At 62.4% G+C, this 57,671-nt stretch carries 47 protein-coding genes (1 of these 47 running past the window's edge); 30 read left to right on the top strand and 17 right to left on the bottom strand.

The features are described 5' to 3' along the window. The 3 genes from QZ564_RS05990 to phnE (QZ564_RS06000) form a co-directional block, all read left to right on the top strand. A partial coding sequence (locus QZ564_RS05990; RefSeq protein ID WP_297106257.1) for a PhnD/SsuA/transferrin family substrate-binding protein occupies positions 1-427 on the top strand: 427 nt, incomplete at its 5' end. Next, the gene (gene phnE / locus QZ564_RS05995; RefSeq protein ID WP_297106259.1) at positions 427-1,395 is read left to right on the top strand and encodes a phosphonate ABC transporter, permease protein PhnE; all 969 of its coding nucleotides are present in this window, start codon (positions 427-429) and stop codon (positions 1,393-1,395) included. The genes QZ564_RS05990 and phnE (QZ564_RS05995), both read left to right, overlap by 1 nt. 1 nt (position 1,396) lies before the next feature. Further along, positions 1,397-2,227 carry a phosphonate ABC transporter, permease protein PhnE gene (gene phnE, locus QZ564_RS06000; RefSeq protein ID WP_297106261.1) on the top strand — a complete coding sequence of 277 codons (831 nt, stop codon included), beginning with the start codon at positions 1,397-1,399 and terminating at the stop codon, positions 2,225-2,227. A gap of 105 nt (positions 2,228-2,332) precedes the next feature. Here the strand turns inward: phnE (QZ564_RS06000) and QZ564_RS06005 are convergent, their stop codons facing one another. From QZ564_RS06005 to QZ564_RS06025, 5 genes are all read right to left on the bottom strand, one after another. After that, complete coding sequence (locus QZ564_RS06005; RefSeq protein WP_297106263.1) at positions 2,333-3,388, bottom strand: ABC transporter permease; 1,056 nt, start codon at positions 3,386-3,388, stop codon at positions 2,333-2,335. A gap of 10 nt (positions 3,389-3,398) precedes the next feature. Next, a complete protein-coding gene (locus QZ564_RS06010) occupies positions 3,399-4,913 on the bottom strand; it encodes a sugar ABC transporter ATP-binding protein (protein WP_297106265.1) in 1,515 nt (504 codons plus the stop codon). Positions 4,914-5,018: 105 nt separating this feature from the next. After that, positions 5,019-5,966: a sugar-binding protein gene (locus QZ564_RS06015; RefSeq protein ID WP_297106267.1), complete on the bottom strand. Its 948-nt coding sequence runs from the start codon at positions 5,964-5,966 to the stop codon at positions 5,019-5,021. Positions 5,967-6,134: 168 nt separating this feature from the next. Beyond that, positions 6,135-7,109, bottom strand: a complete 975-nt coding sequence (locus QZ564_RS06020; protein ID WP_297106270.1) for an NAD(P)-dependent oxidoreductase — start codon at positions 7,107-7,109, stop codon at positions 6,135-6,137. A 60-nt stretch (positions 7,110-7,169) separates the two neighbouring features. After that, positions 7,170-8,156: a sugar-binding protein gene (locus QZ564_RS06025; RefSeq protein ID WP_297106272.1), complete on the bottom strand. Its 987-nt coding sequence runs from the start codon at positions 8,154-8,156 to the stop codon at positions 7,170-7,172. 296 nt (positions 8,157-8,452) lie between these two features. On the opposite strand from QZ564_RS06025, the gene QZ564_RS06030 reads away from it, so the two are divergent. Then, a complete protein-coding gene (locus QZ564_RS06030; protein ID WP_297106274.1) occupies positions 8,453-9,193 on the top strand; it encodes an ATP-binding cassette domain-containing protein in 741 nt (246 codons plus the stop codon). A gap of 19 nt (positions 9,194-9,212) precedes the next feature. Beyond that, positions 9,213-10,217, top strand: a complete 1,005-nt coding sequence (locus tag QZ564_RS06035) for an ABC transporter permease (protein ID WP_297106276.1) — start codon at positions 9,213-9,215, stop codon at positions 10,215-10,217. A gap of 30 nt (positions 10,218-10,247) precedes the next feature. Here QZ564_RS06035 and QZ564_RS06040 read toward each other — a convergent pair whose 3' ends face one another. From QZ564_RS06040 to QZ564_RS06055, 4 genes are all read right to left on the bottom strand, one after another. After that, a complete protein-coding gene (locus QZ564_RS06040; RefSeq protein WP_297106277.1) occupies positions 10,248-11,273 on the bottom strand; it encodes a LacI family DNA-binding transcriptional regulator in 1,026 nt (341 codons plus the stop codon). Positions 11,274-11,533: 260 nt separating this feature from the next. Further along, entirely contained in the window at positions 11,534-12,436 is a 903-nt protein-coding gene (locus QZ564_RS06045; RefSeq protein WP_297106441.1) for a sugar-binding protein, read from the bottom strand. 161 nt (positions 12,437-12,597) lie between these two features. Beyond that, the gene (locus QZ564_RS06050) at positions 12,598-13,626 is read right to left on the bottom strand and encodes an ABC transporter permease (RefSeq protein ID WP_297106283.1); all 1,029 of its coding nucleotides are present in this window, start codon (positions 13,624-13,626) and stop codon (positions 12,598-12,600) included. Then, complete coding sequence (locus QZ564_RS06055; RefSeq protein WP_297106286.1) at positions 13,626-14,366, bottom strand: ATP-binding cassette domain-containing protein; 741 nt, start codon at positions 14,364-14,366, stop codon at positions 13,626-13,628. The genes QZ564_RS06050 and QZ564_RS06055 overlap by 1 nt, the downstream gene beginning before the upstream one ends. 425 nt (positions 14,367-14,791) lie before the next feature. Between QZ564_RS06055 and QZ564_RS06060 the strand changes: the two genes are divergently transcribed. The 10 genes from QZ564_RS06060 to QZ564_RS06105 all read left to right on the top strand — a co-directional run bounded on the left by QZ564_RS06060 (position 14,792) and on the right by QZ564_RS06105 (position 25,809). Continuing rightward, positions 14,792-16,030: an extracellular solute-binding protein gene (locus QZ564_RS06060; RefSeq protein WP_297106289.1), complete on the top strand. Its 1,239-nt coding sequence runs from the start codon at positions 14,792-14,794 to the stop codon at positions 16,028-16,030. A gap of 169 nt (positions 16,031-16,199) precedes the next feature. Continuing rightward, positions 16,200-17,231, top strand: a complete 1,032-nt coding sequence (locus tag QZ564_RS06065; RefSeq protein WP_297106291.1) for a sugar ABC transporter permease — start codon at positions 16,200-16,202, stop codon at positions 17,229-17,231. Positions 17,232-17,233: 2 nt separating this feature from the next. Next, a complete protein-coding gene (locus tag QZ564_RS06070; RefSeq protein ID WP_297106294.1) occupies positions 17,234-18,118 on the top strand; it encodes a carbohydrate ABC transporter permease in 885 nt (294 codons plus the stop codon). A 4-nt stretch (positions 18,119-18,122) separates the two neighbouring features. After that, positions 18,123-19,175 carry a sn-glycerol-3-phosphate ABC transporter ATP-binding protein UgpC gene (ugpC, locus tag QZ564_RS06075; protein ID WP_297106298.1) on the top strand — a complete coding sequence of 351 codons (1,053 nt, stop codon included), beginning with the start codon at positions 18,123-18,125 and terminating at the stop codon, positions 19,173-19,175. Between the two features lie 3 nt (positions 19,176-19,178). Then, entirely contained in the window at positions 19,179-20,702 is a 1,524-nt protein-coding gene (locus tag QZ564_RS06080) for an amidase (RefSeq protein ID WP_297106301.1), read from the top strand. A 90-nt stretch (positions 20,703-20,792) separates the two neighbouring features. Continuing rightward, positions 20,793-22,121, top strand: a complete 1,329-nt coding sequence (hisD, locus tag QZ564_RS06085) for a histidinol dehydrogenase (protein WP_297106304.1) — start codon at positions 20,793-20,795, stop codon at positions 22,119-22,121. A 1-nt stretch (position 22,122) separates the two neighbouring features. Beyond that, positions 22,123-22,887 (top strand): SDR family oxidoreductase, encoded by a 765-nt coding sequence (locus QZ564_RS06090; RefSeq protein WP_297106308.1) that lies wholly within the window; start codon positions 22,123-22,125, stop codon positions 22,885-22,887. 11 nt (positions 22,888-22,898) lie between these two features. Continuing rightward, positions 22,899-23,942, top strand: coding sequence for a LacI family DNA-binding transcriptional regulator (locus QZ564_RS06095; RefSeq protein WP_297106311.1), 1,044 nt, complete (start codon positions 22,899-22,901; stop codon positions 23,940-23,942). 97 nt (positions 23,943-24,039) lie between these two features. Next, the gene (locus QZ564_RS06100; protein ID WP_297106314.1) at positions 24,040-25,083 is read left to right on the top strand and encodes a cupin domain-containing protein; all 1,044 of its coding nucleotides are present in this window, start codon (positions 24,040-24,042) and stop codon (positions 25,081-25,083) included. A gap of 6 nt (positions 25,084-25,089) precedes the next feature. Then, complete coding sequence (locus tag QZ564_RS06105) at positions 25,090-25,809, top strand: RraA family protein (protein WP_297106317.1); 720 nt, start codon at positions 25,090-25,092, stop codon at positions 25,807-25,809. Positions 25,810-25,861: 52 nt separating this feature from the next. Here QZ564_RS06105 and hisD (QZ564_RS06110) read toward each other — a convergent pair whose 3' ends face one another. Beyond that, on the bottom strand, positions 25,862-27,163 hold the full coding sequence (gene hisD / locus QZ564_RS06110) for a histidinol dehydrogenase (protein ID WP_297106320.1): 1,302 nt from the start codon (positions 27,161-27,163) through the stop codon (positions 25,862-25,864). A gap of 165 nt (positions 27,164-27,328) precedes the next feature. Between hisD (QZ564_RS06110) and QZ564_RS06115 the strand changes: the two genes are divergently transcribed. Then, positions 27,329-29,263, top strand: coding sequence for an alpha/beta fold hydrolase (locus QZ564_RS06115; protein WP_297106323.1), 1,935 nt, complete (start codon positions 27,329-27,331; stop codon positions 29,261-29,263). A gap of 218 nt (positions 29,264-29,481) precedes the next feature. Continuing rightward, positions 29,482-30,528 carry a LacI family DNA-binding transcriptional regulator gene (locus tag QZ564_RS06120; RefSeq protein ID WP_297106326.1) on the top strand — a complete coding sequence of 349 codons (1,047 nt, stop codon included), beginning with the start codon at positions 29,482-29,484 and terminating at the stop codon, positions 30,526-30,528. 29 nt (positions 30,529-30,557) lie between these two features. Here the strand turns inward: QZ564_RS06120 and QZ564_RS06125 are convergent, their stop codons facing one another. Both QZ564_RS06125 and QZ564_RS06130 read right to left on the bottom strand, forming a co-directional pair. Next, complete coding sequence (locus tag QZ564_RS06125) at positions 30,558-31,637, bottom strand: ROK family protein (protein ID WP_297106330.1); 1,080 nt, start codon at positions 31,635-31,637, stop codon at positions 30,558-30,560. A gap of 164 nt (positions 31,638-31,801) precedes the next feature. Continuing rightward, a complete protein-coding gene (locus tag QZ564_RS06130; RefSeq protein WP_297106334.1) occupies positions 31,802-32,140 on the bottom strand; it encodes a hypothetical protein in 339 nt (112 codons plus the stop codon). Here QZ564_RS06130 and QZ564_RS06135 point away from each other — a divergent pair. The 9 genes from QZ564_RS06135 (at position 32,133) to QZ564_RS06175 (ending at position 46,250) form a co-directional block, all read left to right on the top strand. Beyond that, the gene (locus tag QZ564_RS06135; RefSeq protein WP_297106337.1) at positions 32,133-33,947 is read left to right on the top strand and encodes an ABC transporter substrate-binding protein; all 1,815 of its coding nucleotides are present in this window, start codon (positions 32,133-32,135) and stop codon (positions 33,945-33,947) included. The genes QZ564_RS06130 and QZ564_RS06135 overlap by 8 nt on opposite strands. Positions 33,948-34,039: 92 nt before the next feature. Further along, the gene (locus tag QZ564_RS06140) at positions 34,040-35,026 is read left to right on the top strand and encodes an ABC transporter permease (RefSeq protein ID WP_297106339.1); all 987 of its coding nucleotides are present in this window, start codon (positions 34,040-34,042) and stop codon (positions 35,024-35,026) included. 11 nt (positions 35,027-35,037) lie between these two features. Beyond that, positions 35,038-36,168, top strand: a complete 1,131-nt coding sequence (locus QZ564_RS06145) for an ABC transporter permease (RefSeq protein ID WP_297106341.1) — start codon at positions 35,038-35,040, stop codon at positions 36,166-36,168. Positions 36,169-36,172: 4 nt separating this feature from the next. Further along, positions 36,173-37,207 carry an ABC transporter ATP-binding protein gene (locus QZ564_RS06150; RefSeq protein WP_297106344.1) on the top strand — a complete coding sequence of 345 codons (1,035 nt, stop codon included), beginning with the start codon at positions 36,173-36,175 and terminating at the stop codon, positions 37,205-37,207. Beyond that, on the top strand, positions 37,200-38,249 hold the full coding sequence (locus QZ564_RS06155) for an ABC transporter ATP-binding protein (RefSeq protein WP_297106347.1): 1,050 nt from the start codon (positions 37,200-37,202) through the stop codon (positions 38,247-38,249). The genes QZ564_RS06150 and QZ564_RS06155 overlap by 8 nt, the downstream gene beginning before the upstream one ends. Continuing rightward, entirely contained in the window at positions 38,246-39,466 is a 1,221-nt protein-coding gene (locus QZ564_RS06160; protein ID WP_297106350.1) for an HAD family hydrolase, read from the top strand. The genes QZ564_RS06155 and QZ564_RS06160 overlap by 4 nt, the downstream gene beginning before the upstream one ends. 24 nt (positions 39,467-39,490) lie before the next feature. Beyond that, on the top strand, positions 39,491-41,944 hold the full coding sequence (locus QZ564_RS06165; protein WP_297106354.1) for a hypothetical protein: 2,454 nt from the start codon (positions 39,491-39,493) through the stop codon (positions 41,942-41,944). A gap of 72 nt (positions 41,945-42,016) precedes the next feature. Next, positions 42,017-45,115, top strand: a complete 3,099-nt coding sequence (locus tag QZ564_RS06170) for a glycoside hydrolase family 38 C-terminal domain-containing protein (RefSeq protein WP_297106357.1) — start codon at positions 42,017-42,019, stop codon at positions 45,113-45,115. A 25-nt stretch (positions 45,116-45,140) separates the two neighbouring features. Next, the gene (locus QZ564_RS06175) at positions 45,141-46,250 is read left to right on the top strand and encodes a CehA/McbA family metallohydrolase (protein WP_297106360.1); all 1,110 of its coding nucleotides are present in this window, start codon (positions 45,141-45,143) and stop codon (positions 46,248-46,250) included. Here QZ564_RS06175 and QZ564_RS06180 read toward each other — a convergent pair. After that, positions 46,247-47,551, bottom strand: coding sequence for an FAD-binding oxidoreductase (locus QZ564_RS06180; protein ID WP_297106363.1), 1,305 nt, complete (start codon positions 47,549-47,551; stop codon positions 46,247-46,249). The two genes, QZ564_RS06175 and QZ564_RS06180, sit on opposite strands and share 4 nt — an antisense overlap. Further along, a complete protein-coding gene (locus QZ564_RS06185; RefSeq protein ID WP_297106366.1) occupies positions 47,551-48,912 on the bottom strand; it encodes a glutamine synthetase family protein in 1,362 nt (453 codons plus the stop codon). The genes QZ564_RS06180 and QZ564_RS06185 overlap by 1 nt, the downstream gene beginning before the upstream one ends. Before the next feature lie 125 nt (positions 48,913-49,037). Here QZ564_RS06185 and QZ564_RS06190 point away from each other — a divergent pair, with 125 nt between their 5' ends. Further along, complete coding sequence (locus QZ564_RS06190; protein WP_297106369.1) at positions 49,038-50,465, top strand: aminobutyraldehyde dehydrogenase; 1,428 nt, start codon at positions 49,038-49,040, stop codon at positions 50,463-50,465. Positions 50,466-50,485: 20 nt separating this feature from the next. Here the strand turns inward: QZ564_RS06190 and QZ564_RS06195 are convergent, their stop codons facing one another. From QZ564_RS06195 to QZ564_RS06205, 3 genes are all read right to left on the bottom strand, one after another. After that, entirely contained in the window at positions 50,486-51,328 is an 843-nt protein-coding gene (locus QZ564_RS06195) for an amidohydrolase (RefSeq protein WP_297106371.1), read from the bottom strand. 62 nt (positions 51,329-51,390) lie between these two features. Beyond that, positions 51,391-52,737, bottom strand: a complete 1,347-nt coding sequence (locus tag QZ564_RS06200) for a sigma-54 dependent transcriptional regulator (RefSeq protein ID WP_297106374.1) — start codon at positions 52,735-52,737, stop codon at positions 51,391-51,393. Continuing rightward, entirely contained in the window at positions 52,734-54,749 is a 2,016-nt protein-coding gene (locus QZ564_RS06205; protein ID WP_297106377.1) for an ATP-binding protein, read from the bottom strand. The genes QZ564_RS06200 and QZ564_RS06205 overlap by 4 nt, the downstream gene beginning before the upstream one ends. Positions 54,750-54,940: 191 nt before the next feature. Between QZ564_RS06205 and QZ564_RS06210 the strand changes: the two genes are divergently transcribed. From QZ564_RS06210 to QZ564_RS06220, 3 genes are all read left to right on the top strand, one after another. Continuing rightward, entirely contained in the window at positions 54,941-55,924 is a 984-nt protein-coding gene (locus tag QZ564_RS06210; RefSeq protein ID WP_297106380.1) for a tripartite tricarboxylate transporter substrate-binding protein, read from the top strand. Positions 55,925-56,071: 147 nt separating this feature from the next. Continuing rightward, positions 56,072-56,533, top strand: coding sequence for a tripartite tricarboxylate transporter TctB family protein (locus QZ564_RS06215; RefSeq protein WP_297106386.1), 462 nt, complete (start codon positions 56,072-56,074; stop codon positions 56,531-56,533). A 9-nt stretch (positions 56,534-56,542) separates the two neighbouring features. Further along, on the top strand, positions 56,543-57,671 hold the 5' portion of the coding sequence (locus QZ564_RS06220) for a tripartite tricarboxylate transporter permease (protein ID WP_297106389.1). The gene runs 377 nt beyond the window's last position; 1,129 of the gene's 1,506 nt are visible here — the first part of the coding sequence; its start codon is at positions 56,543-56,545; its stop codon lies beyond the right edge, outside the window.

Below are 57,671 nucleotides of genomic sequence, written 5' to 3' on the forward strand. Positions count from 1 at the left end.
AGAGCTCAACACTTCGGCTGATGAATATTTCGGCGAAGTGGCCTTCTCGGGTGGTCACGAGCAGAGCGTGATGGCCTTGGTCAACGGCACGTTCGACGCGGTGGCCACCCATTGGCGCAACGAGACTGCCGGCAATATCCAGACCATGGAGGGCAAGGGCCTGATCGAGAAGGGCTCGACCCGCATCATCTGGAAGTCCCCGGTCATCCCGAACACCCCGGTGATGATGCTGACAACCCTGCCGCAGGAACTCCAGGATGAGTTCAAGGCCGTGCTGATGGCCTTCCCCGAAAAGGACCCGGAAGGCTTCGCGGAATATACCCGCGGCACCTCCAGCGGATATGTCGCCGCCACCCACGATGACTATCTCGACGTGATCGCCATAACCGAGTTCAACGCCGAACAACGCCGCAAGAACGGCAACTGATGTCCCTGCCTGCCGGTGCGCATTTCGCGCGCCGGCTCTTTTTCCGCGAGGCGCGCGTGTCCACCATCACCCAGACCAATGGCCGGCTGTCTTCGACCACGCGCGCAGAGCGCATCCATTCCTTCGAGGACCGTTACCGGCAGCAGCAGTTCACCCGCCGGAACTGGACCCTGCTCTATGGGGCACTTTTTCTCGCTGCCCTGATCGGTTCGGTTGCCGTCAGCGACTTCAGCATTCCGGGCCTCCTCAAAGGCCTGCCTATGGCCTGGAACTATATCGCCGGAACGCTCCCCTCGCTTTCGGTGGAGAATTTCTGGGCCGACTTGGCCGACTGGTACTGGGGCCTGCGTTTCTGGACCCGCCTGCTTGTAGAGACCATTCTGATGGGCTTTGTCGGAACGGTTTTGGGCGGTGCTGTCGCCTTGCTGCTGAGCTTTCCCGCTTCGCGCAATCTGGTTGAGAACACCGGCATTTATTTCATTGCGCGCCGCACTCTCGAATTCTTCCGAACCGTACCCGAACTGGTCTTTGCGCTGATATTCGTCTTCGCCTTTGGGCTGGGCCCCTTCGCCGGCGTCCTTGCCATCGCTGTGCACACGGCCGGTTCGCTCGGCAAGCTCTTTGCCGAGGTCAATGAGAATGTCGATCCGCGTCCAATCGAGGGGGTGCGCGCGTCCGGCGGTAACTGGCCCATGATCATGCGCCTGGGTGTGGTGCCGCAAGCTTTGCCGAACTATGCGAGCTACCTGCTGCTGCGCTTCGAGATCAATGTTCGCGGCGCTTCTGCGCTTGGTCTGGTTGGCGCCGGCGGTATCGGCGAAGACCTCTACGTTGCCATCCGGCAGTTCGAATACACCGATATCTCAGCGATCATGCTGCTGCTCATCCTCACTACTTCGGTGATCGATATTTCCTGTGAATCCATTCGCCATCGGCTCATCGGCCACAACCTGACGCAGAGCGCCTGACATGACCCTTGCCTCACACGCCGACGTCTCTCGCCTGAAGCGCACTCACCCGGGCATCTTCACCAAACCACCTTTGGAGCGTCTGCGCGACTGGTGCTTGTGGCTCGGGTTTCTCGGCGTAATGGGTTTTGGCCTGTGGTGGATCGATGCTTCGCCGCTGCGAGTCATCAATGGGCTGAACAAGCTGGGCCTGTTGGTTACCCTGATGATCCCGCCTTGGCCGGGCGATGGCTTCTGGGACTACTGTCTGGCTATGGCCGAGACCCTGGCAATGGCCTTTCTGGGTACGCTTATCGCCTTCGTTGTCGCCTTGCCACTCGGCTTTCTTGGCGCCAAGAACATCGTGCCCAATTGGCTGTTCCATTTCGGCCTGCGGCGGTTCTTCGACGCCTTTCGCGGCATTGACGGGCTGGTGTGGGCTCTAATCTTCGTGTCAGCGGTGGGTCTGGGGCCTTTTGCGGGTGTGCTGGCCATTGCGGTCGGCGATGTGATGGTCTTCGGGAAGCTCTTTGCCGAAGCAATCGAAAACGTCGACCGGAAACCGGTGGACGGCGTGCGCGCTTCAGGCGGTGCCGGGCTGCACGTGGTGCGGCTGGGTGTGTTCCCACAGGTGTTTCCGGTGATGATGAGCCATGTGCTCTATTTCTTCGAGTCCAACGTCCGGTCAGCAACGATCCTGGGCATCGTCGGCGCTGGCGGTATCGGCCTGCAATTGTCGGATCGCATCCGCATCAACAACTGGCAGGAAGCTGCCTTCATCATTCTGATGATCTTGGTGACCGTGGCTGCGATTGACGCCATCTCCCGTCGCATCCGGGCGAAGTTGATCTAGTGGATCGAGTCGATGCGGGCCGCTGAATTGGCCCTTTGCGCCGACTGCACTCCACCTGTTCCGAGACAACCTGACATCAATGGCAGGATACGGTTGGTTCCCCGGTCAGCTTGATCGGGGAACGCCATCAGGGCCGCCGCGCGGACCATCGACGGGTAGCCGTGTGTCCGAGGCAGTAGCTTCCTGGCCAAGCCCCTCCAGCGCCCGGGCGGCTCTGCGCCGTTCCCGGTAGCGGTTGAATTGCTGGTCCGCCAGGACGCCAACCAGGATGACTGCCCCCATCACGGCAAAGTTGAGCGACGAGGGAATACCGAGAAGGTTGACGAGGTTTTGCAGCTCTTGAAGCAGCACCGCGCCCAAGACCACGCCAATGATCGATCCCTCGCCGCCCCGGAGGGAAAACCCGCCAAGCACCGCTGCGGCGATGGCATAGAGCTCATAGAAATTGCCGTGCGAAGATGGCTGAACAGACTTGGTGAACATGGCGAAATAGACTGCGGCGACCGCAGCCAGCACTGCGCTGATCACATAGGCTCCAGTGATGACTGCGTCGGTCTTGACGCCGGAATAGCGCGCTGCATCCTCATTCTTGCCCACCGCATAAAGGTGGCGTCCGAACACCGACCGATGCAGTACCAGCCAGGCTACAATGGCCACCAGGATCATGGCCCAGAAGGCGTGGGGTACCCCAAAGGACCGGCCGATCGTCAGCCATTCCAGTTCGGGATAGCTGGCGCCGAAGGGGAAGCCTGCCGTCGCTTCACCGGTGTAGCCGCGGGCCACGCCACGATAAATAAGCAGGCCGCACAACGTCACCACAAATGGTTGCATCTTGAGCCGGGTGATCAGCAGGCCGTGAGCCAGTCCCATGGCCGCGCCAAGACAGATGGTAATGGCAATGGCCAGGGGCCAGGGGACGCCATACTTGCCTACCATGTCGACAAAGATCACGCCCAATAGGGCGATCATCGAACCCACCGAGAGGTCGATGCCGCCAGTCATGATGACAAAGCCCTGGCCGATCGCAAACAAGCCGAAAAGACCGATCAAATTGGCCGTGTTGCCCAGATTGATGGGGGACAGGAAGAGTGGGTTGCGCAGGTAGACGATTGCTCCCACGACGATGATCAGGACCGCCAGTCCCATGTCTTTCTTGTGCATAGTCCGTAACCTATTTTGCGCCGACGGCCAGCCGCAGGACGTTATGTTCCGAGAAATCCGACCGAGGCAGCATGCCGGCCACCCGGCCCTCCCTCAGCACCACGATGCGGTCGGACACACCGATGACTTCCTCCATGTCACTCGAGATCATCGCCACCCCGACGCCACTATCGGCCAGGGCGCGCATCAGGGCGTAGATTTCCGACTTGGCCCCAACGTCGATACCGCGTGTCGGCTCGTCAAAGATGATCAGGCGCGGTTGCATGGAGAGCCATTTGCCCAGGACAACCTTTTGCTGATTGCCACCGGACAGTTCGGCAGCGTTGCGCCTGACACTATCGGTCTTGATACCCAGCTTCAGGCGCTGGTCTTCGGCACGCTGGTCGATGGCCCGATCCGAGACCATGCCCAGATGCATGACCGCGCCCAGATCCGGCAGGGCAATGTTGTCCGAGATGGCACTTTCGAGCAGCAAGCCGGCCTGCTTGCGATCTTCGGGCACAAGATAGATGCCCGCGGCGATGGCCTGTCGTGGTGACGATACGGCGAACTCGCGACCGTCCAGCAGGACCTGGCCATCGATGACCTTTCCGATGCCGAAGATGGCTTCGGCCAGTTCGGTGCGTCCCGCACCAACCAGGCCGGCAATACCCACGATTTCGCCGGCGCAGATGTCGAGCGTGACGCTGGAGCGCGGATTGGACGCAATGCGGACATCGCGCAGCGCCAGGATCGGCTCGCCTCGTGGCTGTGCTGGCTCGACATAGAGCGACTTGAGATCGCGGCCGATCATCAGGCGGATCATTGCATCATGCGTGATCCCCTCGCGGCCCAAGGTGCCGGCGTTCCTGCCGTCGCGGAGACCAACAACGCGATCGGCACACTCTTCGACCTCGCCCAGACGGTGCGAGATGTAGATGACGGAGACACCGTGAGCCTTGAGATCGGCAATGACTTTCATCAGCGTCCGGGTTTCGGACAAGGTCAGTGACGAGGTCGGTTCATCCATGATGACGATGCGGGCGTCGATGGAGAGCGCCTTGGCAATTTCGAGAAGCTGCCGCTCCGCCAGGGAAAGCGAGGCGACCTGCGCCTCGGGACCAAAGCGGGCGCCGACACGCTTGAGCAGCGGAGCCGCTGCCCGGGACATGGCGGCAGAGTCGAGCAGGCCAAGCGAGGAGCGGATTTCGCGTCCAAGAAAGATGTTGGCAGCTACGCTGAGGTTGTCGAAAACATTGAGTTCTTGATGCACGAAGGCGATGCCGGCAGCCTGCGATTGCGCGACGTTCAGGCGGCTATAGGCCACGTTGTCGATGCTGATGTGCCCCGAGCTCGGCTCAATGACGCCACCGAGGATCTTCATGAGCGTCGATTTGCCGGCGCCATTTTCGCCGATTAGGGCGACGACTTCGCCGGGCCATATCTCCAGATGCACGGCTGAGAGTGCCACCACTCCAGGATAGACCTTGGAGATATTTTCCAGCCGCAGAAGTGGGGCAGGAGATGTTTGGTCCGTATCAGTCATCAAGTCCGCCTGCTCGGCTGGAGAGAGAATTCACTAGCGTTGGACGTGCCCGCACCGGGGCCTGGTACCGGCCAGGTCCCGATGCGGATGCGTTGGCTGGGAGGATTACCCGCCAATACGCGCCTTGAGTTCCGCCTCGAAGGCATCGACATTGGACTGATCGATGACCTTGGTGGGAACAATGATCAACTCATCCTCCGGGATGCCCGAAGTGTCACCTTCCAGATAGTCGGCCATCAGGTGCATGCCCTGGTAGCCCCACTGGTAGGGATCCTGCACAACGGTCCCCGCGAAACTCCCCTCACGCACCGCGCCCAGGGTGATCGGATCTTCGTCGAAGGCGATGACCGTGACCTGGCCCAACTTGCCCGCGGCCTGCAGGGCCTCATAGATCTTGGGCGGATTGTATGAGTAGAAACCGACCATGCAATTGATTTCCGGATTGGCGGCCAGCACGTCATCGACATTGGAGCGGGCGCGGGCAAAGTCGACATCGTCGCCGCGTACGTCCACAAGCTCGATGCCAGAGCCCTCGATGGCCTGACGGAAGCCGGCGATGCGTTCCACCGCGTTATCGGCGCCCAGGAAACCGACGAAACCCATGCATTTGCCGCCATCCGGCAGCGCCTTGACGGCGATCTCGCCTGCCTGGACACCTGCATCGGTGTTGGACGAGCCCAGATAGGCCAGGCGGTTGCTGTCAGGGGCATCGCTGTCGGTGGTGAACAGGGGGACCTGGGCGGCAATGCGATTGAATGCGTCCGTCGAGTTTTTCGGATCGGCGGAAGAAATCATGATCGCATCGGTGCCGGCGGCGACAAGGTCGTCCATCAGCGCGTTCTGCAGCGCGGCTGTGCCCTGAGCGGGATAGCGGAACTGCAGTTCGTAGTCGGGCAGTTCCTCTTGTGCCTTGGCGACGCCGGCTTCGGCCAGCTTCCAGAAGTCAGACGCGGCATTGACCACAAAGGCCAACTGGGGCTTGTCCTGAGCCATTGCCGGACCGGCCAGCATGGCCGCGAGAACGGCGAGTGAAGCAGCATTTGCAAGTTTCATAGCATCCTCCCATGACGGTCGTCCCTCGGACGTTGTCACCGACGATTTGATGTGCCGAATGACAAACCGCTGCCATTCGGCGGTAGATACCCGCCGTCAGATTTGCCCGTTCGCCCGGTGTACGGACAGCAAGCTCTGATGGTCGGATATTGGGTTTCGCATCATCGCCTATCCAGGATACCAGACGATGCGCGGATCATCGGGGGCGCGGTCATAGGTCCATGCCCGGTCGATGAGTTGTTTGAGGTCAACAAGCGGTTGCCAGCCCAAGAATAGCCGAGCCTTGGCATTGTCGAGCCAGTTGCTGTGAAAGGGCGTATCTATTTCGGCGGCCGACAACCCGCGTGTCGCGCGCAGGTGCTCGGCAACCTCGCCGTAGTCAACGGGCGCGTTCATCGAAATGTTGAACAGCTGTCCCTCTGCGGCGGCATTGTCGAGCGCCGACAGAATGGCGCTCACCAGATCGTCGACATGGATGAAGTTCCGTCTGAGCGGCATGCCGCGTACATCACGCAGCAATGGGATGGTTTCATTGCGGGCGTAGCTGGAGATTTGATCGGGTGCGAGCAGCTCCGTCCAGGACGGTCCGCCGAATTGCTCACGAAAGCTCAGTGCGTAGCGGAAGTCGTCCTTTTCCATGATCCAGGGTGCACGCAGACAGCACGTGTTGATGCCATACTGGATGCGATACTGCTCCAGCATGACTTCCTCGATCGCCTTGGTCAGCGCATAGCAGCCCGGATAGGCGCGGCGCGGGGACATTTCGGTGATCGGTTCGTCGTAGGGCTGCTGGATGTGGCCGACGGTGCAGTCCCCGCTAATCAGCAGGAACTGGTGGGCGCGAGGTGCCTTGCGAAAGGCCTCGAGCAGGTTGAACATACCCTTGACGCCGATATCGATGGCCAGTTTCGGCGACTCCTTGACCGACGCCATGTGAAGCACGTGCGTGACCCCGTCCATGGCGGATTCCATGGCGTCCGCATCGGAAATAGACGCCTGGACAATCTCAACGGACGGATCATCAATGATCCGGTTGTTGCAGATTGCTCTGATCTGCCAGTCAGCGAACCTGGGGTCTGCCCGAAACGCAGGCAGAAAGCTGGCACCCACCTTGCCGGTGATGCCGGTAACAAGCAGTCTCACGCCTGAACCTCTTTGTGAGTGGTCTGGGCGTGGCGAGTTGCGCCACGCCCCGTTGGTTGGCTACTGGGCGCAGAAGCCGGGCTCTTCGCGCGTGCAGACGTCCAGACCCGTGTAGATCGGGTCGTCGACCTGCTCGCCGTTGATGAGCTGGATCATCACGTCAGGCGAGCGCTGCCCCATTTCGAAAGGCCGCTGACCGATCTGGGCGTGGCTGCGGCCCTCGTTGAAGGCCTGCACCTGCGGCGGCAGTGTATCGCCTGCGACGATGATGAGGTCGTTGCTGGACAGCCGGTCCATGACCTGATCCGTGACCTGGGCGTAGGCCTGTGGGGCGAACTGCGCCCAGCCGCCAACCAGGATGAAGGCGTCCAGATCCGGATTTGCCGTGAAAACGTCGGCCATTTGCTGGTTGGCAAGGTCCGCCTGGTCATTGGTGAAGACAGGGCAGCCCTCGATCTCGGACCAGCCGGATTGGCCGGTGAGACGATCAGTACCTTCGGAGCCAGCAATTGTGTCGCGGAAACCAGCTGCGCGCGCATTGATGTTGTCCGCCGCTACGTTGCCCAGCTGCAGGCACACCGTGCCGCCATCGGGCTTGAGGCGCATCGCCTGTTCGGACATCATGACGCCCATCAGGTAGTTGTCCGTGCCCAGAAATGTCGCGCGGAGGTCCCGATCGGCTTCTGACAGATCGGCGTCGACGGTCATGACGGGGATGGATGGGGCGATCTCCCGCAGACGATTGGCCATCGCCGGCGCGTTGGACGGAGAGATGGCGATTGCTGCAACGCCGCGTGTGATCAGATCGTCAACGAGCTGCACCTGTCCGGCCTCGTCGGCGCTCGAGGCGGGTCCGGTGTAAAGGCATTCATACTCGGAGTCTGGGTTGTTGGCTGCCCAATCCTGGCAGCCGAGATTGATCTGTTCAAAGAACGGGTTGTCGAGACCTTTCACGACAATGGCCAAAGTCTGCTTGTCCTGGGCCTGAACCTGCGTGGCAGCGAGCGCGAGTGCAGCCGCCGCTATGGTGATCTGGTTGAGCTTCATTCGTTGATTTCCTCCCTCTGGATGTTCGGCATGGCGCCGCCGAACGGGCCGCCGCCCCGCCATGCTGTTGTGTGCAGGTGTCGCGCGGTCGCAGCGATAATATAAATCAAACCACTGGAGTGACTGATCATATTATGTGATAATATCAGCACCGGAATGGGATGCGCGTCAACCCACTTTGTGTTGCGGGTCGCAAGGCTGGGCATGAGGAAGGGGTTGCGGCGCTGTCGGAGGAACGGCGGACGCGACGTGACCCTTGCGGGAAGACGACGCATGCGAGGTAGAAAGGGAGGCGCATGAGCGCATTGAGACTGGACGGCGTGAGTAAGCACTTCGGTGCTATTCAGGCCCTGAATGACGTATCTCTGGCGATTGAGCCGGGTGAAGTTGTGGGATTGATGGGGGACAACGGGGCGGGCAAGTCGACCCTGGTCAAAGTCATTGCCGGCAATTTCGCTCCAACCAGCGGTGCGCTCTATGTGGGGGATCGAAAGGCGGAGTTTCACAAGCCACGCGACGCTCAGCGCGCCGGCATTGAGGTCGTCTATCAGGATCTCGCCCTGTGCAACAATCTATCGGCAGCGTCCAATGTGTTTCTGGGGCGGGAGCTGCTGCGCAAGATCGGGCCGCTGCGGCTCATTGATTATTCCGGCATGCACGCCAAGTCGGCGCAGCTCTTCGCTCGCCTCAAGTCCGAGACAAGGCCGCGCGATCTGGTGCATCGGATGTCCGGTGGACAGAGGCAGGCCGTAGCCATTGCGCGGACCCTGCTCACCGATGCGCGGATCGTGCTGATGGACGAGCCCACGGCGGCCATTTCCGTTCGTCAGGTCACAGAGGTGCTCAACCTCATTCGCAACCTGCGGGACCATGGAATCGCGGTGGTCCTGATCAGTCACCGCATGCCGGACGTTTTCGAAGTCGCGGACAAGATAGCGGTGCTGCGCCGTGGCCGGTTGGTTGCGAGCAAGCGCGCCGCCGAGTCGTCACCAGAAGAAGTGACCGGATTGATTACCGGGGCCATCGAGGCCGCCTGAACCGCCGAGGACAACACGAATGTCGACCAATTCAACACTTGATGAAATCATCGGCGCATCCGAACACAAGAGCCTGCTCGCCCGGCTGTCGAGCCGGCAAACCTTCTGGGTCTTTCTTGCGGCTGTGCTGGCCTGCCTGGCGCTGACCCTGCTCACCGATACCTTTGCCACCGAGAGGAACCTGTTCAACGTCTCCCGCAATTTCGCCTTTGTGGGAATCATAGCCATCGGCATGACAGCCGTGATCGCCTCCGGCGGCATCGATCTCTCGGTTGGGTCGACGGTCGTCCTTTCTGCCATGACGATCGCGGTGATCATGTCAGGCGGAATGCCGATATGGATTGGCATACCCGTTGCCCTGCTGGCTGCGGTGGCGGTGGGGCTGGTGAACGGCATATTGATCGCCTATGCGGGCATGCCCGCCTTCGTCGTGACGCTTGGCATGCTGTCACTGGCGCGAAGCCTGGCCATGGTGCTCTCCAACAACAAGATGATCTATGAATTTGGCCCGGATCACAGCTTGCTGCTGGGGCTCGGTGGAGGGTCCACCCTGGGCATGCCGAACCCGTTGATCGTTCTGGCTGTATTGGCCGTACTGACAGGCTTTGCCTTCCGGTGGACGCGCTGGGGCCAGCATCTGTTCGCCATGGGCGGCAATGAGCAGGCCGCCAAGCTGACCGGCATTGCGGTCAAGCCACTCAAGGTTTCGGTCTATGTGTTTTCAGCTTTTACGGCCGGTATCACCGGTATTCTGGAAGTGGGCTGGCTGGGTGGGGTGACCACCAATCTCGGTCAGGCCATGGAGCTGTCGGTAATCGCTGCGGCCGTGATTGGCGGCGCCAATCTGGCCGGCGGTGTTGGCACCGCGTTTGGGGCGGTGGTCGGGGCGCTGCTGATCGAGGTCATCCGCAACAGCCTGATCCTGCTCGGTATCAGCACCTTCTGGCAGGGCGCCTTTGTTGGCTCGTTCATCGTCATTGCCGTGGCGTTCGATCGCCTGCGCAGCGCACGCTCGTCCGAGTGAGGCCAGGCACGTTCGGGGCAGGGCGGTCGTTTACTCGGCCGCCCCCTCCAGCGCTGGCTGACGCGTGCCCAGCGTCGACTCGCGCTCGATCAATTCGCACTCGACCTTGATGCGCTTGGGACCTGTCGTCAGGCCATTGACTGCGTCCAGCAACAGTTCGGCCGCTGTCTGCCCCATTTCGTATTGGGGTAGCACCAGGGTGGTCAGCGGCGGGTGCAGGAAGCGCGCGATTTCGCGGTCGTCATATCCGATCACCGCAACATCATCAGGTATCTTCAGCCCAAGTTGCTTGAGCGCGTCGAAACAGCCCATGGCCATGAGATCGTTCGCGCAGAAGATGGCATCGGGCGGATTGTCCAGAGCCATGAGTTCGAGCGTCATCTGAAAACCTGACGAGGGCTCCCAGTTCCCGGGTTTGACCAGGTCCGGATCAAACAGGATGTCGTGCGATGTGAGGGCTTGCTTGTATCCCTTGAGGCGGTCCCGGGGATTATCCAGGCCGCGCTGCCCGTTGATCATGCCGATCCGTCTGCGACCCAGACCAATCAGGTGCTCGGTGGCGACCCTGCCGCCCAACAGGTCCGCCGGCAGCACTGAAGGCAGAACGCCGTTCTGGTCATAGCAGTTCACCAGAACGGCCTGATGTTCGGCAAAAGCGGCCGGCAGGTTGACCTGACGGGTCAGGATGGTGCCATAGATGATGCCCAAAATCGGCTGGTCGACCAGGTTCGTCAGAAGGCCCTCTTCGAATTCGGCATCGCCATGACTGACGGCCATGAGCACGTTCACACCATAGTCGAGTGCCTTGTCCCGGGCACCTTCGAAGGCAAGGGTCATCCACGGATCGGTGGATGCTTCGTCCGCGACAAACAGGATTGTCGCCTGGTCATTGCGGGCGGATTTTGGGCTGCGACGGACGAATTTATAGTTGAGCCTGTCAGCTGCTTCCATGACGCGCTTGCGGGTTTCGTCGCTCAGGCGGGCAAGCTTGCTGCCGTTCAGGACGAGGGAAACAGTGGCTTGTGAGACGCCTGCAGCCGATGCGACGTCCATCATTGTGGGTCGGCTACCGCGGGGGCGCTTCGAAGTGGACATGGCTCCGCTGAAAACTCCAATGCATGGCAGGCATTGCGAGCTTGGTGGATGGCAAATCCGAGAAAGTCAAGTTGGACGCCGTTGCTGTCGCGGTGGCTAATGGACAAAAAAGCCCCGCAGATGCGGGGCCAGTTGCCGGCCAAAAAATGCGACGTGATTGGCCTTTGGGAGATCCAGGAACAAGGGTTGTCCGGGGTGGCGGACCACCCCGGACATAAGGTTTAGTTCAGGAACTGATCGACGTTCTCCTGGGTGACGACGTCGTTGCCCGTGTAGATGATCTCGTCGACAGTCTCGCCATTCTTGATGGCAAGCAGCGTGTCCATGGCCTTCTGACCCATCTCATAGGGGCGCTGGCCGACGAGGCCATGTGCATAGCCTTCCTTGAGCAGTTCGAGCTGCTGGGGAAGGGTGTCCGCCACCACCAGAGCGAGTTCACCGCTGTCCACTTCCGCCTTGTACTGGTCGACAAAGTTCTTCCAGCCGTCGGGCGCGAACATGGGCCAGCCACCGACCGGCACGATGGCCGAGATATCCGGATTGGCGGTCTTGAGATCGCCCATCTGCTGCACGGCAAGGGCGATATCGTCGTTCGAGAAGGTCGGCGAACCGGGCACTTCGGTCCAGTTCGAACCGGCAAGGGCCTCACGCACGCCATCGACGCGCAGGGCCAGGTTCGGTGCGGCGGCTCCTCCGGAGATCATGCCATAGGTGCCACCATCGGGCGCCACCTGCAGCAGCAGCTTGCCCAAGTCTTCACCGAACAGCTTGTTGTCGGTGCCGACATAGGCGGTGCGGGTGCTGTCGGGGGCATCGGAATCGAAGGTGATAACAGCAATGCCAGCCTCAGTGGCACGGTCGATGACGGTGGTGGCGGCGGCAATGTCCGACACTGAAATGGCCAGACCGTCGACGCCCTGAGTGATCAGATCCTCGATGATCTGGGCCTGGGTGGTGGCTTCGTGCTCGACCGGGCCGATATAGAGGCAGGTCACATTGCCCAGTTCAGCGGCCCGGGCCTCGCAACCGTCGCGGGCCAGGTCAAAGAACGGATTGTTCATTGCCTTGGGCACGACAGCGAAGGTGTAGCTGTCCTGGGCAATGGCGGTACCGCCGAGGAACATGGTGGCGATCGTACCGAGCACGATTGCAGTTTTGGTCATAATAGTCTCCTCCGTTGGGCTTGCCCCCGGGCAAGCCGCTTCTGTTGCCAGCGGATGTCTCCGCTGGCCATTTGACACCCGGCCCAGCCCCCTCGGCCGGACAGGGCGATCTCGATGTAAACTCAGCCGTTGCGCGACGAGCGCAGCCGGTCCACCAACACGGCGGCAACGATGATCGCGCCCACCAGGGTCTGCTGCCAGTAGGGGTCGACGCGCGCCAGGACCAGTCCGTTTCGGATCACCTCGATGAGGATGCAACCGATAATGGCCCCGGCCGCCCCGCCGACGCCACCCGCCAGGTTGGCGCCGCCGATCACGGCAGCCGCGATAATGGTCAGCTCGTACGCGGTGGCGAGATTGGCCGGAGCCGAGCCGAGCCAGCCGGAAATGATGATGCCATTGACCCCGGCGGCCAGCGAACACAGCACGTAGACCTGGATCTTGACCCGATCGACCGCGACGCCAGTCAGCCGCCCAGCATTCTCATTGCTGCCGATGGCAAAGACATGTTTGCCCCAGGCCGTGTGGTTGAGCGCCACCCACATGATTGCCGCACAGATGATCAGGTAGAAGAAAGCCACGGGCACTTCGCCGAACTTGCCTGCGGTGACAGCAAGGAAGAGTTCCTTGTCCGGTCCGGCGGGGAATGTGCCGCGGCCCTGAGTGGCCACATAGACCAGGCCACGCACCATGGAGAGTGTGCCCAGCGTGGTCACGAATGGACTGAGCTTGAGCTTGGCGATTGCCACTCCATTGAACAGACCTACGGCCGCCGCGGCGGAAAGACCTGCAACAAGGGATATCAGGAGCGCGCTGCCGGCAAAGGGATAGAATTCGGCCGTGTTCAGGCCGTTCATTGTCAGGGAAGTGATGGTGGCGGCCAGAGCAATTGTCGACCCCACGGACAGGTCGATCCCCCCTGTAATGATCACCAGCGTTATGCCCAGCGTGGCAATGGCGATGAAGGAGAAATTGCGGGTGATATTGGAGACATTGCCGCTGGTCAGAAAGTTGGGTGACAGGAAGCTCATGACGATGATGAGCAGGATCAGCGCCGCCAGCACATAAGCCGACTGGCTGGCCAGGAATCCGCGCTGCCAGAAGCGGGTGCGTCCCACATTGGTGAATGTCGTGGCATGGGTGTCAGTCATCACGCAGCCTCCTTGGCGCCGGTGATCAGCGCTGTGACTTCTTCAGGCGAGGATGCAGTAATGGCCTTGTCAGCGACCTTGGTGCCCCGGCGCATGACGATGACGCGTTCGCACACCGCGAAGACGTCGGGCATGCGGTGGGAGATCAGGATGACAGCAATGCCGGCCTCTTTGAGGCGGTGAATAAGGTTCAACACCTCGGCGACTTGCCGCACCGAGATGGCAGCGGTGGGCTCGTCCATCAGGATCAGCTTGGCATCGGACAGCCGGGTGCGGGCGATCGCGACAGCCTGGCGCTGTCCGCCAGACATCTGCCGCACATAGTCGTCCGCGCGTGTCTCAGACTTGAGCTCGGCAAAGAGTTCGGCCGCCCGGGCGTTCATGGCGGCATGCCGCAGGAAGCGGAGTGGTCCAATCTGGCGCTTGAGTTCCCGGCCCAGGAAGATGTTCTCGGCGGCAGTCAGATTGTCGGCCAGAGCGAGATCCTGGTAAACGGTCTCGATGCCTAGCCGCCGGGCTTCGCCCGGGCTGTGGATATGGGCACGACTTCCCGAGAAGTGCAGCGTACCGGCGGTCGGCTGATAGATGCCCGATATGATCTTGACCAGCGTCGACTTGCCGGCGCCATTATCTCCCATCAGGCCGACGACCTCGCCGGGCTGAATGGTAAAACTGACATCGGAGAGCGCTCGGATGGCGCCGAACTCCTTGGTCACGCCTGATAGTTCCAGTAGTGCCAACACGTCCTCCCCTTGTTGGCGACATTCATGTGGGAGGTTTTGTTTGAGGCTGGACAAGGCAAGACCACTCAGAGCCGCTTTTGACGCGGTTGAGATGTCACCCCTACAGCCTATCCTCCTCTTCCTGCTGAAATCGTTACCACGCTCGCATTAGTGTTACAATACGATAAATGCCACTGCGCGGTCCTGCGCCCCACGTGCTTCAGCATGCTCGAAGGAAAACGCAAACCAGGTGCATGCGTTCCGGCGCAGAAGGCAGTCGTTGCCTGGCCGGTCTCGATGTGCAAAGGTGCCTATTGCATACGAATGCAAGTATGCTATGCATACGTATGCAATAGGTAGGAACGCTGCAGAGTTGCGGCAGCCGGATGCCCGGTTTTCGCAGCGAGGGTGGGTACCAGGTACCCAAAGTCAGGAGAAACAACATGAAGCCCCTTATCACACTCGCCATATCGGCGACTGCCCTGGCCCTGGGAACGGGCGCCGCCTTCGCCGACTGTGGGATCGAGGCCGGTTCGGTCCGCATTCTCAGCAATGACTTTGAGGCATTGCGCACGATCAATGCCACTGCTCAGGAATGCGCTTCCGACGCCGTGGTGGTGACTGCCAACGCGACGGCCGAGCACAAGGAAATCCAGGTACCGGCCCTGACCATCAATCCAGCCGAATACACCGTGGCGGTTGTGGCCAACAATTCCATCGTGCCGCTGCTCAATGCGGACCTGATCCGGCCACTCGATGATCTGGTCGCCAAATACGGCCAGGACCTGCAGCCCAGCCAACTGGTCAAGATCGACGGCAAGATCATGGCCATCGCCTTTATGGGCAATGGTCAGCACATGTTCTATCGCAAGGACATTCTGGAAGAGGCCGGTATCGAGCCTCCCAAGAGCTATGACGAGGTGCTGGCCGCCGCCGCTGCCATCAAGGAAGCGGGGTTGATGGAGTATCCGCTGGCGGCCTCGGTCAAACCCGGCTGGGACCTCGCGGCGGAATTCGTCAACAACTACCTGGGCACAGGCGGCGAGTTCTTTGCCCCAGGCAGCGCCGAGTTGACCATCGACAATGAAAACGGGCGCGAAGCCCTGCGGGTCATGCGTGAAATGACCGCCTATATGGATCCTGATTACCTCACTTATGACGCCACCGAGATCCAGAAGGAATATGAAGCCGGCAATGTCGCCATCATGAATGAGTGGGGGTCGCTGGCTGGCGCCATTCTTGACGACGAAGGCGCAGTGGACGGCGTGGTCGAGAACACTGTTCTGACTGCCGCGCCCACCATCGGCGGCGGTTCCACGCCGGCAGCGGCGCTGTGGTGGGACGGGTTCACCATCGCCAAGAATATCTCGGATGAAGACGCTGAAGCCTCCTTCCGGGCCATGGTTCACGGCGTTTCCCCGGACATGATGATGGCCAATAAGGATGTCGCCACGTGGCTGATCGCGGGCTACGAACCCGGTCCGGCCGCAGTCGGTGTCATTGCCAATGCCAATGGTGGTGCGCGCCCCTATCCGATGCAGCCCTATATGGGACTGCTGCACACCGCGCTCTCTACTGAACTGGCTGAATTCATGGCTGGCAGTGAGGATGCCGACCAGGCACTTGCAGACGTCAAGGCCGCCTACGACACTGCTGCCCGCGGCGCTGGGTTCCTTCAATAAGTTCTTCCTCCAGCAAGCTGCGCCTCCTCCCGTACGCGGGAGGAGGCTCCCCGCTCGCGCTGCGCAACTGAAAGTTCGCTGCTAGCGAAGGGCCGAACGCAGGTTTTGCACCATGGGCTCGCCCGTTCCGTTCTGATGCCGACAGGCTAGGCACTCTGAGGAGGCAGGCATGCCGCACAAGACATTCTTTGCTTTCATCCTGCCATCGCTGATTGCCATGGTGCTGTTCATTGCCCTGCCGATCGTGTCGGTCGTGCTGCAGTCGCTCTATGTCAGTCATGAGCAGGTCATGGTGGAGGTCGAGAACTGCCAACCCTTCGGCGGCTGTACAAGCGAATTGCGCGTCGATTCAGAGGCCACTGCCGCGCTGCGAGATGCACAACCGCTGGGGCGGTTCAACGGTCTGGGCACCTATGTCGACCGGGCCCACCTGGCAAGCGCCGAGCTGGGTGCTATCCTCTCGTCCGATCGCGGCTTGCCGGCGAAATGGGCACAGATCCTCAACTTGCCCTTCTACAAGGCGCTGATTTTCACCCTGGTCTATTGCTTTGTCGTGACGCCGCTGGCCATGGCGCTGGGCTTTAGCATCGCGCTGGCGGTCAATGCCCTGCCCAAGGTGACCAAGGGGCCGATCATCTTCTTCTCGCTTCTGCCCATGATCATCACGCCGCTGATCGGCTCGTTGATCCTTTATTGGATGCTCAGCCCTAATGGCATTCTGGGCGCAACCATCCAGCATATTTTCAGCGACCCGACCCTGTCGCTGCGCGCCTCCCCGGCGCTCACCTGGGGCGCGTTGCTGACCTATGGCGTCTGGACCAATGCACCGTTCTCCTTTGTGGTGTTTTATGCCGGTCTGCAGACCGTGCCGGGAGACACGCTGGAATCGGCGATGATCGATGGCGCCTCACGCTGGGAGCGCATCCGCTTCGTCATCATCCCACACCTTGCCCCGCTCGCAACCTTCGTGGCGCTGGTGCAGCTGATGGACAATTTCCGCGTCTTTGAACCCATTGTGGGGTTCTCGGCCGAAGCCAATGCCACCTCCCTGAGCTGGCTGATCTATAACGATCTGAGCGGGGACGCGCAGCAGTTCGGCTCGGCCGGAGCCACCTCGGTGCTGACAATTATCGGGGTCGTCATCCTGCTTTCGCCGGTGCTGGTGCGCACCTGGCGTGAATTCAAGCACAAGGCGGTGTGATCATGTCCGAAGCAATGGCCCACAAGCGCCCCGTACTGCTCAACACGCTAATTTATGGCTTCATCGTCTTCTGGGTGATCCTGGCCGCGGTGCCGTTCCTTTGGACGGTCTGGGGATCGTTCAAGGTTGAGGCGGATTTCTTCTCTCGCGAGAGCTGGTGGAATGCGATTTTCGGTACCGCCACCATCCGCCAGACCGGCGAGGCCTTCACCGGCGCCGGATATTACGGTGCCTGGATTACCCGTGACTTCTGGCGGGCCGCGTTCAATACCGTGATCGTCACGATCTGCGTCACCGCCATTTCCCTTACTCTTGGCACACTGGGCGGCTACGCGCTGGCGCGCTCGGGCCGCAATTACGCCTTCTGGATATTGATCGCGGCGCTGGTGTTCCGGGCCATGCCGCATATTACGCTGGTCTCGGGATATCTTCTGCCGTTCTTCCAGCTCAATATCTGGGGCGTGCTGCCCACCTCCATCATCGTGCTGGTGGCGATCAACCAGCCCTTCACGCTCTGGATGCTGCACTCCTTCTTCCTCTCGATCCCCAAGGATCTCGACGAAAGCGCCATGGTGGATGGCTGTACCCGTTTCCAGGCCTTCAGGCTGGTGATCATGCCGGTCATGTGGCCGGGCGTGGTGACGACGGGGCTCTTCAGTTTCCTGCTGGGCTACAATGACTTCGCCGTGACGGCCATGTTGCTGAGCGCCGACAACCAGACCATGGTGCCCAAGATTTCGAGCTTCCTGGGCTCCATCCAGGAGACGGGCAATGTGATGTATGCCGTGGCCGCCGTGGTCTCGGCCACCGCGCCGCTCTTCATTCTCGTGCTCTTCTTCCAACGCCAGATCGTCAGCGGCCTGACCGCCGGCGCAGTGAAAGGCTGATCCCATGGCCCAGATCCGTCTCAAGAACGTCTCCAAGCGCTGGAACAAATTTGTCGGCGTCGACAATTTCAACCTCGACATTGCCGACCAGGAATTCCTGGTTTTGCTGGGACCTTCGGGGTGCGGCAAGACGACGACCATGCGCATGATCGCGGGGTTGGAGGAAATCACCGAAGGCGAAATCTGGATCGGCGACCGGCTCGTCAACAAGCTTGAGCCCAAGGACCGCGATATTTCCATGGTGTTCCAGAGCTACGGGCTCTATCCGAACATGACGGTCTACGAGAACATTCGTTTCCCGCTCAAGGTCCGGAAGATACCCCAGGACCAGCATAATGAACGGGTCATGAAGGCGGCGGCGATGGTGGAGCTGGAGCCGTTCCTGGAGCGACGGCCGGCGGCACTTTCGGGCGGGCAGCGGCAGCGCGTGGCGCTGGCCCGGGCGATCGTGCGCGAGCCCAATGCGTTTCTGATGGACGAGCCCCTCTCCAACCTCGATGCCAAGCTGCGCGTCTCGACCCGCGCCCAGATCAAGAACCTGCACCACGCGCTCAAGACTACCACGATCTATGTGACGCATGATCAGATCGAGGCCATGACCCTGGCCGACCGCGTGGTGGTGATGAACAAGGGCGTGGTGCAGCAGGTCGGCACGCCGATGGAGATCTACGACCGCCCCGCCAATACATTTGTCGCGAGCTTCATCGGTTCGCCGGCCATGAACCTTGTCAGCGGCGAAGTGAAGGATGGTGTCTTCACCAGCCAGGGCATTCGGATCAAAGGGCTGCCGGGGACTGCAAGCGGCGCTGTCACGCTCGGGTTCCGGGCCGAGGACGCGACCCTGGCCGAAGCCAATGGCCAGATTGAAGCGCCGATCTATTCGGTTGAACTGCTGGGCGAGGCCACCATGCTTTCCATGCGCGTGGCAGGGGAGCTGGTTTCCATCAAGGTGGGCAAGGACTATCGCGCCGAGATTGGCGACATGGCCCGCATTGCGATCCCGGCTTCGGCTTGCCATCTGTTCGACAATGCCAGCGGCGCGCGGATCGAGGCCTGAACCATGGCGCGGGACGGCGCATTTGATGATCGGTTCAAGGCCGCGCTAGAGGCGGCGGGGTTGAGGCTGACTGCGGACGAGGCAGCGGGTGTGGAAAAGCTTGCTGCGTGGATGCATGACGGGCTCGCTGCCCAGGAGCATCCGCAAGGTCTTGCCCGGCCTGACGAGGCCATCTGTGATCTCGACATATTCGCGCTGGGTGCGCGCCTTCGCGAAGGGCGGCTCTCCGCACTCGAATTGACGCGCGCCACATTGGCCCGCATTGCTGCGCGGGACCCGGTCTATCTCAGTTTCTATCGTGTGCTGGAAGAAAGTGCGCTGGCGGAGGCCGCGCAAGCAGACAGCGAACTCGCCGAAGGTCTGGACCGTGGGCCACTCCATGGCATCCCCGTGGGCATCAAAGACCTGATCGATGTCGCAGGCGTGCCCACGACGGCCAATGCGCCGGGCCGGGCCGATGTAACTGCCAAGAACGACGCCGAGGTGGTTCACCGCCTGCGCGAGGCGGGTGCCATCATTATCGGCAAGCTCGCGACCTATGAATGGGCCACGGTCGGACCGGACAAGAACGGGCTGTTTCCGCCGGCACGAAATCCCTGGAATCCCGAGCATATTACCGGCGGCTCCTCCTCGGGCTGCGCCGCTGCCGTTGCCGGCGGGTTGATCCGCACTTCGATCGGCACCGATACCGGCGGCTCGGTGCGCGGGCCGAGCTTCTACTGCGGCACTGTGGGTCTCAAGCCCACCTATGGCACTGTGTCGACCCATGGCGTACTCGACCTGGCACCCAGCCTCGATCATGTCGGTACGGTCAGCGCAACTGTCGCCGAGGCCGCGCTGACCCTGGATGTCCTCGGTGGTCGGGTGGGCCAGCAAGCGGCGTGTTCGCGCATCGGGGAAGCCCTATCCGGCTTACGGGTCGGCTATGCCCGCAACTGGTTTGTGCACGATCCCCAGGCCATGCCCGAAGTCGCCGCGGCAATCGACACCGCCATATCGGTGCTGTCGCAGCTTGGCGCTGTGGTAAACGAAGTGGAGATGCCCGACTATGCGGGTGTGGAAGTGGCGGTGGCGGCGATACTGCATGCGGAAAGCTTCAGGCTGCATGCCGATGGTCTGCGTGATAACCCCGAGGCCTATGGGCGCCGCGCCTATCTCAGTCTGGCGGCCGGCCTGGCGCTCACAGACGCCGAAGTGACCAGGGCGCGTGATGCTGGCGAGGCCTTCCGAGCCACCGTCGATGGGCTGCTGGACCGGCACGACGTGCTGATTACCGTGGGCGCGCTGACCACGGCCTTGCCCGTTGCGCCCTTCGAGAAAGAAGCCGTGTGGACGCCCATGCGCACCATCGGCTTCAACGTGTCCGGCCACCCGGTGCTGGCGGTGCCGATCGGGTTTCACCAAGGCCTGCCCATCGGCATGCAGATCATCGGACGGCATCACGATGAAGCCCGGATCGTCCAAGTCGGCCACGCCTATGAGCGGGCCACCGACACCAGCCTGCAAAGACCACCCGTGCCGCGATGATGCGGCCAAACCTCGCGTTCAAACGCGCTTTGGAACTATTTGCTGCATACGTATGCGGCTTCTTGAAAACACTATCGAGGGGAGCCACCCATGCCAATCTGGCTGAAGCGCGGTAAGGATGTCGAAGAGCGGGCGGAGGCGGATCGTCAAGTCCGGGCAACCGTTGAAACCATCCTGGCCGATATCGAAAAGCGCGGTGACGAGGCGGTGCGCGAGCTCTCGCTCAAGTTCGACAAATGGGACCGCAACGACTTCCGGCTAAGCCCGGCGGAAATCGACGCCTGCAAGGCGCAGCTGACTGACCAGGATCTCGCCGATATCGAATTTGCCCAGACCCAGGTGCGCAATTTTGCGCAAAAGCAGAAGGACACGATGCTCGAGCTCAGCGTCGAGACCCTGCCGGGCGTGACGCTGGGGCACCGGCATGTGCCCATCAATGCCGTGGGTTGCTATGTGCCGGGCGGCAAATATCCGCTGCTTGCTTCGGCGCATATGTCGGTTCTGACTGCCAAGGTGGCTGGCTGTCCGCGTGTCATCACCTGCGCGCCCCCCTTCAATGGCAAGCCGGCGACGGCGATCGTTGCTGCGCAGGCCATGGCAGGGGCCGACGAAATCTATGTGCTGGGCGGCATTCAGGCGATTGGCGCCATGGCCATCGGCACCGAAAGCATTGAGCCGGTCGATATGCTGGTGGGACCCGGGAACGCTTTTGTGGCTGAGGCCAAGCGGCAGCTTTATGGGCGCGTCGGCATCGACCTCTTTGCCGGTCCGACCGAGACGCTGGTGATCGCCGACGAAACCGTGGATGGCGAGCTATGCGCCACGGACCTGCTCGGACAGGCCGAGCACGGCCCCAATTCGCCCGCTATCCTGCTGACCAATTCGGAGAAACTGGCCCGCGACACCATGGCCGAGATCGAGCGCCTGCTCGACATTCTTCCCACAGCCGATCTGGCGCGGAAATCCTGGGAGGACTATGGCGAAATCATTGTCTGCGAGAGCTACGAGGAGATGCTGGTCGAGGCTGACCGCATCGCGTCCGAGCATGTGCAGGTGATGACCGACCGCGATATGTGGTTCCGGGACAACATGACCAATTTCGGCGCTCTGTTCCTGGGCCCACGCACCAATGTGGCCTATGGCGACAAGGTGATCGGCACGAACCACACCCTCCCGACCATGAAGGCAGCGCGCTATACCGGCGGGCTATGGGTGGGCAAATTCCTCAAGACCTGCACTTGGCAAAGCGTCAGCACCGACGCTGCTTCGGCGATGATCGGTGAGTATGGTTCGCGGCTCTCCATGCTCGAAGGCTTTGTCGGCCATGCCGAACAGGCCAATATTCGCGTTCGGCGCTATGGCCGCCGCAACGTGCCCTATGGTACGGCTGCGACCCCGGCCAGAAAAAGCGATCACTAACATGACCCTGCCCAAGACCCCCAGCTTTCGCCTCGACGGCAGGCGCGCCCTGGTGACCGGTGGCACGCGGGGCATCGGGTTGGGGGCTTCGGTGGCACTGGCGGAGGCCGGCGCCCATGTCACAGTGGCGGCGCGGACGGCCGCGGATGTGGAGAAGGTAGTCAACGAGATGGCCGCGGCGGGACATGCGGTGGAGGGCGTGGCGCTCGACATAACCGATTTGGACGGCGTCAAAGCCTTCGTCGAGGACAGCGCGCCTTTCGACATCCTCGTCAATTCGGCCGGGACTGGGCGGCACAGCAATCTCGCCATGATCACGCCTGCGGACTATCAGGCCGTCATGCAGCTTAATCTTGCCGCTACGCTTTTTGTCACCCAGGCAGTGGTCGGCAAATTGCAGGCAGCGGGACTGGGCGGGTCGGTCATCAACGTCTCCTCGCAAATGGGCCATGTCGGCGGGCCTGACCGCGCCGTCTATGCGGCCAGCAAACATGCTGTTGAAGGTCTGACAAAAGCCTTGGCCATTGAGCTCGGGGCCAGCAATATTCGGGTCAATACGGTCTGCCCGACCTTTATCGAGACCGAATTGACGGCCAAGAACCTCAGCGACCCCGATTTCCGTGCCTGGGTCTTGTCCAAGATCAAACTGGGGCGGCTCGGGCGGGTGGAGGATATCATGGGGCCGATCGTATTTCTGGCTTCCGACGCGGCGGCGCTGATTACCGGCACCGCCCTCCTGGTGGATGGCGGATGGACAGCGGAGTAAAAAAGCCGGGAGTGACCTCGTCGGAAGTTGCGCGGCGCGCCGGTGTCTCGCAGTCCGCAGTCTCCCGCACATTTACCCCCGGCGCCTCTATCTCCCCCAAGACCCGCGCCAAGGTCATGGATGCAGCCAAGGAACTGGGCTACCGGCCCAATGCCATTGCACGATCACTGATCACCAATCGCTCCCGCATCATTGCGGTCGTGATGGCTTATCTCGAAAATCTGTTCTATCCGGACGTGCTTGAGGAACTTGGCCGGCTGTTGGCCAAGGAGAATTATCGCCTGCTCCTGTTTACCGGACAGATGGATCGCGATAGCGATCCAGTGTTCGACCAGTTGATGCAATATAGGGTCGACGGCATCATTCTGGCTTCGACGACCCTGTCTTCGCACCTCTCCGAAGAGTGTGCCACGGCGGGAATTCCGGTGGTGCTGTTCAACCGAACCACCGAGCGCGACGCGGTCTCCAGCGTCACCACCAGCAACCGCGAAGGGGGCCGGCGGATCGCCGAGTTCCTGCTCGCGGGCGGTCACAAGCGCTTCGGATACATCTCGGGCATCGAAAGCTCCTCCACCAATCGCGATCGCTTCGCCGGCTACCGGGAGGCTCTGGCGGCGGCGGGCCACGACGATATTGTCGTTGGCGTGGGCAACTACAACCGGACCGAAGCCGAAGTGGCGGTGCGGCAGATGCTGGGCCGGTCTGACAGGCCAGATGCGATCTTTGTCGCCAACGACCATATGGCCGTCGCGGTGATGGATGTGGCCCGCTACGAATTCGGGCTCAATATTCCAGAGGACCTCTCCATTGTCGGCTATGACGATGTCGGCCCGGCCCGTTGGACCTCCTATGGCATCACGACCATGAGCCAGCCGCTCAAGCGCATGGTGGAAGCCACGGTGGGCATGCTGATGGGGCAGATCGCTTCCGGCGAAATCGAAGCCGAGCACCGCATCCTCAACGGCGAACTGGTGGTGCGGACCTCCGCGCGCCTGCCCAAGACCGGCATCGTCGAAGCCGACGGCCGGCGCATCTACAAACCCAGCAAAGCCTGACGAAAATGCATGAAAAGAACATCGCTTTGCCACATCTGAAACCCATATTGCATACGAATGCAAAAATGCTATCCTGCCTCGCGAAAGGGGATAAATCATGACCCAGAAGACCTGGACCCAAGCCGAAATGGAAAGGCGCCTGGTGCGCTATGCAGACCTGAAGGGGCTGCGCAACGCCTTCATCGACGCCCGCACGCCGGGTTCGGACCGCAAGGAGAATTTCACCATCATCGGGCCGGGCGTGTCGGAGAACCCGGCACAGGTGGTGCATATCCCCGAGGCCCACGGCTTCAATGTCGGTGCGGCGCGCCAGCCTTATGGTTGCACCAATTCCCAGCACAGCCATCTCACCGCCGAGACCTTCGTGGTGCATACCGGCAAGTGGCGCTTTGTCTTTGGTCCGGACAAGAGCGACGGCTATATCGATGTTGAACCGGGCGATGTGGCGACCGTGCCGACGCACATGTTCCGCGGCTTTGAAAAGCTCGACGAGGGCACGGGCTTCCTCTTCGTGGTGCTTGGCCATGACGACCCCGGCAAGGTGGTCTGGGCGCCCAGCGTCTTCAAGATGGCCGAGGATTTTGGCCTGAAACTGCTCAAGGGCGGCAAGCTGATCGACACGACCCTGGGCGAGAAGGTGCCAGAAGGCGCCGAACTGGAGCAGCCCCCGAGTGCCGAAAAGCTCAAGGAACTGGCGACTCCACCCATGGCCGAACTGGCCAAATATGCCATCAAGTCCAGGGACATAAAGGGTGATCCCAACTCGCCGCTGGCGGGTCCGGGCGTAGAGGAAGCGGGCGTCATCGGCGACATTGACGGCCAGGACGGCATCAAGGCCGGGCCGATCATCGGGCACTGGAAGCACGACTTTACCTTGCGCCGCCTCAAGCTCGAGACGGGTGCAACCATTCCGGCCCATGCACGCGCCGAGCAGGAGGTGATCTTCGTCCAGTCCGGCACGCTGGAATTTTCCTGGGATGGCGGCAGGCTGATCATGGGGGCCGGCGATACACTGACCGTGCCCGTCGGGCTGATGCATGGCTTCCGCAATCCGGCTTCGGCCGACGCCATCGCCTTCGTCATTCGTGGTGCGGCGTCGCCGGCAGCGCCGGTGTTTGCGGCAGCGCAGGCGGCGGAGTAGCGCGAGGTGACGGAAAAGAGACCCAATCCCACCATTTCGCCGCAGACGCTTGCCGCACTGCGCCAGGCTGATACGCCGACTGTGTGCAATGCGCTGGAGCATGTCATGGGTGGGCGGACGGCGGAGGGGTTCACCAAGTTTCCGGTGGTCTGCGCCGATCCAAGCCTGCCGCCGGTGGTAGGATTTGCTCGTACAGCCAAGATACGGGCCTCGTCGCCGGCGCAGAAGCCGGCGGCCGAAGTGCGGGCGCTGCGGATGCAGTATTATGAATATGTTTCGGCGGGCGAGGGGCCGAATGTGGCGGTGATCGAGGACACCGATTGGCCCCATGTCATCGGTGGTTTCTGGGGCGAAGTGCAGGTCGCCCAGCACAAGGGCCTCGGTGTTGCCGGAACGCTGACCAATGGTGTGTTGCGTGACCTGGGCATGCTGGACGAGGGCTATCAGGTGATTGCGGGGGCCGTGGGGCCCAGCCACGCCTTCGTGCATGTGACGGAACTGGATTGCCCGGTGACGGTGTTCGGTATGAGCGTGCGGCCGGGCGATCTCATCCATGCCGACCGGCATGGCGCCGTCGTCATTCCGGCGGAGCATATCGAGCGCATGGCCTGGGCCATCGACGTGGTGATGCGCAAGGAAGTGCCGATATTGTCGGCGGCGCGGGCACCCGGGTTTACGGTCGAAAAGCTGCGGGCTGCCTGGGCCAAGGCGGATAAGGTCAGCTAGCGCAATAGGTTACGAGAAATGACATGGGCCGGTGTTTCCACCGGCCCTTTCGTTACGCGCTCTTCTTGATCTGCATGCGATCCAGCCGCAGTTGGGCGGCGCGGCGATGGCCTTCGAGGCCTTCGCTGGCGGATTGGCGGGCTGCCGGCGGGGCGACCTGCTTGACGCCTTCCTCGCTCAGCCATTGGTGGGTGGCGATCTTGACATAGGCGCCGACCCAGAGGCCGCCGGTATAGCGGCCGGCGCCCATGGTGGGGAGCGTATGATTGGTGCCGGAGCACTTGTCGGAATAGACCACGCTGGCCAGTTCGCCGATGAACAAGCTCCCGTAATTCCTCAGCTTTTTGGCAAAGGCATGGGAGTCGGCAGTGTGGACCTGCAGGTGTTCGGCGGCGATGAGGTCGGAATAGGCGATCATCGCCTCTTCAGTGTCGCAGACGGTGATCTCGCCATAGTTGATCCAGGCTTCGCGGGCGGTGTTGGCGGTCGAGAGGGTTTCGAGCTGCTTATCGACTTCGATCAGCGTGGCTTCGGCCAGAGCCTGGTCGGTGGTGATGAGGCCAACGCGGGTACGGATGTCGTGCTCGGCCTGGGCAAGGAGGTCGGTGGCGATCATTTCGGCATCGCCGGTCTTATCCGCGACGACGAAAATCTCAGACGGGCCAGCGAGTTGGTCGATGCCGACGGGGCCGAAGACTTGGCGCTTGGCCTCGTTGACGAAGGCATTGCCGGGGCCGACGATCTTGTTGACGGCAGGGACCGTCTCGGTGCCATAGGCCATGGCGGCGATGGCCTGGGCCCCGCCGATGCGGAAAATCCTATCTGCGCCAGACAGATGGCAGCCGGCGATCATGGCCTTGTGGGCATTGGGCGGGAGGCAGGCGATGACCTCGTCGACGCCGGCAACTTTGGCGGGGACGATGGTCATTATGGGAGCAGATAGAAGGGGATAGCGGCCGCCGGGGACATAGCAGCCGACCCGCTCGATGGGGATGACGCGATGACCCATATGGACGCCGGGCAGGATCTCGACCTCGAGCGGCAAGATGGTTGAAAGCTGCGCCTGGGCGAATTTGCGGACGTTATCGATGGCAAATTCGGTGTCCTTGCGGGTCTGCGGATCAAGCTCAGCCAGAGCAGTTTGCCGTTCAGAATCAGTGACTTCGAAGACGTCGAGGTCCGCCTTGTCGAAGCGGGCGGAGTAGTCCCTGACCGCCTTGTCACCATGGGCGCGGACATTGGCGATGATCTCGCTGACCAGGGCTTCGACCGGTGCGTTGTCGCTTATTGAGGAGCGCTCGGGCGCCTTGACATAGGTGACACCGGGGAAAGGCGCGGAAACGGGATCGGTCATTGCGTACTCCAGGAGCAGGTCCAGGCTATCGATAATGAACGCATTCTGAACGGCGTCCGGCGTCTCGACAGCTCTCACTTTCGATCTTGCATACGTATTCAAAATTTGCCAGAGTTTTTTGGTGAAACGAGCCTCGATCTTTCGTCGGGGGCACGCGCCGGTGACATGAACACGCATGTGACGACCCAGTTGGCAAAGAGTGACCGGCACGCCTCGATCGTGCCGCTGCTGCTCTTGCCCGGCACGGTTTGCGACGAGCGCCTGTTTGCGCCCCTGATGGCGCAGCTGGACTACCCAGACATGCGGGTGATGGCGATGACAGGCGCCTCGACGGCGCCGGAACTGGCGGCGCGTATTCTTGAGTCCGCGCCGGATCGTTTTGCGCTCGCCGGGTTCTCGCTGGGCGGCATCGTGGCGCTGGAAATGATGGCGCAGGCACCGGAGCGGATTGAGCGGCTGGCCCTGATCGATACGACTCCGCGCCCCGACCCCCAGGCCAATGCTGAGGTTCGGCGCAAGGCGGTCGAGAAGGCCAGGATCGAGGGCATGGCGGGCTATATCCTTGATGCATGGGAAAAGCTGGTGTCGCCACGCAATGCCGGAAATCCCGAGTTGAAGGCCGCAATCATCGCCATGGCGCGCGACGCCGGAGCGGCGGTGCTGGCCGCGCAATCGGACGTGGCCATCAACCGCGCCGACAGCCGCCCCCGGTTGGGAGCCATCGCCGTACCGGTGCTGATCCTGGCGGGGGCGGACGAGCAAATCTGCCCGCTGGACGCCCATGAGGAATTGTTCGCCGGCATTGCCGGAGCGCGTTTCTTCACCATTCCCAAGGCCGGGCACTTCGCCCCGCTTGAAAATCCCGCTGCAGTGGCGCGTCATATGCGTGCCTGGCTGAGCGGCCCCAACAACGACCACAATGCCATGCCGGCAGCAGACCAAGGAGCCACGATGAGCGAGAGTGACAGCACCAACAAGGGCAAGGGCGTGAGCCCAACCTCCCGCAAGGAAGAGGTGCTGCAGGTCGAGCGTCACGACTATGTCGACCTGGCACCCACCGATCGCCCGCGCGGCCAGTCGCTGGACGGGTTTGATGACATCTACACCGACATTGTTGATTACATCATCCGCTGTACCCACAGGATCTGGGACGAGCGCGATATCGGGCTGATCTACACCCACTACACCCACAATTGCGTGCTCTATGGCACCACCGGCACGATCTATAATCGCGAAGACATTGTGCGCGACACCATCCAGCGGCTGGTGAGCTTTCCCGAGCGCCGGGGCATGGGCACGCAGGTCATCTGGAACGGCAATGACAAGGATGGGTTCTTTACCAGCCATCTGGTGACCGGCTCAGGCCGGCACACCCAATACGGCCATTTCGGGCCGCCGACCGGAAAACCCTTTGTCAGCCGTACCATTGCCGACTGCATGATCTTCCAGAACAAGATCTACCGCGAATGGGTGGTGGCCGACACCATGGCCATCATCCAGCAGCTTGGTCTCGATCCGCACCATTTCGCCATGAAGACGGCCAAGGCCAAGTTTGATGCAGGCCTGACTTCGCTCGATATCGGCGAGAACCGCCGCTTTGTCGGCCAGACGCCGCCAGCGGAAAAGGCTGATACCTCACTGGCCCACAATGATGTGGAAGCCCAGACCATCGAGATGCTGCATGAGGTCTTCACCAAGCGCATGTTCGGCCGCATTGCCCAGGACTACGCTCCGAACGCCCAGTATCACGGACCGCTGATGAAGGAGCTTTATGGCCATGCGGCTATCATCCACCAGCATCTTGGCCTGATCGGCTCGCTGCCCGACGCCTCCTATGAAATCCAGCACGTGGCGTCCAACCCCTGCGAAGAGGGTGGCACCAAGGTTGCCGTGCGCTGGATCATGGAAGGACATCACCTCGGCTATGGCATATTGGGCACGCTGGGCGATCCGACCGGCAAGCGGGTGCAGGTGATGGGCATGAGCCATTATCACTGGAAGAACGGCAGAATCGCTGACGAGTGGACCGTTTATGACGAGCTGAGCCTGCTGACCCAGGTCAAGCTGGGGCAACTGGCGGACGGTTCCGGCGACGAATAGGATCGGTGCCGGCGGAAGGGAGGCTCAAGGGTTCTTTTGCCGGCCGCCTGGGAGAGGCGGTGTCAAAGTCGCGGCCCGCAGGCAAATGTGCGGCGCAGGGGCAGCCGATGGCGTGATTTCCCTTTGGGCGCGCTTGCGGATATGCAGTGTTCCAGGCAAGCGTGGCGACAGGGTTTGGGGGAAACCGGCGGATGCCGGTCTGGCGGAGACCAGGAGTGATGGAGCAGATACCGCGAAAGGTCGGAATCAAAGACATCGCCGACAAGGCGGAGGTGGCGACATCGACCGTGTCGCACGTGCTGAACGGAACGGCACCGATTTCGGCGGAAGTACGCGAGCGCGTGTTGGATGCCGCCAGCACGCTGGGGTATTTGGCCAAGCGCCGCGAAAAGGCCGCCATCGCGGTGTTGCGCAGCGTCATGCTCGCGGTGCCCAGCGATACGCTGCCGCACAACCAGGCCAATCTGTTTTCCTGGACGCTGCTCAGCCGGCTGATGCGGGACTGTGAGCGGCGCTCGATCCAGATTGTACCGGTGGAAGTGGACAAGCCCGGCCTCAGCGGGGCCGAACTGGTCGCGCAGGCCAAGGCCGCAAAGGTCGACGGCATATTGCTGCTCGCTGATGATCGCCCCGAACTGTTGCAGGAAATTGCCGGTTCAGGCATCCCGGCCGTGCTGATGAACGGCGAAGACCATGAAATGCAGATCGACAGTGTCACGCCGGGCAATCGCTTCGCGGCGCGCTATGTGACCAATTGGCTGATCAAGCAGGGGCATCGCAACATCATGCACCTGACCTGGGAAGGCCGCAGCACCGTCCGCCGGCGGCGTGATGGTTTTCTTGATGCGTTTCGAGCCAATAATTTGTCGCTGGAAACCGCCTATGTGCACCTTGCCGAGGGATATTTCCCTGAGATGGGCGCGGCTGCCATCCAGCGCTGGATCGCCAAACATGACGGGCTGGGCGGCATAACGGCGATATTCTGCGCGGCGGACAACCTGGCTTTGGGGGTTTTGACTGCGTTGCGCCAAGCGGGCTTTTCCATGCCGCAGGATGTTTCGGTTGTCGGCTTTGACGGGGTCGCGCTGGGCGAGTTCACGTCGCCCTCGCTCACCACGGTGAGCGTGCCGCTCGACCACATCGGTGCGGCGGCGCTACATCTGCTCGAGCAGCGCATCACAAATGCCAGTGTTGCCTTGCCGGCCCACCGGTTGGAGCTGGGCTGCAAGCTCACTATCCGAGGCAGTGTGCGTGCGCTGCCCTAGGCCCTTGAGGCCGTGAGTGCCCGGGGCGGTCATGCGGGGCCGAAGAGGCCGGACAGCATATGACGACGCGCCAGCTCCACCCCACCCAGGAGACCCGCCCGCCCGCCGGTTTCGCTGCGGCGCATGGTGACGGGACGCGGCCAGGCACGGCTTACATGGTGGCGCACCCGCTCGATGAGTTCCTCACGCGCCCCGATGCTACCGCCGAAGACCAGAAGCTCGACATCGAGAAGCGAGAGAATGCTGACGACGCCCTGGGCCACAAAGCCGGCGGTCTCCTCGATAATGTCGAGGGCCGCCTGTTCGCCGGCACGGGCGGCAGCGAAAATGTCCTGCACGCTCATCCGGCTTGAGCCGCCTGCTGCCACATAGCGGCGGCGAATGCCGGCCTCGCCGACCTGATCTTCCAGAGTTGTCCAGCCGTTACCGGCTGACTGCCAGAGCGGCAGATAACCCATTTCGCCGGCACCACCATGGGCGCCACGCAACAATTGGCCATGGACCATGAGGGCTCCGCCAATGCCGGTGCCCAAGGCGACAAAAGCGGTGTTCTGCATGGTATCTGGCGGATGTCCCATGGCTTCGGCGACAAGGGCGAGATTGACGTCATTGTCGAGCACGACGCTGCCGCCCAGCGCTTGGGCAAGCGGTGGGAGGAGGTCCACATCCTCAATGCCGGGAAGATTGCCGGCCAGGCTCGCGCGGCCACTTTGGTCGATCGCGGCCGGCACGCCGATCACAGTGTTGCGGACGCGAAAGCGTGGTTGCCCTGACTGGCTGCACAAGCGATCAGCGATAGCGGCGAGCTGGCTGACCAGCTCATCGGCGCCGTTCCGGCTGGTGGGCTCGGTATGTTCGGCCAGGAGCTTACCGCGCATGTCGCAGAGGGCAGAGGCGATCTTGGTGCCGCCGATATCAAAGCCCATGGCCAGGGCCGCGTCGGCACGCAGGGCATAGGATAGCCGGGAGCGTCCAGGCATGCCGCCATGGGCTCCGGTGACCTGGACGAAGCCGCGGCTTTCCAGATCGGCCAGAAGGTCCGAAACGGCGTGGATCGGCAGGCCGACACGCCGGGACAACGCGGGTCGCTGGAGCGATGCGGAGGCCATCAAAGTGTCCACTACCGTGCGTAAGTAACCGTTTGGAGAATTTTTTCCACGCCTACCGTTTAGGCGCCGTCCGGATGGGGGGTCCGGCATATGTCCTTGAATCTCCAGCCGATCTTGAATGGAAGTTGCCTCGTTCCAGTCCACATCGCGCCCCATTTTCGCCCTCATGCAATTTTTTTCGTCTTGCGGATGTAACAATCTATCGCAAAGATGGTGCATGTAACGGCATAAAGCGCACGAAATGCAAGGTGCATTGCACGCCAAAGTGTCGAAGCAGGAGAGGGAGAGGAAGGCGTCGTGAAAATACTTTCATACGATATGTCAGCCGCTTCCAGGGCAAAGCATGCGTTGGCGTTGTCACCGACTGGGTGCATCGTGCCGCGCAAACTGAGGAAGACGTCTATGAACGCCAAGAAGTGGATCGCGTCTGTCGCGATCGCGGCATTGTCGAGCACGGCAATGACTGCAGCTGCCTGGGCCTTCCAGGAAGCACCAATGCTCACGGAAATGGTCGAGGCGGGGGAGCTGCCGCCGGTTGACGAGCGGCTGCCGACCAGCCCGACTGTGGTCGAGGCCGTCGAAGTTGGCCAGTACGGTGGCACCTGGCACCGCGCCTATAGCGGTCCGGGCGACCGCTGGGGGCCGACCAAGCTGATGGAAGAGCGCGTGCTGAAGTGGACGGCCGATGCCGACGGCAATGCCGTGCTGCAGCCGGGCTATATCGAAAGCTATTCCGTCAACGAGGATTCGACCGAATTCACCTTCACGCTGCTGGAAGGCCTCAAGTGGTCCGATGGCATGCCGGTGACCACTGAGGACGTCGAGTTCTGGTACAAGGATGTCTTCCTCAATACCGAGATCGTCCCCAATATCGACCCGACCTTTGCGCCTGGCGGCAAGCCGCTTGAGCTGGAAATCAAGGATGAGCGGACCTTCACGATCAAGTTCGCCCAGCCCTATGTGTACTTCCTGCAGATCCTGGCCAAGGACTCGACAGGTGAGCCGAGCCTGGACCGCCCCAGCTTCCTTTTCCCCAAGCACTATCTGAGCCAGTACAATAACAACTACGCCAGCGAAGAAGAGCTGGCTGCGGCGGCCGCCAAGTACAATGTTGAGAACTGGAAGGGGCTCTGGGGGTCCAAGGGCGTCCTGACCGCCTGGTGGAACAACCCCGAGCTGCCGGTGCTGACCGCCTGGAAGATTGAAACGCCGGCACCCGCCGACGTCGTGACCATGGTCCGCAATCCCTATTATTACGCGGTGGACCAGGAGGGGAACCAGCTTCCCTATATCGACCGCATCGAGCACCGCCTGTACCAGGATCCGGAAACGCTCAACCTGATGGTTGCGCAGGGCCAGATCGACATGCAGGGCCGCGGCATGAACCTGGATAACTATACGTTCTACAAGGAGAACGAGGAGCGCGGAAACTATGAGGTCGTGCCCGGTCGTGACTCCAACGTCTGGTCGATCGTGCCGAACCTGACGGTCAAGGACGAAGTGCTGCAGGAGCTGTTCCAGAGCGCTGACTTCCGCCAGGCCATGTCGCTTTCGGTTGATCGCGAGGCGATCATCGAGCTGACCCAGTCGGGTCTTGCCAATGCGGTTGCGGTGGCGCCGGTCAATGGTTCGCCCTATCACAAGGACGATCTGTCCAGCCACTGGGTGGACTATGATCCGGACACGGCCGATAGCCTGCTTGATGGCTTGGGACTGACCGAACGCGACGGCGCCGGCTTCCGTCTCCGCCCGGATGGGCAGCGCCTCAGCGTCACCATCGAGACCAGCGACCAGGCCAATGCCAAGACGCTCGAACTGCTCTCGGGCATGTTCGCCGATGTCGGCATCGAGCTGCTGCCGCGCGTCATCGACCGGACGCAGTGGGACAATAATCGCGACAACAACGACTTCCAGCTCCAGTGGATGCCGTTCGACCGCCTCACCTATGTGCCGGCCGACCCGCGCCTGATGATGGGCAGCCAGTCCTATGGCACCGAGTACTTCAAGTGGTACCAGACCAATGGTGAGAGCGGTGTGGAGCCGCCTGAAGGCAGCGCCATTCGCGAAATGTACGCCGACTGGGACAAGGCTTCGCAGGCCGTGAGCCTGGAAGAGGCCGACGCCGCCGTCAATGAGATGATCGCGACCTTCGTGGATCAGGGCTATGTCATCGGCGTGTATGGCGAGGGCGTGCTGGTGAACATCGTTTCGGACCGCATGAACAACTTCGTGCCCAACCTGGTTCAGGACGACATCTTCCGCGGTGTGGGCATCGCCCGTACCCAGCAGTTCTGGCTCGACCAGGAATAAAATGACACGGCCCGGGGCGGTATTGTCCGCCCCGGGCCATTCATGTGACGTGGGCCGACCAATTTCCCGGGCCGGCCCGGAGGAACAGCAACATGATCGCCTTTATTATCCGGCGCGCCCTATTGGCGATCCCGACACTAATCTTCATTTCGTTCATTTCCTTTGTGATCATCCAACTGCCCCCGGGTGACTACATCACCGCCTACGCAGCCGAACTGCGTCATCAGGGCGAGTACATCACCGAGGCGCAGGAAGCGGCCATGCGGGCCCAATACGGGCTCAACGATCCCATGGTGATCCAGTACTGGCGCTGGATCAGCAACATCATCTTCCACGGCGATTTCGGCTATTCGCTGCAGTGGAACGCGCCGGTCTCGTCACTGATCTGGGACCGTCTGGCCATTACCCTGGCCATCTCGACCCTTAGCCTGGTCTTCACCTGGATCATCGCCATTCCCGTGGGCGTCTATTCGGCCACACGGCAATATTCCGTGCTCGACTATGTGTTCACGGTCTTCGGGTTCCTGGGCAAGGGCGTTCCTGATTTTCTCCTGGCGCTCATCCTGATGTGGGTCAGCTTTGTCTATCTCAACCTCAATGTGGGCGGACTGTTTTCACCGCAGTTCCAATCGGCGCCATGGAGCGTGGCCAAGGTGATCGACCTCCTTCAGCACATCTGGATCCCCCTGGTCGTGCTGGCCACGGGCGGCGCTGCCGGGCTCATCCGCGTCATGCGCGCCAATATGCTGGACGAGCTGGGCAAGCCCTATGTGGAAACCGCCTATGCGCAGGGTCTGAGCGAGGGCCGCGTGGTCTGGGGCTATCCGGTGCGCGTGGCGCTCAACCCCTTCATTTCCACGGTGGGCTGGGCGCTGCCGGCGCTGTTCTCGGGTGACATCATCACCGCGGTGGTGCTCAACCTGCCCACGACCGGGCCGCTGCTGCTGCAGGCCCTCAAGATGCAGGACATGTATCTGGCCGGCAGCTTCATTCTCGTGCTCAGCGTCTTCACCGTGATCGGTACGCTGATTTCCGACGTCCTGCTTGCGTGGTTCGATCCGCGCATCCGCTACGCCTAAGGGGACATGCGATGACCGAACAGACCATGACCGCGCCCGAGCTCGTCAACGACAAGAAAGAGGACCTGTATACGGCAAAGCCTTGGCAGCTGGTGTGGCGGCGCTTCTCCAAGCATACGCTGGCCATGATCTCGCTGTGGTTCCTGAGCCTGCTGATCCTGGCGGCGATCTTTGCCGACATGGTGGCTCCATACAGCCCCTTCGAGGTGCAGCGCCTGCGCACACTGGCGCCCCCGACCTCCATCCATCTGTTTCATGAAGGCGCGTTCGTGGGGCCGTTCGTCTATGGCCTGGCAAGAGAACGCGATCCTGAAACGGCGCGCGTGAGCTTTGTGGAGGATACCGAGAAAGTATTGCCCATCCGGCTCTTCCAGCCGGGCGATGATTACAATTTCTTTGGCCTGTTCCAGTCCAATATCCATCTGTTCGGCGTCGATGACCGGCGCAACCAGATCAATCTGCTAGGCACGGACGATCTTGGCCGGGATGTGTTTTCCCGCCTGATGCATGGCGCCCGGGTCAGTCTTTCGGCCGGTCTGGTGGGCGTGGCCTTTGCCTTTGTGCTCGGGCTGACCCTGGGGTCGATCTCGGGCTATTTCGGAGGCTGGATCGACAGTTCAATCCAGCGGCTGATGGAGTTCATCCGCTCCATTCCGACCATTCCGCTGTGGATGGGCCTTGCGGCGGCGCTGCCGATCGCCTGGGACCCGATCTTTGTCTATGTGCTGATCACGCTGATCCTGGCGCTGATTGGCTGGACCCACCTGGCACGCGTTGTCCGCGGGCAGTTCTTTGCCATCCGCAATGAGGACTATGTGCTGGCCGCAAGACTGGCGGGTGCCTCGGAATACCGGATCATCACCAAGCACATGCTGCCCTCGATGACCTCGTACATTATTGCGGCGCTGACTTTGGCGGTGCCGGAAATGATCCTGGGCGAGACGGCGCTGAGCTTCCTGGGGCTGGGCCTGCGCCCGCCGGTGGTGAGCTGGGGCGTGTTGCTGCAGGACGCGCAGAACCTGCGTTCGATTTCACTGGCCCCCTGGCTGCTGTCGCCGGGCATCGCGGTGGTGCTCACCGTGCTGGCCTTCAACTTCCTGGGCGATGGCCTGCGCGATGCCGCCGATCCCTATGGGCAATAAGACCATGACCACTTCAATCATGCCGCCGGCGCGGTTGCTCGAACTGGACAATGTCCAGGTGCACTTTCCCATGCGGGAGGGCCTGGTGAAGGCCGTCAACGGCGTGTCCTATCACGTGGACAAAGGCGAAGTCCTCGGCATTGTCGGGGAAAGCGGCTCGGGCAAATCGATTACCGCGCGCGCCATCATGCGCCTGCTGCCCAAGCGGGCCGTGGATGCGGGCGGGCAAATTCTGTTCCGGCCACGCACTGGAGAGGAATTCGAGCTCTCCCAATTGTCCCGGAACAGCCGGGCTATCCGGCAGGTGCGCGGCCATCATATCGGCATGATTTTCCAGGAGCCGATGACGGCGCTGTCGCCGGTGCATACCATCGGCACCCAGATCATGCGGACCATCCAGCTGCATATGGGGTTGGGACGGGCCGCTGCGCGGGAGCGGGCCATCGACCTTCTGGCCAAGGTGCAATTGCCGCGTCCCAAGGAACTGGTGGATGCCTATCCCCACCAGCTCTCCGGAGGCATGCGACAGCGCGCGATGATCGCGCTGGCCATCTCCTGCGATCCAAGCCTGCTGATCGCGGACGAGCCGACGACGGCGCTGGACGTGACCACCGAGGCGCAGATCCTGGACTTGCTCAAGTCCCTGCAATCGGAATTGGGCATGGCGATCATCTTCATTACCCACAATTTCGGGGTGGTGGCCGATATCGCCGATCGGGTCTCGGTGATGTATCTGGGGCGCATTGTCGAGACGGCCAGCGTCGACGACATCTTCTATGCGCCCAAGCACCCCTATACCCAGGCGCTGCTGCGCTCGATCCCGCGGCTGGGGGTCGACCAGGGACGGCGCCTGCCGACCATTCCGGGCATGGTGCCTGACCCCTTCAGCGTGCCGAGCGGCTGCGCATTCAACCCGCGTTGCAGCCACGCGATCACCGGGCTTTGCGAGGTGCAGGACCCGCCCGAGAAGCGCTTCAATGGACAGATGTCGCGCTGCCATATTGCCGACCGCTTTGCCCAGGAGCTCGCCCATGTCTGAGGCCATGACCAATGCTGCGGCGATGCCGGACGATGTGCTGATCTCGATCCGCAACCTCAAAAAGTATTTCCCGATCACCGCCGGCTGGTTGCGGCGGAAGGTGGGTGACGTCAAGGCGATCGACGACGTGTCGCTCGATATTCGCAAGGGCGAAACCTTCGGTCTGGTGGGCGAGTCGGGGTCGGGCAAATCGACCGTCGCCCGGCTGATGCTGCGCGCCTATTCGCTGACCGAGGGGCAGATCCTGTTCCGCCAGGCGGATGGTTCGGTTGTCGATCTGTCCGGTCTCACTGACCGGCAGATGCGGGCAATGCGCCGGGAGATGCAGATGATCTTCCAGGATCCGTATTCCTCGCTCAACCCGCGCATGACGCTGCTTGAGCTGGTGGGCGAGCCCATGGTGATCCATGGCGTGGGTACACAGGCGGAAATCCGCGACCGCGTTGCAGAACTGTTGCAGGTGGTGGGGCTGCGCCCCGAATTCCTCAACCGGTATCCGCATGCCTTTTCCGGTGGACAGCGCCAGCGCATCGGCATCGCTCGCGCCCTGGCGCTCAATCCCAGCTTCATCGCAGCGGACGAAGCGGTGTCGGCGCTGGACGTGTCGGTCGCTGCGCAGAACATCAACCTGCTGCAGGACCTGCAGGAAAAGTTCGGCCTGACCTATCTGTTCATCACCCATGACCTGGGCATGGTCGAGCATATCTCGGATCGCGTTGGTGTGATGTATCTGGGCCGGCTGATGGAAGTGGCCCCCACAGCGCAGCTCTTCGCCAAGCCGCTGCACCCCTATACCGAGGCGCTGATGGCGGCGGTGCCGCAGCCGGACCCGCGCGGCAATCGTACGCGCAAGCGCGTGCCGCTCAAGGGCGAGATCGCCAATGCGGCCAATCCGCCGCCGGGGTGCAGCTTCCACCCCCGCTGCCCCTATGCGCAGGCTAAGTGCGCCACCGAGGTGCCGGCGCTGCGGACAGTGACCGATGGACGCCAGGTCCGTTGCCACTTTGCGGAAGAATTGTCGCTGGTCGGGGCGATGGCATGAGAATGGTCACCGAGCTCGATCTGGCCGCGCAACTGGCGCCCCAGCTGATGCTGGACGCGCGCGAGCCCTATCGACCGGTGGCCATGGGCTATACTGTTTTCCGGGAGGCCGGGCAGTCGCCGTCATCCAAATTCTGGGTCGAACCCGCGGCGGCGGTGACGGTCGAATACGCGATCTATTATGACTGGGACATCGGGCACCTCTACGACCTCGAGCATGTATGGGTGCATGCGGGCGCGGACGGTCAGATCGTGCGGGTTGAAGCCTCGGCCCATGGCGGACGCCTGGTGATGGATGCGGGTGGAGGCCGGGCCGAGATGCGCGACGGACGCGCGCTCGTCTATGTCGAGGCGGGCAAACACGCCCATTGGGCGAGCCCGGACCTGATGGGCGAGAGGGACCGAAAGAAGCTGGCGGCGCTATGTGGCCGGCTGGCGGGCCTGGAGGGTGTGCATCTGGGCAATCCTTTCGCGCAACGGGGCGTCTATCGGGCAAATGGCGAGGACCATCGTCTGGCCCGGCTCAAGATGCGGCGCGACGCCTTTGCGCCAAGCCACCACTATGTGCCGCTGGCCCAGCCGGTATCCCTGATGCCCTGGCCGGCATGGGAGGCGGCCATTCCGCGTCGGATCGAGGCCGAGCTGGCTCGTTTGCGCGCCGAGCTGCCGCACCTCAAGGCGGTGTTGCTGGATTGCGGCGACACGCTGGTCGATGAGCGCACCGAGGAGAAGGAGCCGGGCAGTGAAGTGGTGCTGCGTGGCGAGCTGATCCCGGGGGCGGCCGAGACGATGCGCGCGCTCAAGGATGCGGGCTATCGCCTCGTGCTGGTGGCAGACGGCCCGCGGCAGAGCTTTGTGAACCTGCTCGGTCATCATCAATTGTGGGACCTGTTCGACGCCCATGTGATTTCCGAGGATGTCGGTGCGCTCAAGCCCGATGCACGCATGTTCGATACGGCCCTTGAGGCTGTGGGCCTGGACCGGTCCGACAGCTGGCGCTGCGTCATGGTGGGCAATAATCTGTCGCGTGATATCAAGGGCGCCAAGGCGCTCGGCATCATTTCGGTCTTCATGGCCTGGTCGAGCCTGCGTAGCCATGTGGCGGCCGATATCAGCGAACATCCCGACTATACCATCCGTTCTCCCGAAGAACTGCCGGCCCTGCTGGAGCAGCTGGAAGACCTGCTGCATTACCGGGGGCCGGCGCCCTTTTTTTGATGAGTGCGAACTGAAAGTCCTTTCATGACGACCCCATTGATGCGGATTGCCCGTGGCGACAGCCTGAACGCATGGGAGCTTTCCGCTGTTGACGCACGCTATTTTCCCGGCGAGGCCGCGCCGGCGCGCGACCCGCAAAACTACAAGTATATCAACGGCTTCGTTGATGTCGGAGACCTGCCATGCCGGGTGGCAACCTGGCAGGAGGTGGCCACGCGCAGCGTGCAATTGCGCACCGACTGGGCAGTCGAGAGCCTCTATTTGCCGGGCAGCAATCGCCGGGTGGAGTTCAGCCAGTTCCGGCATCGTCCGACGCGCCTGGCGCGCTGGTGCCGGACCCGGGTGGCGGCGCCGGAGGATCGCTATTGTTCGTTCCGCCTGTCGACCCGCGGGGGCGTTCATATCTGGGTGGACGGCGCGTTGGCCGGCCGGTTCGAGCCCTATACCCGCAACAGCACCGAAGAAACCGTGGTGCATCTGCCGCTCAAGGCCGGGGGCAGCGAGATCGTCGTTCTGACCGAGGACATGGCCGAGCGGGACATCAACTGGTTCTATGAACTGGTACTGCTGGACGATGTGCAGCTCGACGTGTTCCTGCCCGGCGCCAAGCTCGGCAGCAATGTCGATACGCTCAAATCGCTCTCCAGCCAGGTGCGGACACGCGGCGATGTGATCACCGCGGGGGATGATGTGACGCTGGTCTTCGATACGCCTGCCGGCATGGCGATCGATATTCGTGCTGTCGTCACCTCGACCTCGCATACCCACGCGACCCTGCTCGACACGACCGTTCCCCTGCCGAGCGGGGCCCGTGAGGTCACGCTCTGCAAGGGCACGGACCTGCCGCAGGGCTATCACAATCTGGAGTTGACTTTCGTGGCCGGTGACAGCCGCGTCGCGCGCGGTATTGGTTGCCCGATCCTGCATACGCTTGAGCCGAAATCGCTGGGCGACACTCTGGCCGCACGCAAGGCGAGGGCACTGGAGCATGCGGCGGTCAACGGCGAAAACCGGATGGGCACGGCCGTGGCGCTGCTGGAAACCGGCAGGGCCGATGATCCGCGGTTGCGGCCGATCATCGAGGAGACGCTGCTGACCATTGCCGAGCGGCGCGACTGTGCCGATTTCGTCTCGGTGCCACTGCTCTGGGCGTGGATGCGGCACGGCAGTGACTTTCCCGCTGACCTGGCAGAGAAGACCCGGCAGACCCTGATCGATTTCCGCTATTGGGTGGATGAACCGGGCAATGACGTGATGTGGTTCTGGAGCGAGAACCATGCGCTGTGCTTCCATGTGTCCCAGCTTCTGGCCGGGCTGGCGTTTCCGGAAGCGAGGTTCACGGCATCGGGCCGAACGGGGCGCCAGCAGGCCGAAATTGCGGCCGGGCGGCTCGATCTCTGGCTGACCTCGGTTGAAGAGGAAGGCTTGGCCGAATGGAACTCGGCGGCCTATTACCCGGTGGATTTCATCGGGCTCCTGGCGCTCGCGGAACTGGCGCCGGAGCCCATTGCCGGGCGGGCAAAGGTGCTCTGCGACCGCATCTTCACCATGGTGGCGCTGCATACGATGGCCGGCGTTCCTGCCGGGTCGATGGGGCGGGCCTATGACAAGGAATTGCGGGCGGGTCCCTTGACGGAGCTGGCGCCTTTTGCGGCCGTGGCCTTCGGATCGGGCTGGCTCAATACGGGCGTCGCCTCACTGCCGCTTTTCGCTGCGGGCGCCTATGAGCCGCCGGCGGAATTGGCCCGCTATGCCGAACCGGCCGCGGGTGAAGTGGTGCTCGCCCGTTATAGCCAGGGCTATGGTCCGGCGGCCCTGCTCAGCCTCTACAAGACCGCCGATGTGCAGCTTTCCACCAATAGCGGTGCCAAGGCGGGTGGCTATGGCCACCAGCAGCATGTGCTCGATCTGCGCTTTGCCAGCCATCCCATGGCCCGGAGCTGGCTCAACCATCCGGGTGAAGACGACCCCTGGGGGCAGCAGCGTCCGTCCTATTGGGGTGGCAATGGGGTGCTGCCGCGCGTTGGCCAGCATCGCAATGCGGCGCTGGTGCTGTATCGGCTGGGCGCGTCAGCCCGGCTCGATTTCACCCATGTCTATGCTGCGCGGGCGGGGCTGGTCCACCACCTCGATGGCGATACACTGATCCTCGAGGGGGGCGGGGGCCTGGTGGCCTACAAGGCCATGTCGCCGCTCGAAGCCATGCAGAGCGGGCCCTGCGCCGGTATTGAATATCGCCAGCAGGGGCGGGAGCAGGGTTGGGCCGTCATCGTGGCTGAGGGCCAGGACCTTATGACCTTCAAAGCCTATGTCGGCCGCTGTGTGCTGCGCTTCCAGGGTGGCGACAGGCTGGTGCTGGAACGGCCCGGCGCGCGGGGCCTCGGGCTTGACTGGTCCAGGGGATTGCTGGTCGGAGAGGCAGAAGAACAGGAGCCGTTTGGTGGCGTGGTCCCCAGGATCACCACCGAAAGGCTGTAGGCGGCGCCTGCGGCGCTAAAGAGACTGAACCATCACGCAAGCTACGGCCTTGGGCCGGTCCGGAATTCAACGATGCGCATTGAAAAGCTCGATCATCTTCTCGCCCGGCTGCGGAGCCGGATTTTCCAGCGGCTGGATACAACCCTGCCGCTGCGGTTCCGCCGGGGGCTGCCGGAAGAGCGGAGCAGGATTGTCGGGCAGGACCCGGCGAACTGGCAGGCGGTCGATCCGGAACTCGTCTGGGGGGAGCCGGAAAGCTATTTCTGGTTTGCCACACGCTTTGAATTGCCGGAGGCGGCGGCGGGGCGACGGGTGTTTCTCAAGGTCGATGCGCAGTTTGGCAATACGCGGGGGCGGTCGGACCCGCAATGCCTGGTGCGGGTCAACGGCAAGATTGCCCAGGGCGTGGATGGCAACCACCAGGAATTGCTGCTGAGTGAAGACGGGCTGGCCGGAGAGGTCTTTGACATCCTGCTCGAGGCCGGGACCATCGAGGACCGGCGCCAGCACGGCATGGCCATGGGGTTGATGTTGCATGATCCGCTCGTCGAGAAGGTGTTCTACGACCTTAGCGTGCCGCTCAATGTCGCGCGGCTTCTGGCGGCAGACGATCCGCGGCGGCACTTTATTCTGACCCGGGTCGATCGGGCGTTGCGTGAGGTCGATTTCCGGCCGGGCGATGCGGAGCGGTTTGCGGCATCGCTCCGCCGGGCCGAGGCCATCGGCGCGGAAATTTATGCGGCGGCCGATTTCGAGGAAAAGCCGGTGATCACGGTCACCGGGCACACCCATATCGATGTGGCCTGGCTGTGGCGCATCCGCGAGACGCGGCAGAAAATGGCGCGGTCCATGTCCACGGCGCTGGCGCTGATGGAGCAATATCCGGACTATCGCTTCATGTACAATCAGGGTGTGCTGCTGGACTATCTCTCGGAGGATTATCCCGAAGTCTTCGAGCGGTTGCGGGGGCAGGTCAAGACGGGCCGGTTCGAGATCGAGGGCGCGCTATGGCTGGAGCCGGACGCCAACATCACCAATGGCGAGAGCTTCGTCCGGCATATTCTGCATGGCATCGCCTATCACCAGGAGACTTTCGGGGTCACGCCACGCATCTTCTGGCTGCCCGACACCTTCGGCTATTCGGCGGCATTGCCGCAATTGATGAAGCTCTCGGATGTGGATGTGTTCATCACCCACAAGCTGAGCTGGAACGACACCAATCGCATGCCCAACGAGACCTTCCACTGGGAGGGCATCGATGGCAGCACGGTGGCGGCCTATTTCCTGACCACGCAGAATTACGATTCCAAGAGCATCGGCACCACCTATTGCCCCGATCTCAAGCCGACCCATGTGATGGGGACCTGGCGGCGCCATGGCCAGCAGGACCTCAACAAGGAGTTGTTCCTGGTTTATGGCCATGGCGATGGCGGCGGCGGGCCCACCCGCGAAATGCTCGAAAACATCCGCCGCATGGAACAGGGCATCCCCGGTTGCCCCGCCGTGCGTCACGAGCATATGTGGCCGTTCTTCGAGCGCCTGCTTGGGCGCATGGCCGAACGGCCGCAGGACTATCCCACCTGGGTGGGCGAACTCTATCTCGAATACCACCGCGGCACGCTGACCTCGGTGGCCAAGAACAAGCGCAACAACCGGCGGGCTGAGCAGATCCTGCGCGAGATTGAGGCGCTGGCGGTGCTGGCCGAGCAGCGGGCAGGCATGACCTATCCAGCACGCGAATTGCATGAGCTGTGGCGGATCGTGCTGCTCAACCAGTTCCACGACATCCTGCCCGGTTCGTCGATCGGGGCGGTTTTCGATGACAGTGACCGGGACTATGCGGACTTCTTCGGCCGTGCCGAGACCTTGCGGGCAGAGCTGGGGGGCAACCTTGTATCCCAGGGAGAGTTCGCGCTGTTCAATGCGCTGGGCCGGCTACGGGATGGCTTGATCGAGATTGAAGCCGATGCGCCCCATACAGTCACGACGGGCGGCGCGGACCTGGCGACGCAAACTTTACACCTGGCCGACGGCAGCACATGCCAGGGTGTGCCAGTGCGCGATCTGGCACCGCTGGCCCTGACACCGGTGAAACTTGCCGCAGGCGCCGCTGCTGCCGGTTCGGCAGATCTGAACGTCTCGACCTCGGTGCTGGAGAACAGCCTTATCGCGGCAAGGTTCGACGCCAAGGGCAGGATCGTCTCCCTGGTCGACAAGCGCTGTCAGCGCGAGCTGATCCCGCAAGGCGAAGTTGCCAACCGCTTCCAGGCCTATCGCGACATGCCGGTCGAATACGATGCCTGGGATATCGATGAGAGCTTTGAGGACCAGGTCTGGGATATCGATGAGCTGGTCTCGGCAGAGGTGGTGGAGACCGGGCCCTATCGGGCGGCCATTAGGTTCGAGTGGCGCTATGAAGGCTCGCGACTGGCGCAGGTCGTCTCACTGGAGGCCGGCAGCGACCAGCTCGGCTTCGACAGCTATGTCGACTGGCACGAGCATGACACGCTGGTCAAAACTGCCTTCCCGCTGGACCTGCTGGTACGCGAGAGTACAGCGGAGATTCAGTTCGGCCATGTGCGTCGGCCGGCCCACCGCAACACATCCTGGGACCAGGCCCGGTTCGAAACCGTCATGCATCGCTGGGTTGATCTGTCCGAGCCCGATTTCGGCGTGGCCATGCTCAATGACTGCAAATATGGCTATGACGTCGTGGGCAGTACCCTGCGGCTGACTGTGCTCAAATCGCCCACCTATCCCTGGCCGATGGCGGATCAGGGCGAGCACCGGTTCCGCTATGCGCTGGTCGTGCATCACGGCCTGCTGGACAGTGATATTCCCGGCCGCGCCGAGGCCTATAACCTTCCCCTGAGACTGGTCGCGGGTGCGGCAAAGGGTCAGGTGGATACGGGTTCAGCGCTTCGCCTCGACGGCAAGGGCGTCACCCTCGAGGCACTCAAGAAGAGCGAAAGCGGCGAGGGCATTGTGGTGCGCTTGTGGGAGACGCATGGCCGGGCGAACGAAGCGGTGCTGCACCTTCCGGCCGGTATCACGAATGCCGAAATCGTCAACCTGCTCGAGCAAAAGGGACAGCGACTGACTATCGCAGATGGTGCGGTAACGCTGCGCTTTGCGCCGTTCCAGATTGTAACGCTCAAGCTCACTGCCTGACCACAACGGCCCAGGAGACCTGATGATGATCCCTCCGCTCCCCGACACGTTGCCGGCCCCCGAAACATTCTCGCAAGGGGTATGGGTCAAGGGCGACTGGCACCTGCACTCCCGGCACAGCACCGATTCCACGAATAATCCGCAGTCCAAGATCATCGGCTTTGCCGAGCGCATGGGTTTTGACTACCTCGCGATCACCGACCACGACGTGCATGTGATGGGGGCGGTGGCCCACCACACCTGGGCCGATCCGGAATTCCGGTCTGACAGCGTGTTGCTGTTCTATGGCGCGGAACTGACGGCGCCGCGCGGGCATATCAACATTCTCTCGTCAGACCCCTATGATCATCAGCGCGTTTTCGATGCGCGCGATGACCGGGACTGGAACCTGCTCAAGCTCAAGCAGGAACTGGGGGTGCATATGTCGGCCAACCATCCCAGCACTAAGAACCATTACGGCTTTTCCTTCGACCTGGCGGATTCGGTTGAAATCTGGAACGGCTGCGTGTGGCCCAAGAATATTCCCGGCGTTCGCATCTGGGATGACATGCTGCTATCCGGGCGCATGCTGGGGGCACGTGGGGGCAGTGATGCCCATCATGGCGTACCCGACCGGCCAGACCAGATCGTGCCGCAAACCGTGGAGGCCACGTCCAATTATGTCGGCACGCCGACGACCTGGATATTTGCCGCCGAGCGCAGCAAGCCGGCCATTCTGCAGGCCCTGGAACAGGGGCGCGCCTCGGTCAGTTCCAACCCCTATAATCCGCGGGTCGAGCTCTATGCCGATACGGACGGGGACGGGGTGATGGACATGATGATGGGCGACAATGTCAAACCCGATGGGCGGGAGGTGCGGTTCGAGGTGCGCCTGGTGGGCGGCGGCATTGCCGGCGCCAATTATGCCGTGCGGGTGATCAAGAACCGGAGCCCATTTGCCAGCCTGGTGACGGATGCGGACACGCGCAGCGTGCAATTCACCGATACGCCAGGGATTGGCGAGCGCAACTATTATCGGGTGGAGATCGAAGGACCGCAGGCGCCATATCCGGAAGTGCCCAATTCCATGGCGCAGAGCCAGAACATGGTGGCGCTCTCAAACCCGCTCTATTTCAACTACAATCCTGCCTTCTAAATCCCAAGCTTGTCCTTGAGTGCGTACCACCAAGAGCCGAGCGTGGAATATTGCGCGCGGAACATACGACCGCCGGGGAAGGGGATCCAGGGCAGGCTGGCGAAGGTGTCAAAACGGGTCATGTCACCGCGTACGGCTTCGGAGAGGATGCGCCCGAAAAGGTGCGAGCCGGTGACGCCGTGGCCGGAATAGCCATGGGCGAAATAGACGTTCTTGCCCAAGCGGCCCAATTGCGGAACGCGCGAGAAGGAGAGGGCGAAATTGCCGCTCCAGGCATAGTCGATCTTCACGTCCCGCAGCTGAGGGAAGACTTTGTCGAGGTTCGGCCTCAGCTTGGCGACAACGTCGGCGGGATCGGTGCCGCCATAGACCACCCCACCGCCGAAAATCAGGCGATGATCGGCCGAGAGACGGAAATAGTCGAGAATATAGCGGACATCCTCGACGCACATGCCGGTGGGCAGAAGGGCGTTGGCGCGGTCTTCGCCGAGCGGTTCGGTCGCCATCATCTGGGTGGAAACGGGCATGACGCGGGCGGTCAGCTCGGGCACGACATTGCCCAGATAGGCATTGCCGCAGATCAGCGCAGTCCTGGCGCGGAGCTGCCCCCCGGCCACGTGGACCGTGGCACCGGAGGCGTCCTGCTCGACCCGGATGACGGGTGAGTGCTCGAAAATGGTGCCGCCAAGGCTTTCAAAGGCCGCCGCTTCCCCCAAGGCCAGATTGAGCGGGTGCATATGGGCGCCCGAATGGTCGATCATGCCGCCTTCATAGACGGTCGAGCCGATATGCTGGCGGATCTGGTTCTTGTCGAGCAGTTCATGGTCGTTCATGCCATGGGAGGCCCAGAGGTCCTTTTTGGCCTTAAGCTCTTCCATGTGCTTGGGCGTATAGGCCGCGTAGATATTGCCGCGCCTGAGGTCGCACTGGATGCCATAACGCTCAATGCGGTCATAGATGATGCCCGCGCCTTCCTGCAGCAGGCCGCCGACGAAGTTGGCCGTCTGCTGGCCATAGCGGCGCTGGATCGTGCCCAGGCTGGCGTTGAGGCCGTTGACGACCTGGCCGCCATTGCGACCCGAGGCGCCCCAACCCACTTCGGCGCCTTCGACAACCACGACCCTGAAGCCGTGTTCGGCAAGGCTGATGGCCGCCGAGAGGCCGGAATAGCCGGCGCCAACCACGCAGATGTCTGCCTCGACGCTGCCTTCGAGCCGCACCGGCTGGCGGATGATGTTGCGGGAGGCGGCGTAATAGCTTGGTGGATAGGCGCCGTCTCCGGCATAGGACGCGTCAGCCATCAGATGGCCTCCAGATAGGCAGAGAATTCAAGGTCGGTGACCTGGGAGGCAAAGCCGGCGATCTCCTGGCGCTTGCAGGCGACGAACATGGATTGCAGAGCATTGTCGAAGATGCGCGGCACCATGTCCCCATCCTCGAAAGCGTTCACGGCGGATGCCCAGTCGGCGGGCAGTTTGGGCAGGCGCTCGGAATAGGCCCGGCCCTTGAAAGGCTTGGGCGGCTTGATCTGGTCTTCGATGCCGACCAGGGCGGCGCCGAGGATGCCGGCCAGCACCAGATAGGGATTGGCGTCGGCACCCGAGACGCGGTGTTCGATGCGCCGCGCCTTGGGATTGCCGCCGGGAATGCGCACGGCGGTGGTGCGGTTTTCGTAACCCCAGGATATGGCGCTGGGCGCGTGGGTGTCGGGCCGCAACCGGCGATAGGAATTGAAATGGGGCGCGAAGAGCAGGGTGGTTTCGGCCATGCCGGCGAGCAAGCCACCGACCGCATGATGCATCACCTCCGAACCGCTCTCGGTGCCGTCGTCAAAGACATTGTTGCCGGCGGCGTCGTTGAGGCTGAAATGCACATGGAAGCCATTGCCCGAGCGGGCGCCATAGGGCTTGGCCATGAAGGTGGCGACGAGATTATGCTTGCGCGCGACGCCCTTGACGATGCGCTTGAACAGCACCGCATCGTCGGCGGCCTTGAGGCCGTTGGTGTGCAGGAGATTGATCTCGAACTGGCCGATGCCGTTTTCCGCGACCGCGGTATCGGCGGGCACGTTCTGCTGCCGGCATTGCTGGTACACGTCCCGGAAGAACTCGCCGAAATCCTCAAGCTCATCGAGTGAGAGAATGGCATCGGAGTCCAGGCGCTTGCCGGTATAGGGGGAGATGGGGGGCTGGGCGGAGTCCGGATCGGGGTCGACCAGATAGAATTCGAGTTCGGTCGCCACGACCGGTTCGAGTCCCAGTTCGGCGTAGCGGCGCAGCACATGGGCGAGGGCCTGGCGCGGGTCGCCGAGGAAGGGAGTGCGCGCATCCTGGAACAGCCAGAGCGGGATCATGGCGCTCGGGCGGGTGGTCCAGTTGATGGGCAGGGCGCCGCGCCCGGTGGGGCTGCAGATGCCGTCGGTATCGCCGGACGAAAAGACCATGGGATTGCCCATGATGTCTTCCCCCCAGACATCCACCCCGACAATGGAGAGGGGCATGCGGATGCCGTTTTCGGCCACGCGCTGCGCCTGATCGATGGGAATGCGCTTGCCGCGCAGGATGCCGTTGAGATCACATACGGCGGTGTGCAGGACTTCGATCTGTGGGTTATCCGCAAGCCAGGAGACGATATCTTCGTTTGCGGTCGGATCGGAACTCATGCCTGTGCGTCGCCCTTTTTGTGTGACATAGCATCAGACTAGCAGGTGCTGACGCGTTGCGGGAGGCCGTGCTGAAAGATTGCGGATGTGGCGCAGGGGCGCCCGGACGAGCGGAGACAATTGGCATGGGTGAGATGAACACGCGCCTGTTTATCGATGGCGCTTTTGTCGCCGGCGAGGGCCAGGTGGAAACTGCCTTCGAGCCAGCGCTGGGCAAGCCGCTGGCGGAAGTGGCCTCGGCCAGCGATGCGCAGATCGAGGCTGCCGTGACCGCTGCGGACAGCGCCTATCGCGACTGGTCGAAGCGCACGCCGCGCGAGCGCAGCGCTGCCCTTTTGGCCATTGCCGACGCCATTGAAGCGCGGGCCGACCAGTTGGCCTTGGTGGAATCGCGCAATGCCGGCAAACCGCTGCGCTTCGTCAAGGCGGCCGAACTGGTCAATGTGGCAGATGTGTTCCGCTTCTACGGTACGGCGATCCGCAACATGCCGGCACCAGCGGCCGGCAATTATCGCTCGCCGAACCGGGTGAGCATGGTGCGGCGCGATCCGATTGGCGTCGTCGCCCAGATCGCACCCTGGAACTACCCGCTGTTGATGGCGGCCTGGAAGATCGCGCCGGCGATTGCAGCGGGCAATGCGGTGGTCATCAAGCCTTCGGAAATGACGCCGCTGAGCCTTCTGGTGCTGAGCGAGATTTTTGCGGATATCCTGCCCGCGGGCGTCGTCAACGTGATCTGTGGGAATGGCCCGGATGTCGGAAACAGGCTGATCTCGCATGATCTGGTGCGGATGATCTCGCTGACCGGCGATGTGCGGACCGGCCGGGCAGTGTTGCAGGCGGCAGCCGGCAACAGGATCAAGCGTACACATCTGGAACTGGGCGGCAAGGCGCCGGTGATCGTGTGCGCGGATGCCGACCTGGACAAGCTGGTCGAAACCCTGCGCGAGGCGAGCTTTTACAATGCCGGCCAGGATTGTACCGCGGCTTGCCGCATCTTTGCCCATGCCGATGTGGTGCAGGGCCTGACCGACCGGCTGGAAGCCATGGTGGGCACGCTGGTCTATGGCCGCCCCGAACGGGACGATGTGGAGTTCGGCCCGGTGATCAGCCAGCGGCAGCTGGAGCGGGTGGACGGCTTCGTCACGCGGGCGCGGCAGGAGGGTTTCGAGGTGATGCAGGGGGCAGCGCCGGAGGCCGAGGGCTATTTCTTTGCGCCGACGCTGGTGGCTGCGCCTATCGAGGCGGAAATCGTGCAGAAGGAAGTGTTCGGGCCGGTGCTGAGCATCACGCCCTTTGCCGATGAGCAACAGGCGGTGGACTGGGCCAATGCCTCAGAATACGGGCTGGGCTCATCGGTGTGGTCGCGGAACGGCAGCCAGGCCATGGCTATTGCCAATGCGCTCGAATATGGCGTCACCTGGGTCAACACGCATGGCGTCATGGCTACGGAAATGCCCCATGGCGGCATGAAGAATTCCGGCTATGGGTCCGATCTCTCCATGCAGTCGCTGATCGACTATACGCAGATCCGCCATATCATGATCGAATAGGCCTGCGGGTCCGAGCAGGGCTAGAGCCGGTAGATGTGCCGGGCGTTGGCGTGGAGCAGCCTGTTCTGCTCGTCCTGGCTGGCGCCCTTGATAATCTCGCGTGTCGCGCCGACCCAGTCGGTCAGCGAGCCGCCGAGCGTGACGACCGGGTGGTCCGAACCCCAGACCACGCGATCCCATCCGAAGCTTTCGATAACATGCTCGACATAGGGGCGGAGCTGGTCGACCGACCAGCCGGGGCCAGCATAGGCCATGATGCCCGATATCTTGGCGTTGAGATTTTCCAGCTTTGCCAGCGCGGTGATGTTCTCCCGCCAGCTGCCGGGCTGCGACAGATTGATATATTGCGCGCCGCAGTGATCGAGGATGAAGGTCACATCCGGACAGCGCCGGACCAGGGTCTCGCCGATGTGCAGCTTGTCGTGACGGACGACCAGATCGAAAGTGAGTTGGTGGCTGGCGAGCCGGCGGAGATTGTCCACGAACTGGGTGGACTGGCTCAGCTCGTCGGGGGCCTCGTGCAGGATGCGGCGCAGTCCCCTCACACCCGGGATGGCGGCGAGGCGCTCCAATTGTTGCGGGAAGTCTGCGTGCTCGGGCCGGCAGCCCGCAATGGCACCGGCAATGCCGTCGAGTTCCAGGACATGACGGGTCTCGGCTTCGATGTCGGCCTCGGCCACGTCAACTTCCATGTGCAGCGCTGCCTCAATGCCCAGGGGGCGGGCTTCTTCCAGGTAGGACTGGATGGTCCAGCGCCGGTCGAACGGGTGGCCAGTGGAGATCCAGGGATAGGTGAACCGCGTTGGATCGATGAGGTGCAGATGGGTGTCGATAATTGGGATCATGGTCAGGTCTTTTGGCATCTTGGCCTGCCGATGGCCAGCAGGCCGTGGGGGTTTGAAGGCTGTTTCACCAAGGGATGCGACTAGCGCCGGACGCCGAGCCGGCTCATCTTTTCGCTTAGGGTTCGGCGCGGCACCTGCAGGGCCTCGGCGGCGGCGGCGATGGAATTGTCATGGCGGTCCAACTCAGCTTCGATCAGGTGCCGCTCATAGGCGGCGACGCGTTCCGCCAGGCTCGCGCCGGAAATTTGCGGGGTGCGTTGGCCCAGAATATCGCCGATGGAACGGCCTGTTGCCCCGAGGCCGAGGGCAAAGCGGTCGGCCGCCGCCTTGAGTTCACGCACATTGCCGGGCCAGCCATGGGCCAGAAGCGCATTGATGTCGGCGGGATGAAGGCCGGGCGCCGGGCGACCGAAGCGGCGAGAGGCTTCACCCAGAAAGTGGTGGAAGAGGATGACGCAGTCATCCCCGCGCTCGCGCAGGGGTGGCAGGTCCAGGGTCGCCATGTTCAGCCGGTAATAGAGGTCGGCGCGGAAGCGACCAGCCTGGCTCTCGGCGTTGAGATCGACCTTGGAGGCCGCAATGATGCGCAGGTCGAGCGGTATCTGCTTGTTGGAGCCGACGCGCTCGACGACGCGCTCCTGGATCACCCGCAGCACCTTGGCCTGCGCGAGCAGGGGCATGGATTCGATCTCATCGAGAAGCAGGGTGCCGCCATTGGCATATTCGAACTTGCCCACGCGCTGACCCGAAGCGCCGGTAAAGGCGCCTGATTCATGGCCAAACAGCTCGCTTTCGATCAGCTCAGCCGGAATGGCCGCACAGTTGACGGCGACAAAGGGTCCCTTGGCGCGCGGGGAGAAATCATGAAGACACCTGGCGACGACCTCCTTGCCGGTGCCGGTCTCTCCCAGAAGGATGAGGTCGGCCGGAATTGCGGCCAGCTCCAGTACTGATCGGCGGAGGTCCTGCATGACGGGCGAACTCCCCACCATGCGGGTGGCCAGTTCATTCTCGCCGCCATCGAGTCTTCGGCGCAGATCGGCGAGTTCCCGCTTCAGCCGCGCCTGCTCGGCGGCGCGCGTGATGGAGTTGACCAGCTGATCGGGCACATAAGGCTTTTGCAGAAAATCGAAGGCACCGGCGCGCATGGCCTCCACAGCCATGGGGACGTCGCCATGGCCAGTGATCAAAATGACTTCGGTGGGTAGGCCTCGCTCGGCTATCGAACGGAGGAGGTCGAGGCCAGAGAGGCCGGGCATGCGCACGTCGGTGAGGACGACATGAGGGTGGCTGTCGTCAATGGCGGCGATGGCCTGGGTCGCGTCGCTGGCCGTTGTGGTCTGAAAGCCGGACAGACGCAGCCATTGTTCGAGCGCGGTGCGCACCATGTCTTCGTCGTCAACGATGAGGACCGAGGGGGTGGTCATGCCTTTTGTTCCCGATTAGCCGTTTTTCCCTTTCCTCCTATGGAGGCAGGAGGATCGGCCGCCGGCCGAGACGTGTGAGAGGTTCCGCCCGCGTTACGGACCGGCGTGAAGATCGTGGTCCCCTCGTCCGCCCTTCGGGCACCGTCTCCCACAAGGGAAGAAGGCGAGATGCTGTTGGCATCCGCCAAAGGAAGCGTCACCACAAATGTGCTGCCCTGGCCCGGCTTGGAGCGCACTGTGATGGTGCCGCCACTGTCGCGAATGAGGCCATAAGAGATGGCGAGGCCCAAGCCCAGGCCCTTGCCCGCCGGCTTGGTGGTGTAGAACGGGTCGAACAGATTGGACATGTCGGCAGGCGCAATGCCCATACCGGTATCGGCAATGGCAATGCTGGCCGTTGCGTTCTGGTGGCTGACACCTATCGAGAGCACCCGCATGGGCGCGTCCTGCATGGCATCTGCGGCATTGGCGATTAGGTTGATCAGCACCTGTTCCAGATGCACCGGATGGGCTGAGACCCGTATCGGGGGGCGGGGACGGCGATATTCCACGTCGACACCGACCTGCCGCAGGCGGTGGTCGGTCAAATCCAGGGCGTTGGCGATCGCCACGCCGATATCGGCCTCCTGGTTGGCCTGCGTCTCCTTGCGCGAGAAGGTCTTGAGATGCCCGGTTAGGCTCGAGAGGCGTTCGGCCACCTTGTCCATGGCCGACAGAACCGGACCCAGCTCGGTGCCGCCGCGACGTTGTTCGAGCAGGCGGGCGCTGGCCAGATGGGTCGCAAGGGCTGCGACCGGCTGGCTCACCTCATGGGCGACGCCAGCCAGAGCCTGGCCGAGGCTGGCCATTTTGGCGGCCTGGACCAGCCCCTGCTGTGCCTCGCGTTCGGCCCGTTCAGCACGGACGCGCTCGGCGATTTCGGCGCGCAGCTGTTCATTGATGGTGTGCAGATCTTCGGTGCGCTCGGCCACGCGCTGTTCGAGCTGATTGTGATCGGCCAGACGCTGGGCGACGAGGCGCCGACGCTGTTCGAACAGGACGACAATGAGAATGAGCGCGGCACAGGCCAGGGCAGCTGCCATGGCCATTGTGATCGCGCTCGCATAAAGCGGCGCCAGCGGCGTGAAGGCCAGAATGCTCCAGCCATGCTTTGGCAGGCGCAACTCCTGCAGCATGAAATAGCCCGCGGTTTCCGGATCGGTACCGGCCAGAAGGGCGAACTCGGCGCCGCGCGATTGCCAGCGATCGGCCATGATACCGGTATTGTCGATGCCATTTTCGCCATAACGCTGCTGCCCAGCAATGGCAGAGACCTGGGACAGGGGAATGGGCTGCAGCGGCCGATCGCGCCAGTCCGGCCGGGTGGAGAGGATAACCACGTCGTTGATATCGACAATGCCGATCAGCTCGCCCGAGCGCCACCAGGCCGCTTCGATCTCACCCAAATTGATCTTGGTGACGGCGACTCCCAGCGGACCGTCGGGGCCATCAACGCGCTGAGACAGAAACAGCCCCGGCACATTGGTGGAAATGCCGAAGGCATAGTATTCGGCGCGGCCGCGCGCCATGGCGTCGGCGAAATAGGGCCGGAAGGAATAATTGGTGCCCACAAGGCTAGTCAGGGTCCACCAATTGCTGGCGGCGACCACGCTGCCGGTATCTTCCATGAGGAAGATTTCGCTGGCGCCCGCAGTTTCGTTGAGCTGGCTGAGAAAGCCATTGGCGGCTTCGATGGCGGCCGGGTCGCTGGGGTTGTCGAGTGCGGCGCGGGTTTCGCGGGCCTGAGAGATGGCAACCGGCAGGTAGTGGAAACGCTCGATGATCGCCTCAAGGGTCCGGTCAAACAGGGCAAGGCGCCGCTGGGCCTGGGTTTCGGCGTCCCGCATGGCAGCGGTCAGGGTGAGTTCGAAGGCGACCCAGAAGACCAGCAGCACAACTGCAAGACCGGCGGCAATGGCAGGAATGTGCCGTCGCCCCGTCCAGCGTCGCAATGTGGTGCCAAAGCTTGCCATGATGCTCCTGCTGGCAGAATTTTGCCGGGACCCTGCCTGATCATCGGCAAGTTCTTGCCAATCCAGTTAACATGATCTCCGACAATTGCATATCTGCCTTGCGTTTTTGCGTTGGCACGGAGCTTGCAAAGGGTGGGGCGAACCCCGGGAGGATTTCGGGGTCACGCAGTTTGGGAGGATAAACACAGATCATGAAGACCATTCTCAAGACGCTCGCCTTTGGCCTTGCCGCCGGTTCCAGCCTGGTTTCGGTGGCCGCGATGGCCCAGGACTACCCCACGCAACCGGTGACGATCGTGGTGCCGTTCTCGGCTGGGGGCCCGACCGACACCGTTACGCGCCTGGTGGCCGCGGCGATGAGCGAAGAGCTTGGCCAGCAGGTGGTGGTGCAGAATGTCGGTGGAGCCGGCGGGACGCTGGGGGCCGGGCAGGTGGCCGCGGCGCCCAATGACGGCTACACGCTGCTGCTGCACCATATCGGCATGTCCACCGCGCCCGCGCTTTATGCCAGCCTGCCTTATGCGCCCATGGAAGATTTTGCGCCGATCGGCCTGGTTACCGAGGTGCCGATGACCATCGTGGCCCGCAAGGATTTCGAGCCGGCTTCGCTGGAAGACCTGATCGCCTACATCAAGGAAAACGGCGAGAACATCACCTACGCCAACGCCGGTATCGGCGCGGCCAGCCAGCTGTGCGGCATGCTGTTCATGGATGCGCTGGACACCAAGATGACCGAAGTGCCCTATCAGGGAACGGGACCGGCGATGACCGACCTGCTCGGCGGGCAGATCGACATGATGTGTGACCAGACCACCAACACGACCAGCCAGATCCAGGCCGGTGAAATCAAGGCCTATGCCGTAACGACTCCCTCGCGCATTGCCGTGCTGCCGGATGTGCCGACCATGGCCGAGGGTGGGGTGGAGAACTTCGAGCTGGCCATCTGGCACGGTCTCTATGCCCCGGCAGGAACCGATCCGGCGATCATTGACCGGTTGAGCCAGGCGCTGCAGGCGGCCCTTGCCGATGAGACGGTGGGCAACAGCTTTGCCGAGCTGGGGACCTATCCGGTTCCTGCCGATCTGGCCACGCCTGCTGCGCTGGCCGAGAAGCTGGAAGGCCAGATCGGCCTTTGGGCCGAGGTGATCGCTGCTGCCGGCGTCTCGGCGCAGTAAGTAAGTGCGAGCGCCGCGGCAGGAGCTGCGGCGCTCAACTGTCCGGACTATCCACGCATGCGATGCGCACCCTCCCCGTCAAAGGGGGAGGTGTCGTTTCGGTGGGTTGGACGAGATCTGTGGCACTACGGGATTTGGGGGAGAGGCATGGCACTCAACGCGTCAAAGAACGATCTGGCATCGGGGGCGATTTTCGTGGCCTTCGGCGCCTATTTTGCGCTGGAGGCGATGCGATACGAATTCGGCACGCCCTTCCGCATGGGCCCCGGCTTCATGCCCATCGTGCTCGGCGGTATCCTGGTTGCCCTGGGGATTGCGGTCGCCGCCAAGGGGATTGGCAAGCCTGACGAGGAGGCAGCGCCGCCCTGGCCGTGGCGCGGCATCGCGCTCGTCCTGGGCACGGTGCTGTTCTTTGCCGCGACCATCCGGGGGCTTGGTTTCATCCCGGTGGTGCTGATCTCCGGCTTCGTGACGGCCATGTCGTCGGTCAAGAACAATCTGGTTTCGGCCCTGATCATCTCCGTGGGCCTGTGTGTGCTGTGCCTGCTGATCTTTGTGGTCGGGCTGGGCATGATCGTGCCGCTGGTCGGCCCCTGGCTGCGCTTCTAGGAGGGCCGGATGGACCTGTTTTCTTCAATCTCGCTGGGTTTCTCGGTCGCCCTGGATCCCTTCAACATCCTGTATTGCTTTGTCGGTGTGCTGCTCGGCACGCTGGTGGGCGTGCTGCCGGGCATCGGTCCGACTGCGACCATCGCCATGCTCCTGCCGATCACCTTTTCGCTCAATGCGGAGACGGCGCTGATCATGCTGGCGGGCATCTATTATGGCGCCCAATATGGCGGGTCGACCACGGCGATCCTGATCAACCTGCCCGGCGAAAGCTCGGCCGCCGTCACCGCCATTGACGGCTACCAGATGGCCCGTCAGGGCCGTGCAGGTCCGGCGCTGGCGGCGGCGGCAATCGGCTCCTTCTTTGCCGGATCGGTGGCGACCTTCCTCCTCGCCGCATTTGCGCCGCCGCTGGCGCGGGCCGCCCTCAATTTCGGCGCGCCGGAATATTTCTCGCTGATCGTGCTGGGTCTCTTGGTTTCCATTGCCCTGGCGCATGGCTCGATCCTCAAAGCGCTCGGCATGATCGTGCTCGGGCTGCTGCTGGGCATGGTGGGGCAGGATATCTATACGGGCACGCCGCGCTTCACCTTCGGGCTCCGGGAATTGTTCGGCGGGCTCAATTTCGTTGCCGTGGCAGTGGGCGTGTTTGGCGTCGCGGAAATCCTGCGCAATCTCGAAAACGAGCACGAGCGGGAAGTCGGCGTGAAGGCGGTCAAGAACCTGTGGCTGACACGCGATGACATCCGCCGCATCATCATGCCGGTGCTGCGGGGTACGGGCCTGGGGTCCATTCTGGGTATCCTGCCGGGTGGCGGGCATATCCTTTCGGCGTTCGCCTCCTATTCGGCGGAAAAGCGGTTGTCGAAGAACCCAGAGGAGTTCGGCAAGGGCGCCATCGAGGGCGTGGCGGGGCCGGAATCGGCCAATAATGCGGCCGCTCAGACCTCGTTCATTCCGCTGATGACGCTGGGCATTCCCGCCCATCCGGTGATGGCGCTGATGATCGGGGCGTTCATCCTGCAAGGGATCACGCCGGGACCCAATGTCATCAACGAACAGCCAGCGCTGTTCTGGGGTATCATCGCCTCTATGTGGATCGGCAATCTGCTGCTCGTCATCCTCAACCTGCCGCTGG

This window comes from uncultured Devosia sp. (genome assembly GCF_913055165.1).
Classification (GTDB): Bacteria; Pseudomonadota; Alphaproteobacteria; order Rhizobiales; family Devosiaceae; genus Devosia.

Excerpts from the sequence above, each read along its gene's own strand:
- phnE (WP_297106259.1), top strand. The coding sequence starts at position 427 with ATGTCCCTGCCTGCCGGTGCGCATTTCGCGCGCCGGCTCTTTTTCCGC.
- phnE (WP_297106261.1), top strand. The coding sequence starts at position 1,397 with ATGACCCTTGCCTCACACGCCGACGTCTCTCGCCTGAAGCGCACTCAC.
- QZ564_RS06005 (WP_297106263.1), bottom strand. The coding sequence starts at position 3,388 with ATGCACAAGAAAGACATGGGACTGGCGGTCCTGATCATCGTCGTGGGA.
- QZ564_RS06010 (WP_297106265.1), bottom strand. The coding sequence starts at position 4,913 with ATGACTGATACGGACCAAACATCTCCTGCCCCACTTCTGCGGCTGGAA.
- QZ564_RS06015 (WP_297106267.1), bottom strand. The coding sequence starts at position 5,966 with ATGAAACTTGCAAATGCTGCTTCACTCGCCGTTCTCGCGGCCATGCTG.
- QZ564_RS06025 (WP_297106272.1), bottom strand. The coding sequence starts at position 8,156 with ATGAAGCTCAACCAGATCACCATAGCGGCGGCTGCACTCGCGCTCGCT.
- QZ564_RS06030 (WP_297106274.1), top strand. The coding sequence starts at position 8,453 with ATGAGCGCATTGAGACTGGACGGCGTGAGTAAGCACTTCGGTGCTATT.
- QZ564_RS06035 (WP_297106276.1), top strand. The coding sequence starts at position 9,213 with ATGTCGACCAATTCAACACTTGATGAAATCATCGGCGCATCCGAACAC.
- QZ564_RS06040 (WP_297106277.1), bottom strand. The coding sequence starts at position 11,273 with ATGATGGACGTCGCATCGGCTGCAGGCGTCTCACAAGCCACTGTTTCC.
- QZ564_RS06045 (WP_297106441.1), bottom strand. The coding sequence starts at position 12,436 with ATGTTCCTCGGCGGTACCGCCATTGCCCAGGACAGCTACACCTTCGCT.
- QZ564_RS06050 (WP_297106283.1), bottom strand. The coding sequence starts at position 13,626 with ATGACTGACACCCATGCCACGACATTCACCAATGTGGGACGCACCCGC.
- QZ564_RS06060 (WP_297106289.1), top strand. The coding sequence starts at position 14,792 with ATGAAGCCCCTTATCACACTCGCCATATCGGCGACTGCCCTGGCCCTG.
- QZ564_RS06065 (WP_297106291.1), top strand. The coding sequence starts at position 16,200 with ATGCCGCACAAGACATTCTTTGCTTTCATCCTGCCATCGCTGATTGCC.
- QZ564_RS06070 (WP_297106294.1), top strand. The coding sequence starts at position 17,234 with ATGTCCGAAGCAATGGCCCACAAGCGCCCCGTACTGCTCAACACGCTA.
- ugpC (WP_297106298.1), top strand. The coding sequence starts at position 18,123 with ATGGCCCAGATCCGTCTCAAGAACGTCTCCAAGCGCTGGAACAAATTT.
- QZ564_RS06080 (WP_297106301.1), top strand. The coding sequence starts at position 19,179 with ATGGCGCGGGACGGCGCATTTGATGATCGGTTCAAGGCCGCGCTAGAG.
- hisD (WP_297106304.1), top strand. The coding sequence starts at position 20,793 with ATGCCAATCTGGCTGAAGCGCGGTAAGGATGTCGAAGAGCGGGCGGAG.
- QZ564_RS06090 (WP_297106308.1), top strand. The coding sequence starts at position 22,123 with ATGACCCTGCCCAAGACCCCCAGCTTTCGCCTCGACGGCAGGCGCGCC.
- QZ564_RS06100 (WP_297106314.1), top strand. The coding sequence starts at position 24,040 with ATGACCCAGAAGACCTGGACCCAAGCCGAAATGGAAAGGCGCCTGGTG.
- hisD (WP_297106320.1), bottom strand. The coding sequence starts at position 27,163 with ATGACCGATCCCGTTTCCGCGCCTTTCCCCGGTGTCACCTATGTCAAG.
- QZ564_RS06115 (WP_297106323.1), top strand. The coding sequence starts at position 27,329 with ATGAACACGCATGTGACGACCCAGTTGGCAAAGAGTGACCGGCACGCC.
- QZ564_RS06120 (WP_297106326.1), top strand. The coding sequence starts at position 29,482 with ATGGAGCAGATACCGCGAAAGGTCGGAATCAAAGACATCGCCGACAAG.
- QZ564_RS06125 (WP_297106330.1), bottom strand. The coding sequence starts at position 31,637 with ATGGCCTCCGCATCGCTCCAGCGACCCGCGTTGTCCCGGCGTGTCGGC.
- QZ564_RS06135 (WP_297106337.1), top strand. The coding sequence starts at position 32,133 with ATGCTCACGGAAATGGTCGAGGCGGGGGAGCTGCCGCCGGTTGACGAG.
- QZ564_RS06140 (WP_297106339.1), top strand. The coding sequence starts at position 34,040 with ATGATCGCCTTTATTATCCGGCGCGCCCTATTGGCGATCCCGACACTA.
- QZ564_RS06145 (WP_297106341.1), top strand. The coding sequence starts at position 35,038 with ATGACCGAACAGACCATGACCGCGCCCGAGCTCGTCAACGACAAGAAA.
- QZ564_RS06150 (WP_297106344.1), top strand. The coding sequence starts at position 36,173 with ATGACCACTTCAATCATGCCGCCGGCGCGGTTGCTCGAACTGGACAAT.
- QZ564_RS06155 (WP_297106347.1), top strand. The coding sequence starts at position 37,200 with ATGTCTGAGGCCATGACCAATGCTGCGGCGATGCCGGACGATGTGCTG.
- QZ564_RS06160 (WP_297106350.1), top strand. The coding sequence starts at position 38,246 with ATGAGAATGGTCACCGAGCTCGATCTGGCCGCGCAACTGGCGCCCCAG.
- QZ564_RS06165 (WP_297106354.1), top strand. The coding sequence starts at position 39,491 with ATGACGACCCCATTGATGCGGATTGCCCGTGGCGACAGCCTGAACGCA.
- QZ564_RS06170 (WP_297106357.1), top strand. The coding sequence starts at position 42,017 with ATGCGCATTGAAAAGCTCGATCATCTTCTCGCCCGGCTGCGGAGCCGG.
- QZ564_RS06175 (WP_297106360.1), top strand. The coding sequence starts at position 45,141 with ATGATCCCTCCGCTCCCCGACACGTTGCCGGCCCCCGAAACATTCTCG.
- QZ564_RS06180 (WP_297106363.1), bottom strand. The coding sequence starts at position 47,551 with ATGGCTGACGCGTCCTATGCCGGAGACGGCGCCTATCCACCAAGCTAT.
- QZ564_RS06185 (WP_297106366.1), bottom strand. The coding sequence starts at position 48,912 with ATGAGTTCCGATCCGACCGCAAACGAAGATATCGTCTCCTGGCTTGCG.
- QZ564_RS06190 (WP_297106369.1), top strand. The coding sequence starts at position 49,038 with ATGGGTGAGATGAACACGCGCCTGTTTATCGATGGCGCTTTTGTCGCC.
- QZ564_RS06195 (WP_297106371.1), bottom strand. The coding sequence starts at position 51,328 with ATGCCAAAAGACCTGACCATGATCCCAATTATCGACACCCATCTGCAC.
- QZ564_RS06200 (WP_297106374.1), bottom strand. The coding sequence starts at position 52,737 with ATGACCACCCCCTCGGTCCTCATCGTTGACGACGAAGACATGGTGCGC.
- QZ564_RS06205 (WP_297106377.1), bottom strand. The coding sequence starts at position 54,749 with ATGGCAAGCTTTGGCACCACATTGCGACGCTGGACGGGGCGACGGCAC.
- QZ564_RS06210 (WP_297106380.1), top strand. The coding sequence starts at position 54,941 with ATGAAGACCATTCTCAAGACGCTCGCCTTTGGCCTTGCCGCCGGTTCC.
- QZ564_RS06215 (WP_297106386.1), top strand. The coding sequence starts at position 56,072 with ATGGCACTCAACGCGTCAAAGAACGATCTGGCATCGGGGGCGATTTTC.